This is a genomic window from Pseudomonadota bacterium (assembly GCA_039714795.1).
Classification (GTDB): Bacteria; Pseudomonadota; Alphaproteobacteria; order JAGOMX01; family JAGOMX01; genus JBDLIP01.
Genome location: JBDLIP010000001.1, coordinates 1 through 47,328, shown reverse-complemented (window position 1 = coordinate 47,328; position 47,328 = coordinate 1). Strand labels below are relative to the sequence as shown.

Below are 47,328 nucleotides of genomic sequence, written 5' to 3'. Positions count from 1 at the left end.
GTCAGGAACTTCATCAAACCCATCATTAGTACCTTTCAGCTTAATATGGAAGTCCACATCCTGCATCTTGGCAGCATCTTCAGGTTTCTCTGGATAATGATCCGCTGGTCGATCGGAAATTGTTAATTTCTTCCAAATCCCTTCAAAGTCATGTGGACCCAATGGATCTGCTAGATCTCCTTTAATTTCCCACGTATAAGTTCCATCTTGATTGATGATGACAGTTAAAGCTCCACTGTCGGTTGTCATCGTAAAGTTACCGTAATCATCTGGAAGTTGACCATCGGCTTTAATAATGTAGACCATGTCTCCGTCATCAGGATCCTCAATCCCTTCTAGTATATTGCCGACGCCCCACTGGTCTTGAGTGCCCTGTCCTTGCTGCTCTGGCGTGTTCATGATATCTGTCAAATGAATCTCTACATTGGGTACTAGGTCAAATTGATCATTCGCCCCATGAATTGTAATCATCAGTCCCTTATCTGTACCAGAGGCAACCTCTGTCATACCATCAGATGCAGACCATTCAAAATTGACCATTACTTCAGCACCCGCAGGCAGGTGATTCGCAGCAGCTTCATCCAGATCATATTCATAGTAACCACTGAAATCTTCAGGATCCATGGGCATATCAATAGACATCGTCTTGACCGTAAGCGTGCCTAGTCCTTCAGAGTCCATAACAACAATATAGCCATTGGCCATCATGTCTAGATCTCCGGCACCGCCATCCATCACGCCGGAAACGCTCACAATGAACAGATTTTCTATTGCAGTATCTGGATCAGATGAATTTTCCAAAAGATTGCCATCAATAATGGGCGCATAATCACCCATGCCACTGCCTTCCATCGGCTCGGTAACCCACTTTACATCTGGTTTTTCAAGCTCAGGTGGTCTGTTTATCTCAAGAATTTTCTTAGAATCTTCTCTGCCTTCAGGGTCATCTATTGCACCAACTGAATTCACTCTAAATCCGAATTCAACGTTGCTAAAACTCGAAAGGTGCAGATCGTCATCTGCCATTACGGTAAACCAAACCTCTTGAACATCATCTTTGGCAATACCTTGGGTTCCAATAGCCACTCCAAAATCAAACGGGTCATTAGGAGATTCAGCATCCCCCATAAAATCACCATGTATGTTAGCACCATCTTCACCTTGACCAACAGAAAGTACGTTTTCCTCATCTGACACAAAAGAGGGATCATCTGTTATCAATGTGTTGCCATCTTCATCGACGTTTTTTGCTCCATTTGCTTGGGGGGGTAAGCCTTTTGCTACAAAACTACCTGAGACCACCTTAAGTCCATCTGGAAAAGTACTTGTCTCGCCATCATCTGCACCAGGAAAATCCAAAAAGACTCCGCGCAGATCTCCAGTCTGACCATCTGGAAAATCTATACTAAAATGGAACGTAACTGTTCCATCACCATTATCTTTTGCTACAATATTGACATTACAGTCATCACCGTGCGCAACAAATTGTGAAGTAGGCATATTGCCTTCGGCTACACCATGGTACGGGGACCAATTGGGTTCTGGATCGTCACCAGATCCGCCATCTGAACCTCCGCCATCATCTCCTGGCTTACCGCCACCGACTTTTTTGCTCGATTGCAGTAAAAGCTCCTCACTACTTGTATCAGTGCTCGTTGTCTCACTCCCGCTGTCAACAGTTGTTCCTTCCATATCAGTAAGTTCTGTATCACCTGTGATTTTCTTAGCCATGACTATCTCCTTTTATTAATCAAACAATAGTTAAACAAATAAGTAGTAAATACTACTATAACTAATATTAATTAAATCATTTAACAGTTAATTGTTTGTTAATTTGAGTAAAAATAAAATATTGATATTTCTTTTTGATTAAATATAATTGTCACGATGGACAAATTGCGATTCAGGATGACGGCCCGTGGAGGATAAGCAAATTCTTCCCTTATCCAAAACTCAGGTTAAGTTAGTGTCATTGGGGGGATAAACCAAATGGTTACGCCGCCTTTAGCACAGGTCTTTCACTTTGCAAATCCTTTTCAGCCACCACGGTAATTACACCATCCGACCAAACATTTACCGCTGTTTCTACCATATCCAAAAAAGCATATAGCGGTAAAATAAGTCCCATAATATTTAAAGGAACATCCAAGGCTGTGAGAAAAGCCGTTGCCAGAAAATAGCATCCCATGGGAACGCCTGCGTTGCCAATGGCAGCAAGAGTGGCTAAGAAAATCCAGGCCAGAAGTTCTGTGGCCGAAAATGTCATGCCATTGCTGGTGGCGACGAACAAAACCGTGATTAAAATAAATGCAGCGCAGGCATTCATGTTACAGGTCACACAAAGAGGCAAGCTAAAGTTTGACACGCGTTTTGAAACCCCTAAATTTTGTTGAGCGCAACGCAGTGTGGTCGGCAATGCGGCATTGGATGATTTCGAGAAAAAGGCCAGAGTCAGTGCCGGCATATAGCCTTTCATAACCCTTAGCGGCGAATACCCTTTGAGTTTCAACAGGAGCGGCAATACAATGGCTGCTTGAATCAAGTTCGCACTTAAAATCGTGATAAAATATGCCCCTAGAGCACCAAGTTCGAATCCCTCAACTTGATCTTTGACAAAGAGGGCAACAAAGGCAAATACTGCCAGTGGGATAAATTTGAGAATGTATTCTGTCATTTTGATGACAACATCGAACAAGCTGGAGAAAAGATTTTTAAGAAATATTCTCTGCTCGCCTTCGAGCGCCAAAGTGGCAAACCCCGTCAAAAAAGCAATCAGCATAATCGCAATGACGTTATTTTTGAGAAAGGCTTCTACAAAATTAGAGGGAAACAAACCCATTAAAAAACTTTGGTAGCTTGCTTGGGCAGGAATTGCCACACTCTCAGGCACATTTCCTACTCCTACGGGCAAAACGGGATGAATAAGTAAAAATAGTAGCAAACCAATAGCTGCTGCTATCAGTGTGGTGACAACAGTGTAGCTCATCACACGCGTTCCTAAAGTACGCACTTCCCTAAACCCTGAAATTCCACTCAAGGTCGAGCAGATGGAGAGAAAAATAAGCGGTGTACTCACCAGTTTTAAAAAATTGATGTATATGGTCGAAATATTTTCACAAACCGCATGGGTTGCCTCACCTCCCATTAGACCAGCAGCAATACCCATCCCAAGGGCTACAAAAATCAAAAAATGCGTCGAAGTTAAAAAATTCTTTGAAAGAGTCAATGTTCGATCCTGATTTATTTAAAAATACCCCTGTACGAGATTCTACTTATCAAATATAGTCACTCATAACATAAATGGCCAACTATTTGATCGTTTCTGCCGGATAAACTCCCCACAAATATTTAGGCTCTATCCACCCATCGATAGAATCCACCTGGACTCTGCACCACCCTTGTCGGCACTTGAGAATCTTGGTAATCACTCCAGGCTCGAGTTTTGCTACAGCAAAGGATTCCAATGCAGGTTTTCGATAAACGGTTTGCTCTCCATCAAGAACCACTGCTGTTCTAAGGCCGGATAAGAGACCTTGATGAATCCAGCCCATAACTTCTCCCTCTGGATCTTTGACTTTGCGCCATGTATCAAACTCAGCGATGATTTCAAGTGGTAAGTGTCGGCGCACTAAAACCCATTGTATGGGATACTGCCTTCCAGGTCCGACCCGGACATTTGCTTGATTCGCGCGCAGGGAGACAAAACGTGGCAGAGGCAACTTTGCTGATACAGGTGGTGCCAACATGCACGCTACTGCTACCATAAAACCAGCTACGGTGGTGGCAGGGATTTTGTTTTCAAAGTATTGCCCTTTCTGTACTTTGCTTTGGATTCGTTGCCTTTGTCGTTTCGTTAGCTCAAGGGCAAGTAAGGCAAATGCTGAAAGAACGATCAACCCTAGAGCAGGGGCCAATTTTGTCTCCCAGATTTCAACCATATAGGCAGCGATCATTGGGGTTGTGCCACCAAAGACCGCTTGACCTAGAGTGACACTAAAGGCAAGGGCTGAATACCGGCAATTGACAGGGAATAATCTTGATATATGAATGAAGGCACAACTCGTCGCCATACCTCCTGTGAGCACAAGAGGTATGATAAATAAAAACGCGTGAAAAAGTGTCGATTTTTCCATACTGATGCTATAAAAGGCTGGAAATGCCACAATCATAGCAAGGCTCAGGGCCAAAGTAATTTGTCTGTGAAAACCGATTTTATCAGACAGTTTTCCGAATAAAATCATTGCCAAACCATCGATAGCCATTGCAATAGCGTTTAAGGTCATACTTTCAGAATGGGTATATCCTAGATCCTTAAATATCTGGTTGCCAAAGATTGTGGCAAGGTAGATGGGAACAAGGGTAAAACCACTCAAAAGGATAGCACATACAAGGGAAAGTTTGTATTGATCTATAAGAGTGCGCCATGGAGAAGGGAGTGTGTTGGAAGTTTGTTGCTGATGTTTATTGAATGCTTTTGTTTCTTGAAAGTGTTTTGTGGCAAAAACAAAGGATAGGCTTGCAAGGCCTCCCAGGATAAAAGGTAATCTCCAGATTCCCGTAGGCAGGATATCTAAAGCTGCGATTGCTCCGATGAGGGCAGCAAAAACAGCGCCAAAGACTCCTGCTGCAACCAAAAGGCCGGCTCTTGCTCCCATGTTTATTTTATTTTCACTTTCTGCGATTAAAAGGGTGATGCCGGCAAACTCCCCTCCATTAAAAAATCCTTGTAATGTTCTGCAAACAATCAATATGCAGGGAGCTAGGATGCCAATCCCATGATAATCAGGGATAAGCCCAATCAAAATGGTTGGAATTCCAATCAAGGTCATGCTGTAGATAAGAGGAAGTCTTCGACCATATTTATCTCCCAGCATTCCAAACAGGATCGCTCCAATTGGGCGAGCAAAAAAGCCAGCTGCAAAGGCGCCAAAAGAGGCGATCTGTACATTTGTAGAGAAAAAAACTGGAGCTAGCATAACAGCAAAAAAGCCATAAAGTACATTGTTGAAACATTCAAGAAAATGTGCAACATAGATGAAATAATTTAAATTCTTACGCAGCATTTGTCATTAATTTATTTTCATGTATGACTACTTTTATTTTATTCATGTAATTCTTAAAAAACTTGTTGAAGATATCCATGTTTCTCCTTTTTGCTTCACTTGCATTACGTCTCATGCAAAAATATGTGTCAACTCGCGGACCTTCGATCTGCGGCAAAACTCGTTGCAACTTTGACTTATAAAATGTGTTTGATTCAATGGGGGCTGAGCATATTCCTATCCCTTCTTGCGCTGCTAAAAAAATCGATTTAGTAGAATTTACTGTAAGAGTTGGGGTTAACTTGGGAAGTCCGTATTTATTACCTTTCAGATGCCAGTTTACTTCATCAAAATAACTGAATTTATGCTCTCCGTAACCTATAATGCTATGGCGTATAAGATCTTCGGGTGTTTCTGGTGTGCCGGCTTTGTTCAAGTATTTTTTACTAGCAAATAGGGCATGATGGTAAGAGATAAACCACTTTTTATCGAATTTCTCTAGATCTCCTACAGGTCTAAGTAGAATATCAACAATTTTTGCCGTTTCTTTATTAAATTCATTGTTGGCGATGATATGTACTTTCAGTCTGGGGTGTTGGGCGTGAAATGCCTTGATACTTGGCATCAGCCAGCTGGCACAAACTGCCTCTGTCGTCGAGATAAAAACCTCACCGAGACCAATTGTTTGCTCTGGTCCTTTAATAGTGTGCACTCCCTCATCCAGCACACGGCATATCTTTTTTGCGTATGGAATGAAATCCCACCCATCGTCAGTTAACGTGGTATTTTGTTTTTTCCTGTTAACCAGAGTCAGTCCTGTGTCACGTTCAATTTCATCAATATGGGCCCACATACTTGAGCGTGGGATTCCAAGTATCTTGTATATGCTGAAATCACCGTTGTTCTCTCCAAGAGCGATGATTGTTTTTAGGGATCTAATACGCATAAAACCTCCTCTTACGTTAGCTTATTATTCAGCCTGCAACCGAGCATACTGATTTCACGAGAGTATATCTAGCGTATTTCGATATCATTTGTCACCAAATGATTAGAAAATTTTTAGATTAATTTATGTAAATAGGTAAGAAAGCCACAGGTTTGGGCATATACCGAAGTGAAATCAAAACCTCTGTCTCCTGATACGCTCGAAGTGCTCATTTACCCAAGTAAACTGCAAGCTGGCAGCTATCATTAAACTAGAGGTTTTGATTTCACGAGAGTATATTTGTCTCACTCAATGCTCAATGGGTTAAGAAAACATAAAGGGCTCCCTGACCGCCGTGCTTGAGGTGTGCAACAGAATATGACCGCACACGATCTCGGTTTATTCCGGATTCAAGCCAATGGGGGACGATGGTGCGTAGTACCCCTCGCTCTTCCCACCAGGATCGATCTTCAGGATCAACAGCACCCTTGCCAGTAACGATCAAAACGCAACGCTTGCGTGTGTAATGGGCAGTTTGTAAAAACGAGTTGATGCTTTGATGCGCTTGCTCTTGAGTCAATCCGTGTAAATCAAGAGTCGCTTCGACGCGAACTTCGCCCTTTTTCGGGCGGCGGCACTTTTGCAGCTGAAAAGCTGGAAGCTTTGATGGTTTGGTCGGTTGCGACTTTTGAGTTTTGATAGTCACGGTGGTGTATGCCCTAGGTATTGGTGCAACCCCTTTTACAAAGCGCTGCCATAGGTCCAAATCAGTTTCAGAAGGGGAGGGGTGTTTGTTATTTTTCACGGGGCAACACCACATCATAGCTTCCGATTGATTGCATCTGCCCGGCTATTTTGCCAGCAGCAGCTCCTTTCCCCCAATAAACATCACCTCGGACTGGGCCCTTGATTGCACTTCCTTTATCTTGGGCAAGCATGAGTTTTTGCCATCTCTGTTTCCTATGGTGAGGATTTTCGATATCAACCCACAACAGCGTTCCAAAGGGAATAAATGCAGGGTCAATAGCTAAGCTTCTTTCAGGGATTAATTGCATGCCAGAGGCTCCAATCTGATATCCTTCCTCAATCTCACGAAAAAAGATATATGACTGGTTGTGCCAGAGAATTTCATTGATCTGGTCAGGATGCTCTGCAAACCATTGGTAAATACTTTGCATAGTTACCGCCCCTTTGGGTATCTTACCTTGCTGAATGAGCACTTGGCCAATTGCCGTGTAGGGGAAGCCATTGGCAGCGTCGTAAGTGAGGACCATGGTTTTTCCATCTGCAAACTGAATGCGACCTGATCCTTGTACGCTCATGAAAAAGGCGTCAATGGGATTTTGCAACCAAGCAATTTCAAGACCTTGGCCGACAAGTGCGCCCAAGTCAATCTCTTTGCGAGTAAAATAGGGTTGTAAATCGCCCCCGATTTGTCTACCTGCAATTCGGGTTCCAGTAAACTCATCGCGAAAGATCCCAAGGTCCTCAATCAAAATCAGATTTTTTGGTCTACGATATATAGGAACAGAAAAAACGTCAGTTTGATGATAGGAAGCCTGGAACTCAGGTTCAAAGTAGCCGGTAAAGAGCCCTGGTGTGGGGTAATCCAAATTGATGCGATGGGGCTGAAAGTATGTTTCTAGATATGTGCGTATGGCATGAGTATCATTTGCATTGATGGTATTGGGATTCTCAATGGCATGATTTGACCATTGCATCGATTCAACGATACCAGGCCAAATATCCAGTAAAGGGTCCTGCTGCCAGCCAGTTAGGTCCTGCCATTCAATTGGTTGTAAATTGAGATTTTGCGCTGGAGCATTACGTGACATCTACCAGCCGCCAGTTTAGGTTTTTTGAGGACATGGTCCGGGAAAAAGTCCAGCATTCCTCGATAATTTCGATTTGGTCAGGGTCTCCTTCGACGAGGCGGTTTTTAACGTCTCGAGTTTCTAAAACTTGTTCTGCTTTAAACTCAACCGTAATTTTTGCTGTTTTGCCACTGAGGTGGATATCTCTGATATATGCAGAAAGGATGCGTAGCAATTCGTTCTTGCTAATCCATTGGCGTGAATGACGTGTGGCCAGCATGTCTTGGTAGACTTGTTGCATTTTTGGACTGCACAACGACTTTATGGTCTTTTGATCAGCGTCACGAAGAGCTGCAAAAAGCGATTCATATGCGATGTACGCCCCTTGCAAGAAGCTCTGCTCGCTAAACTGGGAATCGGCTTGCTGGAGTTTTCTAAGGTTGTCTGTGTATGTTTGTGTATTTCTATCAACTTGCTTTCGTGCAGTAGGAATATCCTGCATCATTTTATTCTGGGCGCGGTCAGCATTATCCTTTGCCAATGGTTTGTCAGTGGGGTGATTGTATTTTCCCAGTATACTGAAAAGCCTAAAGATTAAAAAACCAGCCAGTGCTGCCAGTAGTATCAGATCGAAATGTGTGTTCATGTGTTATAACTTTATTTATTTGCTCAACGAAAAAGTAAGGTTCTTCTCTTACTATTTAAGCACATCACGGGAAGAGTGCAACTATAAAGAGATATAGCCAACGCGCGGCATATCGTGTACCATTCCACCATGGTAGGATGATAACCATAATTTGAGGAGAGAAACAATGGCTAAGAAGACAACACCTAAGAACACCACATCTAAAAAAAATACTAAAACAACAACAAAGGCACAGGCAGACCAAACTGCAGGACAAATTCCTGTTTTGCCTGTAGCTGTTAATGCTCAGTTCATCAAGGATCTTTCTTTTGAAACTTCTGGACCTTTGCAGTCCATGGGTAAAGAAAGGACTGCGCCTTCGATTAATCTAAACATTGAAGTGAGTGCAAACAAATTGCAAGAGACTCAGTATGAAGTGTCCTTGCACATTATCGCCAATGCCAGTAAGTCAGAAACAGAAACAGAGAAGGTTTTTGTTATGGATCTAACTTATTCTGGTGTTTTCACATTGACAGGTATCGAAGATCAGAACATCCCACCAATTCTACTGATCGAATGCCCACGTTTGCTGTTCCCATTTGCACGCAATATTGTTGCTGATGTGACCCGCGATGGTGGTTTTCCGCCTCTTGCCCTGTCCCCAGTTGATTTTGCTGCGATTTATCGCCAACAAGTTCAGCAAATGCAGCAACAGGCGGCCCAAGGCTAATTTAATAGGGCTATACTGAAGTGAAATCAAAACCTCTTTCCTGATACGCTCGAAGTGCTCATTTACCCAAGTAAACTGCAAGCTGGCAGCTATCATTAAACTAGAGGTCTTCATTTCTCGCGGGGCTAATTAGTAAACTTGTTCCAAATTGGATTTTTTAATCCGCTTAAGAGCTGGCGATGCTTCGTCAGCTCTTCTTGCTTTGGTCGAAAGTTCCTAGAGGCTCTTAACGTCCGATTTTGCGGTGTTGGGGCTTGTTGCGCTGTGCTTTGGTTTGCTGCTGCGCCGAAGTCCATACTGGTCTGACGTCCTCCAGTAAGCTCAATGTAAACTTTGGCGAGGAGTTCAGCATCGATTAATGCTCCGTGTTTTTGTCTGCCCGTATTATCTACCTTAAAACGCTTACACAAGGCATCAAGGCTTGCAGGAGATCCCGGAAATTTCTTACGTGCCATTTTTAGAGTACAAATTGTCCGGTTAGCGGGAATCGTTGGGTGTCCCAATATTTGTAGTTCGTGATTAATAAATTTCATATCAAAAGGAACATTATGGATCACCAATGGTGTATCTTGAACGAAGCTCAAAAAATCACTGACGATATCCTCAAATGGCGGATGTTTCTCTAGAAAGTCTATCGAAAGTCCGTGGACATCATAAGCGCCTTGTGGCATGTCGCGTTTGGGATTGATGTACACATGAAAGGTTTTGCCAGTGGGAATACGATTGATTGTTTCCAAGCAACCGATCTCAACAATACGATGTCCGTCTTTGGGGCTAAGACCTGTTGTTTCTGTGTCCAGAACGACTTGTCGTGACATTGTTAGATTCCTTTCATGATTTTTTCAAGCTGCTCGAGCGTGTTAGATTTTGGGCCCGTTGTGTTTATCACATAGTCAGCAAGAGAAACTTTCTTTTCACTTGACCATTGCAAGGACAAGATTGCATCGATTTCAGAATGTGTCAAGTTTGGGCGCTTGTACAAGCGTTGTTGTTGAGCCTTTGCAGAGCAAGTGACAACTATGACATAGTCACAAAGCCTTTGGTAGCCTTTCTCATAGAGGAGGGGAATCTCCAGGACCACCAACGGTATTTGTCGTTCTCGATGTTTTGCCAGGAACTCCTGTTGCGAGGTTTTAACTTTAGGGTGTAAAATCCCTTCAAGAATTTTCATTTTTTTAAGGTCACCGAGTGCAATTTTTCGCAAGGCCTTTCTATTCACCTGTTGGCTTTCTATAGCTTCGGGAAAGTACTTTTCAAGTTGTTGGATAGTTGCTGCATCGGATTCGAGTAATTGGTGGACAGTCGCATCGGCGTCATGCACAGGAATACCTTTGTCCTTTAGCATTGTGGCAACAGCCGACTTGCCTGTGCCAATGGATCCGGTGAGTCCTATAACCTGCATGGTGTTCTATACTCTCGTGAAATCAAAACCTCTAGTTTGATGATAGCGAGAAACATGCAGTTTACAAGTGTCAATGAGCACTTCGAGCTATCAGAAAACCAACAATTCAGCTTTAGCATAGAGAGAAAAACTGTAAATTTACCTTCCCTTTACCACATCCATGCTGTAATGGAGGACACAATCAAAAGGCCTAAATTCATGAAACTTTCCAATCGAAATCAGAGAGATTATTTCCTAGTCGGGATGTTTTTGTTGGCACTTTCAAGCCTTTATATCATACCAGTTTTGAGTTCAAACTTGGTTCAACCGAATAAGATGGCTGTTGTCTTAGATATCAAAGGACCCATTGGTCCAGCCACCAGCGATTATATTCATCGTGGATTTGAAAAGGCACGCCTTGACCGTGCCGCCATGATTATCCTTAAGGTAGACACACCTGGGGGATTGGATGCCTCGATGCGATCTATTATTAAAGATATCTTAGATTCACCTATTCCTGTGGCATCTTATGTCTCACCATCTGGAGCCCGAGCAGCTAGTGCAGGCACCTATATTTTATATGCATCTCATATTGCTGCTATGGCGCCGGCAACGACTTTAGGTGCTGCAACGCCTGTTCAGATTGGAGGTGGAGGTCCTTTGCCCACCCCAAAGGAAGGCGGGGATGAAAAGCTCAAATCCCCAAAGCCAACCATGGCGGACAAAGCTGTCAGTGATGCTGTCGCCTTTATGGAAGGTTTAGCCGAACTGCATGGGCGCAACAAAAAATGGGCAAAGAAAGCAGTATTGGAGGCCGCCAGTTTACCGGCCAATCAAGCCCTTAAGGAAAATGTGATTGATTTCATCGCCAAGGACCTCTCTGAAGTCCTGAAAAAATCTCATGGGCGCCGGGTAAAAGTACTGGATCAATATCGCAAAATTGACTCAAAAGACCTCAGTCTTAAGCCAATTGAGCCAGACTGGCGCACACAATTATTGGCAGTCATTACCAATCCCTATGTGGCTTATATCCTGCTGCTGATTGGGTTTTATGGTTTGATCTTTGAATTTACGCATCCCGGAACTGTGGTGCCTGGGGTAGTGGGAGCCATTTGCCTCCTGCTAGCTCTTTTTGCATTTCACGTGTTGCCAGTCAATTATGCAGGTTTGGGTCTAATCATTTTAGGCATAGCCTTTATGGTGGCTGAGGCCTTTATTCCTTCATTTGGGATTTTAGGTATTGGAGGACTGATCGCCTTCATTGTGGGTGCTATTATGTTGTTGGATACAGATATTCCTGGTTTTGGTGTGTCCTGGCAAGTGATTGCAGCCCTTGGGGGCACGACGGGACTTATCTTTATTTCTGTGCTAACCTTAGTGGTACGATCACAAAAACGTCCTATTGTAAGCGGTATGCGCCGCATGATTGGCAGTGTTGGAAATGTGATCGAATGGAAGGGAACCGTAGGGCGCATCCACGTGATGGGAGAGCGTTGGGCGGCCGAGTCTGATCAAACGCTTGCGGCAGATATCAAACAAGTGCAGGTGGTTTCGATCAAAGGGCTTATACTCAAAGTTGAGCCTTTGAAGATAAAGATAAAGAAGGAGGAGAAAAAACAATGATTTTAGATATATATACCTACGCCGTCATAGCGTTTGTGATCTTGGGAATCTTGATTCATTCGGTCAATGTTCTGCGTGAGTATGAACGGGGCGTTATCTTTATGTTGGGTCGTTTTTGGAAAGTAAAAGGACCTGGACTGATCATCGTCATTCCGGTTTTGCAACAAATCGTTCGGGTTGATTTGCGCACTATGGTGCTAGATGTGCCTACCCAAGATGTGATTTCGCGCGATAACGTTTCGGTGAAAGTGAATGCAGTTGTTTATTACCGAGTGATGGATCCAGAAAAAGCTATCATTCAAGTTCAAGATTTCCAATATGCCACCAGTCAGCTTGCACAAACAACGCTGCGCTCTGTTTTAGGCCAGCATGAATTGGACGAAATGCTTGCAGAGCGCGATAAGCTTAACGATGACATTCAAAAGTTATTGGATGAACAAACCGATGCCTGGGGCATCAAGGTCTCGGTCGTTGAAATCAAGCATATCGATTTGGACGAAAGTATGATTCGCGCTATTGCCAAACAGGCTGAAGCCGAACGTGTCCGGCGTGCCAAAATCATTAACGCCCAGGGTGAGCTACAGGCGGCAGATCAATTGAAAGATGCTGCTAAGATTTTATCCACTGTTCCTCAGGCTATGCAATTGCGTTATCTCAGTGCCCTGCATGATATCGCTGGTGAAAAGAACTCAACCATTGTTTTCCCATTGCCCATTGAGTTGTTGAAGGGTTTTTTCTCTAGCCCAGATAAGGGAAAGTAGTGTGTGGTAACTACACGCCGTGGCTGTCATATACTGAAGCTGAATGAAACTGTTGGTTTTCTGACACACTCAAAATGCTCATTTACCCATGTAAACTGCGCGCTTTTTGTTATCATAAAACTCAACAGTTTCATTCAGCACGGGTATATATATGGCGGCCGTGGTAGGGGCAATCCTTTTTCACTTAAGTTTTGCTGCCGTTGACCTCAATTCCCTTTCTTCAGTTTTTTCCATAGTTCCATCTTGGCACGTTCAATCGACAAGTGTTCTTCCAAGGACAATCGCACATCTTCTTCTTGGTCTGCTTCCAAGTCATGCATTACTTCTTCAATATGTGCTTCGACTTCTTCCGGGTAGATGTCGGCTACATGGATACCCTCATCCGCCATCACCTGGCATCCCTTTTCGTTGATGTTAGCAAAGCCACCACCAATGAAAATCTTTTCTTCAATCGTATGCTCTTGATAAATATTGATAATTCCAGGGATTAGGGTTACAACCATTGGGGCATGGTTTGGAAGAATTCCCATCTCCCCTTTACTGGCTGGAATGGTCACCATAGAAACATCATCTGCGTACAGCATTTTTTCAGGAGAGACCAGTTGAAAGCGCAGCAAACTCATGGGATCTAAGCTGCCTGTTCTTTTGCGAGATCTTCAGCTCGCTTTTTGGCTTCTTCGAGTGTTCCCACCATGTAAAACGCCATTTCTGGCAGTTCATCTAGCTGTCCCTCTATAATGGCTTTAAAGCCAGCGATAGTATCGCGCAGTTCAACAAATACCCCAGGCTTTCCGGTAAAGACTTCTGCCACATGGAAAGGCTGTGATAAAAAGCGTTGAATCTTACGTGCACGAGCCACCGTCAGCTTATCCTCTTCGCTCAATTCATCAATTCCTAAAATTGCGATAATATCTTGCAGGGATTTATAGGTCTGTAAAACCCGCTGTACCTCACGAGCAACTTGATAGTGATCTGGGTCAACAATAGCTGGGTTTAAAATTCTTGAAGTTGAATCTAGTGGATCCACCGCCGGATAAATGCCTAATTCGGCAATCTGCCGGCTGAGTACTGTTGTGGCATCCAAGTGAGCAAACGAAGTTGCCGGGGCTGGATCTGTTAAATCATCAGCTGGGACGTAGATTGCCTGCACACTGGTAATAGATCCCTTGCTTGTGGTGGTGATCCGCTCTTGTAATGTTCCCATTTCGGTCGCTAGGGTTGGTTGATAACCAACAGCAGAAGGAATCCGGCCCAACAGGGCTGATACCTCCGATCCCGCTTGGGTAAACCGAAAGATATTATCGATAAACAACAATACGTCTTGGCCTTCTTGATCACGGAAATATTCTGCGGCAGTCAATCCCGTCAAGGCTACACGTGCACGCGCACCCGGAGGTTCATTCATCTGCCCGTATACTAAGGCTGCCTTTGATTCTTTGCCCTCAAGGTCAATGACACCTGATTCAATCATTTCCCGATATAGATCATTTCCTTCACGGGTTCTCTCTCCTACACCAGCAAACACAGAATACCCGCCGTGGGCTTTGGCAATATTGTTAATAAGCTCCATAATGATAACGGTTTTTCCGACACCAGCTCCTCCAAACAAGCCGATCTTTCCGCCCTTAGGGTAGGGAGCCAAAAGATCAACCACCTTAATCCCAGTCACCAAGATCTCTGTTTCTGTTGATTGATCGGTAAACGTAGGGGCCGATCGGTGAATCGGTGCTTTAGCTTTGGTTGTTATAGGACCCCGTTCATCTATTGATTCACCAATCACATTCATGATCCGACCCAGTGTCTCTGGGCCAACAGGAACCTGAATAGGGCTGCCTGTGTCCACCACTTCTTGGCCTCGGACCATTCCGTCAGTGGAGTCCATGGCAATGGCTCGCACTTCATTCTCGCCTAAGTGCTTTGCAACTTCAAGTACCAGTGTTTTGCCATTTAATTCTGTATGCAATGCATTCAAAATCAAGGGTAATTTTTTGGGAAACGCCACATCGACCACAGCACCGATGACTTGTGAAATTGTACCTATATTAGAACCTGCCATTCGTTTTCCTCTTCGTTACAGGGCTTCAGCCCCTGAAATAATTTCAATCAATTCTCGTGTCACCACTGCTTGGCGCGTACGGTTGTAGGTTAAATTCAATCCCTTAATCATATCTTGCGCATTGCGGGTTGCTGAGTCCATCGCCGCCATCCGTGCGCCATGTTCACTAGCCGCATTTTCAAGCAACGCTTGGAAAATCTGTACTGCAAAATTCTTCGGAAGTAAATCAGTCAACACTTGTTTTTCTGAAGGCTCATACTCATAAAGCGAGGCCAGAGCTAATATGTCCTCTTCTTCTTGCTCCTCAATAGGTTCTAAACTGGTAATGGGTGAATAGGGAATCAAACGGTGTGAAGTAATTTCTTGTGAAATAGCAGAAACGAAACGATTATAGAAAATTGTGCACACGTCAAATCCGCCGTGCTCAAAGCGCTCCAACAATGATTTTGCTACTCGCTTGGCGTGAATGAAAGAGGGCTTGTCAACGTTGGCAAAGCTTTGGAAAATCTGTTGGCCAAAGCCAGCGCTTTTCAATAAATCTCGTCCCTTGCGGCCAATGCAAACGATCTCAAAAAAAGCATTTTCTAGTTCTAATATTCGTAAATATTCAGCGCACCGCCGAGCGATATTGGCATTAAAACTGCCACACAAACCACGATCAGCAGTCACAAGTACCACAATATGCCGGTGCTCTTTGCCCGTTCCCACCAAAAGTTTGGGAGACTCTTCAAAGGTTCGCCCCTTTTCAACCAACTGGCCCAACATCTGGCCCATGAGGATCGAATAAGGCCTTGAGGCATGAACCTGTGCTTGAGATTTTCGCAACTTGGCAGCGGCAATCATCTTCATCGCCGCCGTAATTTTCTGGGTCGACTGCACGCTATTGCGCCGGTTACGAATTTCTTTCAAGCTAGACATAAGGCTAAAGGGCTCCTAATCTCATATGTTTAGGCATACAGACTAACAAACCGCTCTAACACCTGAGTCAGCTCCTTTTCAATTTCTGGAGTCAAATCTTTTTGTGTCCGGATACGAGTCAGCAAATCTGCATGGTCTCTTCGAACCGTTGCTAGCAGATCACTTTCAAACCGCCGAATATCAGTCAGATCAACTTTATCCAAATACCCTTTAACTCCTGCAAATATGCTGACGATCTGCTCTTCTGCTGGATAGGGAACGTATTGCGGTTGCTTCAGTAGTGTTGTTAGCCGCTCACCTCGTGCCAGCAATTGCTGGGTGGCCTTGTCCAGATCAGATGCAAACTGGGCAAATGCCGCCATCTCACGGTACTGCGCCAGCTCAAGTTTGATTGTCCCTGCAACCTTTTTCATAGCCTTTGATTGCGCAGCCGATCCCACACGACTCACTGACAGTCCCACAGAAATTGCAGGACGTATTCCCTTGTAGAACAAATCTGTTTCAAGAAAAATCTGTCCATCGGTAATGGAAATCACGTTGGTGGGAATATAGGCAGAGACATCTCCTGCTTGCGTTTCGATAATTGGCAGGGCAGTCAGTGATCCTCCTCCACTTTCCTTATTCAACTTGGATGCACGCTCAAGCAAACGTGAGTGCAAATAAAAAACATCACCCGGATACGCCTCACGACCGGGTGGGCGACGCAACAATAACGACATCTGCCGGTAGGCTGCTGCTTGCTTTGAAAGATCATCATAAATGATTAAAGCGTGCATGCCATTATCACGGAAATATTCACCCATGGTGCACCCTGTGTAGGGAGCTAAAAACTGCAACGGGGCTGGTTGAGCTGCCGTTGCTGAAACCACAATGGTGTAGTCCATGGCTCCGTGCTCTTCCAAGGTTTTGACAATTTGGGCAACGGTTGATTGTTTTTGGCCGATGGCAACGTAGACACAGTAAAGTTTTTCGCTTTCATCTTTGCCTTCATTAATTTTCTTTTGATTTAGAATTGCATCGATAGCAATAGCAGTCTTACCCGTTTGCCGGTCGCCAATAATCAATTCGCGCTGGCCGCGACCAACAGGCACTAACGCATCAATGGCTTTAATTCCAGTTTGCATTGGTTCACTGACTGATTCACGTGCAATGATACCAGGAGCCTTAAGTTCAACCCGAGACATGGCTTTGGTTTTAATCGGGCCTCGCTCATCAATAGGATTACCGAGTCCATCAACCACACGACCCAGTAACTCTTTACCAACGGGCACTTCAACAATGCGCTCTGTCCGTTTAACTAAGTCCCCTTCTTTGATGTTGCGATCTTCACCAAAGATCACGATACCAACATTGTCGACTTCAAGGTTAAGCGCCATACCCTTAGTGCCATCAGAAAATTCAACCATTTCGCCAGCTTGGACCTGGTTAAGACCATAAGCACGAGCGATTCCATCACCAACTTCCAAAACATGGCCAACCTCAGATAGCTTGGCCTTGGTGTCAAAATCGACAATGTGCTTTTTTAAAACTGAAGAAATTTCTGCTGCGCGCAGTTTCATTTATCTAACCTCTTGAAGTGAAAGTCTTAAGTTGTGTAATTGCGTTTTAAGGGAGGAGTCTGCTTCAAAACCACCCAGGCGTAAAACCATGCCCCCTAGAATTTCAGGATCAATTTCATTAATCACCGCCACCTGAAAACCAGTGCGAGCTTCCAGAACCTGCTTAAGTTTATTTTGCTGGTCTTGGTTCATCTCAACGGCGGTAATAGCTTGCGCGGTCATTTCCTTGCGCTGTAGCGCTAACAGTTGCGGATAACGGACAAAAACCCCTGCCAAATGCTCAAGGCGTCGCTTTTGCGCTAACAAGCCTAAAAATCCTTTTGTCACCTTGTGACAGGACAATTTATTGCAAAGCTCTGCTACAATTTTTTCCAAGGAATCAGTAGAAACCACTTTGGAATAGAGAAAATGCCGTAGGTCCGGAGAGCCCTCAATCAGCTCATGCAGGTGAATCAAATCCAGGTCGACCTCTTGTAGTGCATCTGCCTCCAGCGCTGTTTCAAACAGGGCTTTGGCGTATCGTCTAGCAATGGCAGTTTGTGCTCGCACGTGCGCGGGATCCGTCTATTGTGAATTTGCATAAATACTCCATAATTTATAGCACGGACGTGAGTTGTAGCGCAAGATCGCAGGAGCGATCAATTCCCCCAAAAACCACCCTTTAAATTATGCATACACCTTGCCCTGCATTGTAGATTGCATTGTGGTCTAAGCTGTGGAATAACTGAAGGAGAAGGTGATTGAATTTTTTTAAAGGGTTAAAGACATCATGGATCGACAAAAGGCATTAGACGCAGCGCTCAGCCAAATTGAAAAGGCTTTTGGTAAGGGTTCAATTATGAAGTTGGGCCAACAAGAAAACGTGGAGATAGAAACCATCCCTACAGGATCACTGGGTCTGGACATTGCCCTAGGTGTAGGAGGCGTTCCCAGAGGCCGTATTATTGAGGTCTATGGACCAGAAAGCTCAGGTAAAACCACCTTGGCACTGCATATTGTTGCCGAAGCCCAGAAGTTAGGTGGAGTGGCTGCCTTTGTTGATGCCGAACACGCTTTAGACTCTACCTACGCCACAAAGCTGGGTGTCAGCATTGATGATTTGCTTATTTCTCAGCCTGACACTGGAGAACAAGCACTTGAAATTACCGACACCCTTGTGCGTTCCGGCGGCGTTGATATCCTGGTGATCGACAGCGTTGCAGCCCTTGTCCCTAAAGCTGAAATTGAAGGTGAAATGGGTGATTCACACATGGGGCTTCAAGCTCGCTTGATGAGTCAAGCATTGCGTAAGCTTGCTGGATCTATCTCAAAAACCCAATGCACAGTGATTTTTATCAACCAAATTCGCCAGAAAATTGGTGTGATGTTTGGGAATCCTGAAACAACAACGGGCGGGAATGCACTCAAATTTTACTCATCGGTTCGCTTGGACATCCGGCGCATTGGAGCTATTAAAGATCGCGATGCAGTGACTGGCAACCAGACTCGAATTAAAGTCGTCAAAAACAAAGTTGCCCCTCCTTTCAAAGTGGTAGAATTTGATATCATGTACGGCAAAGGCATTTCAAAACTCGGTGAGTTGATTGATTTGGGTGTGGCCTGCGAAGCTGTCGAAAAATCAGGTTCATGGTACGCGTTCAACGGCCAACGCATCGGTCAGGGTAAGGAAAGTGTTCGCACATTTCTGGCAGAAAACCCTGAGATTGCCGCCACCATTGAAGAAACAATTCGGCAAAAATCAGGATTGGTTGAAAGTAAAAAACCAGCAAAAACAAAGAAGGAGGAACATCCTCCAGCTGAGGTGGCCTAAAGTGTAAGAGCTAAAGTATAAGAGCCAATGCAGACAACTTCCGATATCCGTTCCCTCTTTCTGGATTATTTTGCCCGCTACGATCACACGGTTGTGGCGTCGGCGCCTTTGGTGCCCTACCAGGATCCAACTCTGTTGTTTGTCAATGCTGGAATGGTGCCGTTTAAAAATGTCTTTACTGGCAAAGAGAAGCGGGAATATACCCGGGCTGCATCAAGTCAAAAATGTGTTCGTGCCGGTGGCAAACACAATGATTTAGAAAATGTTGGGCGTACAGCAAGACACCACACATTTTTTGAAATGCTGGGTAATTTTTCCTTTGGCGACTATTTCAAAGAGCAAGCTATCAAATTGGCTTGGGATCTGTTTGATAAGGAACTCGGAATTGCCAAAGATCGTTTGCTGGTATCAGTATACGCTGAAGATGAAGAAGCAGCCCGTTTTTGGAAAAAGATTGCCGGTTTTTCCGATGATCGCATCATCCGCATTGCCACCAGTGATAACTTTTGGTCGATGGGTGATACTGGCCCTTGTGGTCCTTGTACAGAAATTTTCTACGATCACGGCGAAGACATTCCCGGCGGTCCCCCCGGAAGTCCAGATGAAGACGGTGACCGTTTTGTTGAGATCTGGAACCTGGTTTTTATGCAATACGAACAGCTTGCTGGGGTGGATGATACTCCAGGAAGGCGTGTGAATTTGCCAAAGCCTTCAATTGATACTGGGATGAGCCTTGAGCGTCTAGCAACTGTCCTGCAAGGTGTGCATGACAACTACGACATAGATCTATTTCAGGCACTGATTCACGCCAGCGTCGAATGCAGTGGGCAAACTGCCAAGGGGCAACATGCTGTGTCGCATCGGGTTATTGCAGACCATTTACGTGCTGCAAGTTTCCTCATTGCTGACGGCGTTATGCCCTCGAATGAGGGACGAGGTTATGTGCTGCGCCGTATTATGCGTCGGGCCATGCGTCATGCCTATTTGTTAGGGACTAAGCAGCCTTTGATGTGGCAACTGGTTCCCGTGTTGATTAGCAAAATGGGAACGGCTTATCCAGGGCTAACTCGCGCTGAAGCCCTCATCAAAGAGCTATTACAACTTGAGGAGGAAAAATTCCGGCAAACCCTGGGGCGAGGCCTTAAGCTTTTGCAGGAAGCCACCGAAAAACTCTCGTCAGATGCCGAACTTCCCGGGTCAGTTGCTTTCAAATTATATGATACCTATGGTTTTCCGCTAGATTTGACTCAGGATGTTCTCAAAAATCAGGGACGCCAAGTTGACCTGGAAGGTTTTGACAAATCCATGACCCGTCAACGCGAAGAAGCTCGGGCTGCTTGGTCTGGTTCTGGTGCACAAGAACAAGAAAAAATTTGGTTTGACCTGCATGAGCGTTTAGGTTCGACAGAATTTCTTGGCTATGACTGTGTTTCAGCAGAGGGTAATGTGATTGCCCTCATCAAAGAAGGTGAGGAAGTTAAAAGCGCCCAGGTTGGAGATCGCCTAATACTGCTGGCCAATCAAACCCCTTTCTACGCCGAATCTGGCGGGCAGATGGGTGACACCGGGGTATTCGAAACCGAGCAAGGTGCTGTGGTTGAAATTGAAGATTGTGTGCAAAAATTTGGACGCCTGCACGCGCATATTGCCAAGGTCACCAACGGCAGTATCGCTATAGACGATGTCGTCACCATGCACGTTGACATCAACCGCAGAGATCGGCTGCGAGCCAATCACTCGGCCACGCACTTACTGCATGCAGCTTTAAGGAAACAACTCGGTGAACAGGTGATCCAAAAAGGATCGCTCGTGGCACCGGATCGCTTGCGCTTTGATTTTAGCTTCCAACGCCCGCTTACAACGGATGAAAAAAGAAGCATTGAAGATGAAGTCAACAAGCGAGTTCGAGATAATACAGGCGTGGACACACGTTTGATGTCGCCTGACCAAGCACAAGAAATGGGAGCCATGGCCCTGTTTGGTGAAAAGTATGACACCCAGGTTCGAGTGGTTTCCATGGGGCAAGACACAGGCGAGCAAACCTATTCAATGGAGCTGTGTGGCGGCACGCATGTGCGCCGTACCGGCGATATCGGCACATTCAAAATCATCAATGAAACCAGCATTGCGTCAGGAATCAGGCGCATTGAAGCTTTGACAGGCCAGGCAGCAATTGATTACATAAATGATCGCGAAGAATTGCTACAGCAAACAGCAGCTGAGCTCAAAGTGGCGCCGCGGCAATTACTGGAGCGAGTTGAGACTCTGATACAAGAGCGCAAAGCATTTGAGCAACAGATCAGAAGCCTCAAGCAAACTCTGGCAACTGGCGGCGATAGCAAATCGGATACAATACAAGACATTGATGGCGTCAAATTTTTGCATCGTCATGTTAAGGATATGGCCAGCAAAGACCTGCGCTCCAGTGTTGACCAAATCAAGAAAGATTTAGGTTCTGGTATTGTGATGATCACAACCGAAAATGATGGAAAAGTAGGAATTGTTGCAGGTGTCACATCAGACCTTGTGGATCGCTTTGATGCTGTGGTTTTGGTGCGAATAGCTTCTAAAGTGCTGGGCGGTAAAGGTGGTGGCGGACGCGCTGACTTTGCCCAGGCCGGTGGCATGGATGCCAGTAAGATTGAAGCGGCTGTTGCGGCAGTGATTGCAGCTTTGCGCAAATAAGCCTGGGACAATTGTTTAAGTGCAAAAAAATAATTGGATCCTGTCCCAGATCAAGTCCGGGATGGCGATCCGTAGGTAGCCCATTTTCACTGAGCAACTTTGACAAATAGGGGGTTGCTTTTGCCACCCAACCGGAGTAGCATCAAAAATGAGCGCGGCAACCGAGTGAGAACAACACTCACGTTACCGCTAACCGCAATGTGATCATAGGAGATCGACACCGTGGCTGACGCTACTCTATCTCATCCCTACCCCCGGCACCACCATTTTATGCAGATCCCCTTTGTTTTGGGGCCCTGTAGATCAACAGCCTACTTTGTGTTGGTCATTGGTGGGTCGGCGAGATGGAGAATTGTGTCAGAAAAAAGACACCTGTTCTTTTTGCAGTGGTGGGTTGTCGCGCGTTTATGCCTTGGCAAGAATGCTCTGAGGTATTTCATAAACTCAAGCGACGTAAAACAAAAAGGAATTTCCCATGCAAACAAACTCAATCAACCGAGTAACCCTTCTTGGCTATATTGATGCTGCACCCTATACTTTGGGGGATAAAACCACCCACGCTCAAACCATTCTCAGTGTGATCACCCGGGATTTTGGTGAAGAGCCCACCGGGTTTACCTACATCAGATGCCGGCGGCACACGGTTACAGTTACCGACTTTATGGCCAGAGAGTATATTGACTTGCACCTCAAAAAAAGGGATGGGGTTTTTATCGAAGGTCAGCTGGAGTACGTTCGTTATGGATCCTGTCACCAATGCCCTCATAGCAAGTGCCCTCACACCATCAGTGCCGAAATTGTCATCACTCCTTTTTATGGTAACATCCGGCGGTTAGATGAAGCTCCAGTTCCAAAATTGGAACAGGGATTTGTTAAAGATGGCACCGCCTTCAACATCAACCACAGCAATACTCACTATAACTAAGTAATGTGAGCGAAACAACTTCCAATTTTATGCGTGGTTCAAAAATATACGTTTTTGTTACCAAACGATTTTGAATTTTACAAGTAAAACTCAAAAATCATTTGGACAAAAACCGCGGTCCTGATGATACCGCTAGTTGGTTGTTGTAAAAATTTGCGGTGAACCCAACACTTATGTTAAAAGGAAATGTGCTGTTGATACGTACCAATGACAGATGAAAATCTCTAGCTTAATGATATTCTGCAAGCGTAGAGTTTGCACTGGTAAGTAGGCACTTTGAGCTTTGAGCGTAACAGAAAATAGGGAGTTCATTTTTCTTTAAGTATAGATTCTGATCTTAAAGTAAATCAATGCCTATCAATGCAAAGATGAAGATGAAAATTATGTTAAATAGAAAAGATAGAGTTTTTGAAGATTTATATTCCAAACATTTAAATGTAATACAGGGAATAGAATTTACCCGACGGCAAATCGACGTTATGGCCTGTATCGTAAGCGGGTGGGATGTAAAATCTGTGGCTGCACGACTTGCAATTGCGCCAAGTACGGTGGAAACGCATATTAATACGGTCGGGCAAAAAATAGGATCAAGTGGCCGTCATAGTATCCGCAAATTTATCGAACGATCTGGAAAAGATGATCTGCTCAGGCAGCATTATAAGCAGTTGACTGTGCAAGTAAATTTCGAAAAAGAACTGAAGGAAATCGCTCGTCTGACGAACGAAAAAAAACTTGCCTGTCACATTCATTACGATTCTACAAAGGTGAAATCTAGTTCAGAGAACATAAAACGTTTGAAAAGGCATCTTGAGCTGTCGGGAATCCAGCTGATAGAAATCTCACCAAGCACCTTCCCAGATTTTTATGTTGTCATCATTGGTGCTGATACGTCAGAACTTAGCAATCCAGAACATCAAAAGGAGGGAATGCAAACAATTTTTCTCTCGCTTGATCCAGTAACCTCTTTCAAAGACGTGCAAAAATCTGACTCGTGCTTAGGGTGCTTTGCCCTGGGAGATTTTGATAACTACTACCTGTTTGTCTTGAATCTTTTAGCTACGCTATTGCCAAAAGCAAAAATCAGTGAATCTTTTGATGAATTTAAAACACAAAACATAGCTAAAATGCCGGAGCCAGATACGCCAAGACAAGCAGCAAGGCTAGAACTAAACAGAGATTTTTATTTAAAATTCATTGCGACTAGTGTAACTTTTTTTGGAGTAATCTGTGTAGTACTCTTAACTTTAAATATAAAATATTGGGATACAGACAAGCAAAACAATAGCTCTTCTGTACATGCAACATTACCATCATCGCCAGCACCTTCTGCAAAAGAGCAGGGTGCTTCAATGCTCAAGTGGAACCTCCCTTTGCTGCCAGACCCTTATATTAAGCGAACCGAACTGCTGGATTCTATATGGAGTCAATTTGAGGACAAAGATCAAGCAAAACAATCAACAAAGATCATAGGGGTGGTTGGATTGGGAGGCATCGGTAAGACTTTTTTAGCGATGTATGCCATTCACTATCCTAGGCAATCCTATAAATTTAGAGCATGGCTTAATGCAGAAAATGAATCGTCATTAAAGGTGGATTATTTTGAGATAGGGAACAAACTGAAGCTGTTTTCCGATAATATGTCTGATGCGCAAAAAATTAGGGAAGTAAAAACTTGGATTGAAAATAAGGGGAGCACCCTACTAGTCTATGATAATGCACCAAATATGGTTATGCTATACGACTACCTACCCAATAATGCTCACATCATCGTAACCTCAAGCAACCATAAGCTAAAAAATGCAGTTGAGGTTGACGTGATGACAAAAAAGGAATCTTTTGCCTTGCTCGAAGCGCAACTTCCTTCTAACTTTCAGAAAGGACCGCTCTATAAACAAAGAGCTGCCAAACTATTAAACGAGTTGCATTATACCCCTTTAGCTATATCTCAAGCCGCAGGTTATATCACAGAAAACGCCATTTCAATTTCGAACTATCTAAAATTGTATGAAACTGAAAGAGAACATCTGTTATCCGATAGCAATACACCTTTGAATATTACACATGACCCGGTCTATGCGACATGGGAACTTAGTTTAAACTCTATTAAGAAAACAAAAGACGGTGAGAAGGCGCTTGATTTGCTGAATTTTATCTCTTTTTGTCAGCCAGCAAGCATTCCCAAATCGCTTTTGGTGCGGTACTTATCTGAAGGCAATAATAATAAATCAGAATGCGAATTGAATAGGTTGCTCGGTATTTTGCGGCAATACTCTTTGATAAAAATCTCAGGTGACGATATCTCGGTTCACCGCTTGGTCTCTAGCTGGCTCAGGAATAAATTAGATCAGGAACAAAGACTGACCTATTTGAAAGGGATGAAAGTTGTTATTGATGAAATATATCCCGGAAGGACAAAGAATACGGATCTTTCTAACAAAGAACGTCATTTAATAGATCAAACAATCCCTCGGTTGGAAGAGTTTCTAAAAGAGGTCAGCTCCTTTACCTCGGATGAAACTCAGGTTTCTATCTACACTCTTACCTATCGTGTTTTAAATGAGCCCCATAAAGCAGAACATATCTTAGAAGAAGCCTTGAAGATTAATGAATCTCTGTATGGTGAAAATCATCCAACCAACTTGCATATTTTAACTTTATTGGGTTCCGTTTATCACCATTTGGGCAAAAGCTTTAAAAAGCGAGACGCTTTTAAAAAAATTGCCGCAATTAGTGAAAAAACCTATGGGAAAGAGCACCCTAAAACAGCACTCGCACTTTTCCGGTATGGTACAGCACACATGTTGTTAGGGGAGTTTCGTACGGTCAAAAACGTGCTTGCCCAAACACTAGTGCTCTACCAGAAACATTATGGTAACAATCATGCCGAAACGGCTCAGGTGTTATATATGCTAGGGTGGATTAATTATGTGTTGGGTCTAAGGATAGAGGGAAAGACGATACTGGATGATGCTCTTTACATAAACTCTCAAAGTCCCACATCAATTTCTAGTCTAGCGTACAATCAGATCCTGTTGGGATTTGTTTATTATGATTTAGGTCATTTACAAAAAAGCGAAACATATTTTCGAAATGCCCTAAAAATACGCAGAAAATTGCATGGAGACAGTCACATTTGGACCGCGCTTTCAATGGTAAATCTAGCCCTGGCTTGTGCTGCAACACACAAGACTTCTGAAAGCAAACAGCTTTTGGCTGAAGCGTTCAAATTTGTTGAAAAGGATGATAATACAACCAATGCATGGATTTCCATTCTAATTGCGCGTATGGGAATTGTTCATTGCATTTTAGGAGATTATTTGCAAAGTAAAAAACTGCTCATAAAATCTATTGAAAAGCTTAACGAGAAATATGGAGAAGGTCATCTCTTAGCGGCCATAGTTTCTGCAAACTTAGGAAATGTCTACCGTTTGCTTGGAGATGTCCAGAATGCCAGAAAACTTTTGCAGCAATCACTTAAAACAATCCGCCATTCTTATGGCAAAAATCATCCCACCACTGCCATGGCCATGGCCAATCTGGCACTAACCCTAGAAAACACGGAAAAAAAAGAATTATTGAAAAAATCCTTGAGAGTTTTCAAGGATTTTTACCTCCCCCAGCATATAAATATTGAGAAGATCGCATCAGCACTTGAAAACGAAGATACATCTACTGCTAATGTCAGTGAGTTAGAAAACTCTCTTAGTTTTGGTTATCATATTTTCTTGCCTTTCTAACTGTCAGAGATTAGGATGCCCGGGAGTGGTGTTTGAGGCCCAATTATGGAGGAAGTGGAAAATGAAAAGATTTTATCTGCTATCAGCAATTTTAGTAGCGCAGGTGTTTTGTTTTGTGGCGGAAAATTGTCGCGCAAATGCAGAGAACCTTTCTGAGCGGATGGAACTTGGGAGAGATATTTTGCAGCTTGTTGATAATACTAACTAACATTAGCTAATTATTGTTTTGTATGGCCGATTATTTTGGTTGGGGGGTTGGTTTTTTTTTGAGAAAGATCGTATCAGAACTTGAAAAAGAAGATACATCTCCCGCCAATGTCAGTGAGTTAGAAAAATCTCTCAAACTTGGTTATCATATTTTCTTGCCTTTCTAGCTGGCAAATATTAGGATGCTCGCAAGTGAGGGGTGTGTACCCCCAATTTGTGGAGAAGATAGAAAATGAAAAGATTTTGCCTATTATTATCGGCGATTTTGGTGGCGCAGGTGTTTTGTTTTGTGGCGGAAAATTATCGCGCGAATGCAGAAAACCTTTCTGAACAGACGGAACTTGGGAGAGATATTTTGTAGCTTGTTGATAATTCTTTCTAGGGTTATTAGCTCATTCTAGTTTCGGATGGCCAGTCATTGTGGCTAGGAGTCGAGTTTTTTGACGTCAGAAACATCATGTCAAAGATTGAAAAAGAATATATATAATTAATGTTAGTGAGTTAAAAAAAGTATCAATTGAGATGGAGATTTGGTACAGTGGCTGGGTATTTTGTTTGATTGTAAAGACTAGCGGAGGTTAATAATGCTGGAAAAAGTTCGTTTTAATTACCTTTCTAAATTTCTTCCGACTTTCTCGCTGCAAAAGCTGAAAGTGGGGGAGGCGTACATTTGTAGCCTTAATGATCAATCGGGAAGAGCTGGCAATATTTTTACTCGTATTGCGTGTGGTGCTGATTTTTCTTGGTATAAGGCGGTTATGAAAGCCCAGTCAGAATACGTTGAACGGAAAGCATATCAATCCTCAACGGCTAATTCTTCGACTGGTTTTGCAGCTTATCCTTTTATTTTTCAGAAAGCAAAAGCCCAACGCAAAGCAAAAAGCATTGCCTACAGGGAAATGTTGGAGAGGTATGCATGGCCCGAATGGTTTGAAAATAAAGACATCGCCTACAAAGTCAGAGAGGCGGTTAATGAAGAAAACAAAAGCTTTTTTCAAGGAATTGACAAGGAATTTTGTTTTTCCAGTTTTTATGCGATTTGGCCTAAGTTAGCGGATAAGAATGTAAAGCTTGTTATCTTTTATGCGCAAATCGAAGAAGGTCTTGTCTGTGCAGCGGCTGCAAACGAGCACGAGGTTCAAGCTGAACAGGGCGCCCTTAAAGAGCTCTATATGCACGCCATTGGACTTTATCGTATGCGGAGCCACAAAATACACCCCAGTACACCTTATGAGAAAAGGGTTGATTGGATTGGCGGCCAGCGAGAGGCTCTCGAAAAACGCCTTGCTTTTTCTGGTGATCAGCCGATATCAGTTCCGTTTCCTGTCGTGTTTCAGAGTATTAAAACGGAATTTTCCCAAGCCTACGTGGTTGAGCGCTGTATGTTTGAAGGTTACGACAAAAAGTTTATCTCTGAAGATAACGAGATGTATATCTAGCAAGGCAAGGCCTCAGACCACCCGCTTTCCGGTATAATAATCTGGTGATTTTTGCTGAACAATCATGAACAGGGTTCCTTGAGACTATGAGCTTTGCAATCAATTTGTTAGAATGGTAGCCATGATGAACAACCAACTGTCTTTTATTTTATGCATGATCCTCTGCACCAATTCGTAATTCAGCCTATCGTTGCGCTTTCGCTTGCTGGTATTGACATATCGTTTACCAACTCAGCGTTGTTTATGGTCTTAGGTACGGCACTTGTAATTGGCATGCTGCATTTTGGTTTAGCTAAAAAAACCTTAGTTCCGTCGCGCCGGCAATCCTTGGTTGAGGTGAGCTATGAGTTCATAGCCCAGATGGTCCAGGAAAATGCTGGGCGAGAAGGGCTGGTGTATTTTCCCTTTGTTTTCTCCCTCTTCATGTTTGTGCTGATGGGCAATCTGCTTGGTATGGTGCCCTATAGTTTTACTTTCACCAGTCACATAATTGTGACCTTTGCTTTGGCCTTAATGGTCTTTATTTTGGTGACCATCATTGGGTTTGTCAAACATGGCTGGCGTTTTTTGCGACTGTTTTGTCCTGAAGGGATTCCCTTGGCTGTAACGCCTATTTTGGTTCCCATTGAAATATTGGCTTATTTCACGCGGCCTGTTACATTAGCAGTTCGCCTTTTTGCAAATATGCTTGCTGGCCACGTAATCTTAAAAATTTTTGGCGGATTTACTTTTGCATTGGGTTTGTGGGGGATTGGCCCGTTGGCGCTGAATGTTGTGTTTACAGGCTTTGAGTTTTTTGTTGCCGGTATCCAAGCATTTATTTTTACGGTGCTGACCTGTTTGTATTTGCATGATGCCTTGCATTTGCATTGAAACCAGGCCACAATCTCACTATGAAATTTTTATCGAGTAAGGACAAACTAAGGAGAAGATAAGATGGAAGTTGGTGCAGCGAAAATGATTGGTGCGGGTCTTGCTATGTTAGGACTCATTGGAGCAGGACTTGGTGTGGGACATATTTTTGCCACATTTGTCAGCTCTATTGCCCGCAATCCATCAGCAAGGCCAGAGATGTTCCTCATGAGCTTGATTGGTGTCGCCTTTACCGAAGCCATCGCGTTGTTTGCGTTCGTGATTGGTGTACTGATCCTTTATGGGTGATAAATGCCCCAACTTGATGTCAGTACTTATAGCTCTCAACTGTTTTGGCTCTTTGTGTGCTTTTCGATTCTGTATCTATATGTCTCGATGGTTACAGTGCCGCGAATTGAGGTACTGCTAGAGCTTCGCTGGCAAAATGTTGAAGGCAACCAATTGCGAGCTGATGAGTTCAAAAAGGATGTTGAAAACTTGCGCCAGGAGTATGAAGAAACCCTGCAAGGTGCACGTCAGCATGCCAGTTATTCTACATTAAATTCATTGCAAGAAATGAGTCTCGATACAGCCCACCGCAAAAAAGACATTGCTGATGAGGTGTTATCTCGCATTAAAACAGCAGAAGCAAGCATTGATGAGAAAAAACGTGCAGCAGATCAGGAACTCAGCCAAGCGGCTCAAGAAATGACTCACACAATCATTGAGCGTTTGTTGCATGAAAAAAGTTCTGATCTGGTTGTGAGTAAAGCGGTGGGCGTGACTTTGCAAGAAAGGGGCCTTTAAGCACAATGTTTCACGATCCTACGTTTTGGTTTCTTGTGGCCTTTTTGATCTTCATTTTCGGTGTTGGGAAAAAGTTTTGGAAATTTATTTCAGGTTACCTCGACCAGCACGGATTGAAGATTGAAGAGAAAATCAAGGACGCGATTCGCATGCGCGAGGAAGCACAAGCTTTGTTGGGAGAAGTGCGTAAAAAGCATATGGATGCGCAAAAGCAAGCTGACGAAATCATCGAGCACGCCCGCTTGCAGGTAGAAAATTTTCGTAAAGAATCACAACAAGAACTCGAGCATTTTCTCAAAAGTCGTGAGCGCCTAGCACATGACCGTATACAGCATGCAGAAACTCAGGCCCTACAGGATATAAGGCGTCAGGCAATTTTTGTGTCCACACAAGCCTGTCAGGATATTTTGAAAGATGGGGTTGGAGACCAGCAGCACACAGAATTGATAGATCAAGCGATCGCAGATTTAAAGCCAGGAGGCTCCCAGAAGGATTTGCTTGTGACTTAGGATTTAGAATGGGCAAATATAGCCCAACCACCTGCCAATAATGGGAAATGGTCAACAAAAATGATGGCAGGTATCGGATTTCCTCCCTGGAACAAATAGTGACACAAAGGAGAAATCGTCACAACGGTGCTAACCGTTAGCATCGCAAGCAATAGCAATGAAGTGTACTTGACCATACAATTGGTGAAAAAAGAGAGTGCAATAAGCAACTGTGCAATTCCTAGCGATATGACAAAGACATGCATTAATCCCAGATTCCCATAAAAATGACCCATCAAGGACTCACTTGCCCACATGTCTACCCTGATAATCCGGTCAGTACCCCATACGCCCAGAAAAATTCCAAAGCCTATTCTAAGCCACAAAGCATGATTGAGTTCTCTCAAGTTTCTTACTTCCCTTGTTTGATCTTATAGTTTATTTTACAGTTAATTATGCAATGTTGTGATTTTACATTCAAGCACTTTCCTTCGCTTAAGAATAAGAAAATAGCTAAGTTAATCTGAGTTTTGGATAAGAAGCACTTTGATTCTTCCAGGCCATCATACCGGATGTCGATTTTGTCCAACGTTTCCTATTGTTTTTTTACCTTAAGCCAGGTCCGGCTTAGATAATCTTCACCATAGTAATCCAGATATTCATGGTAGCTGCCCTTGAAATCCTTGTAGCCAGATTCTGTAAGAGACACGATCCTATTGGGGATTTTTGTTACAAAATGTCTGTCATGGCTGACCAGTAGCAGTGTTCCCGCAAATTTTTTTAGAGCGCGGCTCAAAGATTCAATGGCTTCAAGGTCAAGATGGTTTGTTGGTTCATCCAAGATCAGCACGTTGCTTTTCTCCAGCATGACTTTGGCAAGCACTAAGCGAGAGGCTTCCCCGCCACTAAGGGTTTGGATGTTCTTGTGCACATCATCTTGAGTGAACAGAACCATTCCAAGTGTGCCGCGAATTTCACTATCGGTTGCCTTGGGGTTTTGTGCGCTTAGCCAAGACAAAATACTATGATCATCTTGCAGTAGTTCGTCTGGATTTTGTGAAAAGTAAGAACAGTACGCTTCGTGGCCCCAGATAAATGTGCCCGAATCTAAGGAAACGAGATTGAGTAGGGATTTGAGTAAGGTCGATTTACCAATTCCATTGTGGCCGATGAAGGCAACTTTTTCTCCACGGTTGATTTCAAAACTGACATTTTTGAGGACATCTTTGTCGCTGTAGCGCTTGCAGATTTTCTCTACTTTCAGCACGGTTTTTCCAGATGGGCGCTTGATATTAAATTGAAGATTCGGATGTATGCGAGACGATTTTTTGATGTCTGGCAGCTCCATGCGCTCAATCATACGTTGTTTTGATAATGCTTGTTTCGATCGGCTGGCGCTGGCGCGAAATCGGTCAACAAAGCGTTGCATATGTGCGATCTTCTTTTCCATACTTTGCTTTATGTGCAGTTTTTGCTCCACAACCGCGTGCTTCTCTTTTTGAAAATAGTCGTAGTTACCGGTATAGGCACGAATTTCGCCATAATCAATATCCAGGATTTGGGTTGCCAGATTATTGAGGAAGTCCTGGTCGTGGGAGATAAAAATAAGCAACCCTTGAAAATCTCTTTTCAAGTATGACTCCAGCCATGCAATGGTCATGATATCCAAGTGGTTGGTGGGCTCATCCAGAATAAGAATATCCGGGTCATTAAACAAAGCTTGTGCAAGCAAGACACGCAGTTTGTAGCCGCCTGACAATTCTGACATAGGCCGGAAATGTTTGCTTTGGGCCAGGCCAAGACCAGTTAGGAGCGTTTGGGCAAATGATTCTGCGCTGTATCCATCCTGTTGGGCCACCACTTCTTCTAGTTCGGCAACGCGGTACCCCATGGCATCAGTCCAGTTTTCTTGGGCAAACAGATGCTCTTTTTCCTGTAGTGCACTCCAAAGAACAGGGCGACCCTGTAGCACGGTTTCAATAACAGTATTTTTTTCGTATTGAAAGTGATCTTGGTGCAGCCACCCAAGACTTGCTGATTTGGCAATGGTAATATCACCAAGGCTAGCGTCTTCTTGACCTGCCAGCAGCCTTAAGAAAGTTGATTTTCCTGTACCGTTGGCACCTACAACACCATAACGCTCACCAGAGTTGAGGTTTAGATTAACGCCGTCAAACAAGAGTTTGGCGCCATAATGCATAGACAAATCATTAATACTGATCATAATTTTACCATATTTCAGGGAACTGCTTAGATTTCCAGTGTATTGTTATGCAACAATTTGTCAATTCATAAAAACCAAAGAGCCACCGGTAGGAAAGGAGTTTTCCTTTTTGGTGGCTCTTGGTATATACTCTCGTGAAATCAAAACCTCTAGTTTAATGATAGCGAGAAGCGCGCAGTTTACAATTGTAAATGAGCACTTCGAGCTTATCAGAAAACAGAGGTTTTGGTTTCACTTCAGTATATTGCAAACCGAATCAATAATTATTGTGGTAGGACGCGGTTTAACATTTCATCTACGACTCGATCTTGAGCTCTTTGCATCAGGCCTCTACCGGTCTCTTCAATGATTCCCTCAGGCTCAACACTTGCCTCATCACTGACCTCATCGCCTTCAAATATCTCAGTTTCCTCAAACTCAGAAGGATCTCCCTCATACTCACGGCTACCTTTGCCCTTCCGGTAGTAGCCATTTTTATGATTGCGGTAGTAGCCATTCTTCCAGTTCTCGTGCTTTTCTTTATTGCCCTTTTCCCAGCGTGCATGACGACGTTCACCATGATATCCTCTTCGAGCGTAATGACGCTCACCACGATGCCGTTTATGGGCGTAATGCCTGTCTCCACGATGTCTTTTATGGGAGTAATGCCTGTCTCCACGATGTCTTTTATGGGCGTAATGCCTGTCTCCACGATGTCTTTTATGGGAGTAATGTCGGTCTCCACGGTGCCTTTTGTGGGCATAATTCTGTTTTCCGCCTCTTCTGTGACTAAAATGTTTTTTGCCCCCTTGTCTTTTATGGTGCCTGTAGGCTTTATGGTCACCTCTGCTTCTGTGTTTCCTGAATGTTTTGTGATCTCCTCTACCTTTTCTATGTTGGCGAAAGGATTTTCCTCCCTCACCACCGTTTTTGCCTCCTTTAATTAAGATAAGCCCATTCACATTGTCTGCATTGTTTAATTCAGAACTTTGCTGAATAGGATTTTCTAGGATTGTAGCTTTTGCTGGGTTGTATCCTATAAGCAAAACTCCGGCTAGTATAAATGTCCAAGTAAGTTTTTTCATGCCAATCTCCTGTGTATTTAAATAAATTTACAATTATATAATGGCACGATAAAGTAATTAAACAGTAAATATATTTTATGAGTATGATTTACGCGTGACCTGCATCACCTGAAAGCATCCCGGGGTCGATGCCTAGGCTAGCAATGGCTTTTTTCCAGCAGGTGCTGACTTCTTCACAAAAGACTAAATTACTTTGTGGGTCAAGTTCTAGCCAGCTGTTGGCTTGGATCTCTTCTTCCAATTGACCAGGGCTCCAGCTGGTGTAACCAAGGGCCATAACACATTGTTTGGGACCCTTGTTGATGGCAATATCCCTTAAAATCTCAACTGTGGCGGTTAAGGCATAGTCTTCGTTGATCCGAATCGTTGAGTCTTGCAAGTACTCCGTGCTATGCAGGACAAATCCGCGTCCCATCTCCACAGGCCCTCCAAGGTGTACTTCAACGTTCCGCTTGAAAGAGGGAATATGTACCGCAAGCTGATGCAAAATGTCCTTTAATGTAAGAGTATCAGCTAGCTTATTCACGACCAATCCCATGGCGCCATTGGCGTCATGCCCGCAAATAAAAATAACTGCGTGCTCAAACCGAGGATCCTGCATTTGCGGCATAGCAACAATCAATCGTCCAGTTAGATAATTAGGCAATTTGTCTTCAATGGCCATCTGTCTGTCTCAATTTTTCTCGTACCCCCTGATTCTATCAGTATCCTTGAGTAGGGTACAGAAGAATGAGGCATGCTTTGGTATTTAAAGCACCTCTATGCCAACGGCAGTTCCTTCTCCGCCGCCGATGCACAAAGAGGCAATACCTTTTTTTAGGCTTCGTTGTTTGAGAGCATGGATCAATGTGACAACAAGACGGGCTCCTGTGGCGCCAATGGGATGGCCTAAAGCACATGCGCCTCCATTTACATTGACTTTCTCTTGTGGTAGGCCCAAATCTTTCATAGCGGCCATGGTGACCACGGCAAAGGCTTCATTGATTTCAAACAGATCAACCTCTTCGAGTGGCCAGTTAAGGCTTTGACTGAGCTTTTTGATTGCTCCGATTGGAGCCGTGGTAAACCACTCTGGCTCTTGTGAGTGACTGGCGTGACCGTGGAAAATGGCAAGCGGTGTAACACCTTGTTTTTCAGCATCACTTTGTCGCATAAGAATTAAAGCTGCAGCGCCATCAGTTAATGAGCTGGATGTTGCTGCTGTCAGCGTTCCATCTTTACGAAAAGCGGGGCGCAGGGTTGGAATTTTTTCAAAGTTTACTTTGGTGGGGGGTTCGTCCTGGTTAATGACAACCTCTTTACCTCGTGCCTTGAAGGTGACTGGGACGATTTCATCTTGAAAGTAGCCTTTTTCCACAGCATTAAGAGCTCTTTTTCCAGTCTCAATGGCGTAGGCGTCTTGTGCTTTGCGCGAGAAACCATATTTTTGGGCTGTGTCTTCACCAAACATTCCCATAGAACGTCCGCCACCGTCGTAGGCATCTTCTAAACCATCCAGCATCATGTGGTCAAAAATTTGATCGTTGCCGAAGCGATAACCACCACGACCCTTTAGCAACAAGTAAGGAGCATTGGTCATACTTTCCATACCACCAGCAACCACAACATCGCTTTGATTGAGAAGGAGTTGGTTAAAGCCACACATCAGGGCTTTCATGCCTGAGCCACAGACCTTATTAATTGTGACACAGCGGGTAGAGTTAGGAAGGCCAGCGTTGATGCAGGCTTGACGCGCAGGGGCTTGTCCAAGTCCTGCAGGCAATACGCAGCCCATGATGACATCATCGATTGTTTCAGGAGAAAGTGAAATGCTGTCCAACGCTCCTTTAATTGCAGTACTTCCTAAAGTTGTGGCTTTCACATTTTTAAGAGCACTTTGAAAGGCTCCAACGGGGGTTCTCTTAGCAGCGACGATAACAATGGGGTCTTGGGACATAGGTTAAGCTCTCCTGTGATTTATTTGTTATTTGAAATTTCTCTATATACTCTCGTAAAATCAAAACCTCTAGTTTAATGATAGCGAGAAGCGCGCAGTTTACAATTGTAAATGAGCACTTCGAGCGTATCAGGATACAGAGGGTTTTGATTTCACTTCAGTATATTCTAACCAATTCAGTGCATTGTCACAAGGTTGACAGGACTCCTTTTATAGTTGTAGACTGCCTGCTTCTCGCTATCATTAAACTCAACATTTCGATTCAGCACAGTTATAATACTCTAAAGCCATAGTTGAGGCAAATTTGATGCAACAAAAGAATTATCTTGGAATCAATCCAGCAGGCTTTCACAGGCTTGCATATGTTGAATGGGGCGAGCAGCATTTTGACAAAACGATAGTGTGTGTGCACGGCCTTACCCGCAACTCCAGGGACTTTGATTATCTGGCCAAGGTCCTCTCCCAGGATTACCGTTTAGTGTGCCCGGATATTGTTGGGCGCGGCAAAAGTGATTGGCTGCCGCATGGACAGGGGTATGGGTTCCCGCAATATCTCTCTGATATGACAGCATTAATTGCTCGAGTTGATGTGTCGCAGGTTGACTGGATTGGGACTTCGATGGGAGGGCTCATAGGAATGGTTATGGCAGCGCAACAGAATTCACCGATTCGAAGGTTAGTCATTAATGACGTGGGGCCGATGATTCCCTTAGCTGGGACAAGGCGGATTATGAGCTATGTTCAGCAACGGGCCACTTTTTCAAATCTTCAAGAAGCTGAAAACTATTTCCGTAAGATTTTTGCGCCTTTTGGCAAGTTGACTGATACTCAGTGGCAGCATGTAACGCGTCATAGTACCTTTAAGGGTAAGGATGGTCGTTATGAATTGGCGTATGACCAAAATGTTCTTGCCGGGTTAACAGACGGTGCTTCTGCCTGGCATGCAATGACAAAAATGGCAAAAACCGTGTGGCAAAGTTTGGCGCACATGCATACTCAAGCAGTTCCCTTAAGCGAAATGTGGCATTACTGGGATCAGGTGCGTTGTCCAGTCTTGCTATTGCGGGGAGAAACCTCAGATATCTTATTGCCTGAGACGGTTGAACGCATGCTAGCAATGCACTCATCTTCGTTAGAAGTTGTGGAAATTAAAGGCGTTGGGCACGCGCCTGCCTTAATGGCTCGTAATCAGATTGCCATCATTCATGATTGGCTAAGGAGCACTTAATCCCCTGCGTAGGTGACGGTGCCGATCAACGCATAAGATAAGGCCAAACCCTGTCAGTAGCGTCAGCATTGATGTCCCGCCGTAAGAGATCAGAGGAAGTGGCATGCCCACAATAGGCAAAAGTCCCATGACCATGGCCATGTTGATAAACATATAAAGAAACAAAATAGTCGTCAGACCAAAGGCCAGTAGTTTGCCAAAAATATTGCGGCAATGCAGGCTGACCATATAGCCATAGAAAATAAGGAGGCTGTAGAAGCCAATCAGGATGATACCGCCGACCATTCCTAGTTCTTCCGATAACATGGCAAAGATAAAATCGGTGTGTTTTTCTGGTAGAAATTTCAGTTGACTTTGGCTGCCTTGCAATAAACCTTTGCCCCAAACACCGCCAGATCCAAAAGCAATCTTTGATTGCAAGATGTGGTAGCCAGAGCCCAGCGGATCACGCTCAGGATTTAAGAAAGTAAGCACGCGATTTTTTTGATAATCGCGCAAAAACATCCAGGCCAATGGCATGCAGGCAATTGCTGAGGTTAAGATGAGCCCTACCTTCCATAGACGAATACCAGAGACAAAAATCATAACCCCTGTGATCATGAATAACAGTAAAGCTGTTCCCAAATCTGGTTGTTTCAATACGAGGACAGCGGGAATAATTGTGATCAACAGAGGCGGCAGATGAAAGATAAATTTGCGTGCGCTTTCAAGACTGGCGTAGTGGTAATACCGGGCTAAAGAAAGCACAAGGGTTAACTTAACCAATTCAGAAGGTTGCAAACGAAAGACATAAAGATCAATCCATCTTTGTGCTCCCATACCAATGGTGCCAGCAATTTCGACTATCACTAACAATACCACACTGACGCCATAGAGTACGTAGGCTTGTCGCAGCCAAAAATGAAGCGGGGTCAGGGCTACAAGCAACATAATAGTGACTCCCATGGCAAAACGCAGCAGTTGCTTTTGAGCCCAGGGGGACACATCTCCCCCAGCAGCGGAGTAGAGCATGATGGCGCTTATCGCACCCATTATTCCAATGAGAATAAGCACAAACACATTTATCTGGCGTAATTTTTGCAGCCAATCAAAGTTGTTAGGGTTCAAAGCCATAAGCGTTCAGTCCTTATTACAAAATTGTTGGGTTGTCAGTAAGATATCCCTTGCGATGGGAGCAGCCGTTTTGCTGCCCCAGCCACCGTGTTCAACGACAACCGCAGCGACGTACTTTGGTTTGTGTACTGGGGCATAGCCAACAAAAATAGAGTGATCCCGTTGTTTCCACGATTTTTCGTTTCGATACTGACCGCTTTTACGATCAGCAATGGAAATGCGTCGAACTTGAGATGTGGATGTCTTACCGCCCATGCGCATATCTGGTTGCAGAATGCGTGACCGATATCCTGTGCCAATTTTACTGTTGATGGCCATATGGGTTCCTTCAAGAATAGGAGCAAATATCTTGGGTGAAAAGATTTTTTGTGGTGATGCAGGTCCAGGTCCAGGTCCAGGTCCAGGTCCAGCGATGAGGCTTGGCGTAATAGTGTGTCCGCCATTGGATATTTGCGCCATCATCACGGCCATTTGTAGAGGGGTTGCCAAGACATACCCTTGGCCAATTGAAGCAATAATGGTTTCGCCAACGAACCAAGGTTTGCCAAATCGTTTGCGTTTCCAGCTTTTTGTGGGGATAAGTCCGGCTCTTTCATCACTGAGTTCAATCCCGGTTTGAGTGCCCAACCCCAGCAAACGTGCAGTGTGTGCGATGCGTTCAATTCCCAATTGCAAGGCAAGCTTGTAGAAATAGACGTCACAGGATTGTGCAATTGCCGTTGTAAGATTAAGACGGCCGTGTCCACTTGAGCGCACACAATGAAACCGGTGATTGCTCACTTCAAGGAAGCCTGGACAATGGTGCGTGTGTTCGGGTGAGATGAGGCCGCGATCAAGTGCAGCAATGGCAACCACGAGCTTGAAAAGTGATCCTGGCGGGTATTCTCCAGAGATTGCTTTATTGATGAGAGGCTTGTAGGGGTTGTGCAACAGCGATTGCCAATCTTGTTGTGAGATGCCTTGGGAAAAAAGGTTAGGATCAAAACTAGGATGAGAGTTTAGGGCAAGGATGTCACCTTGGTGGATATCCATGACAACAACGCTGGCACTGAGCTCTTTGCCTAGGCGTTCGTGGACAAAGCCTTGCAGTTTACTGTTGAGTGTGAGGCCCAGGTTACCTCCAGCTTTGCTGGGGGTTGTTTGTAAAGTGCGCAGAATTTGCCGGCGAGCATTGACCTCGTGCTCATGGTATCCGGGTACTCCTTGCAGGATCGGATTTTGGGTTTTCTCCAATCCAGATTTTCCGATTGTCATGCCGGCAATTTTTATAATTTTGTTGCTCGATTGCAGATCTTTGGCAGAAGGTGATTGTACATATCCAATCACATGCGCTATGTACAAGGCATGCGGATAAAAACGCACAGAGCCTTCAGTGACTTGGATGCCGGGCAAATCTATGGCATGAGCTTCGAGTCGTGCAACCTCTTTCCAGGAAAGTTTTTCTTTGATGATGATGAAATGAGGATGTGAATTTTGGGTCTGATTTTGAATATCGAGAAGAAAATTTTCAGGAAGCTCGATAAGGTGGGAAAGTGTGTCCAGGGTTGCTTCAAGGTCGCTTGTGGAATCAAGATCCAAAATTGCCCGAAAGTGCTTTGTATTTTGCGCGAGAATAACTCCATTACAGTCGGTAATAATTCCGCGGTCAGGCAGAATGGGAGTCACTTTGATGCTGTTACCTTGGGCCAGGTTCTTATAATGTTCTGATTGCCAAATTTGCAAATAAGCCATGCGTCCAATGAGGGCAGATCCGAGCAATATTTGTCCAGCACCCACCATTAAAGTGCGCCGGGTGATCGTTTGCTGAAGAGATATCTTCTTGGACATATACTAACTGCTTATACTAACTGCTTATGTGCAGTTTTGAGTGAATTTTCAAGATCATCCACCCAATCAATGGGTAACAAGCAACAGTAATCAATGTTTGCTGAACAAACATAATTTCTCCAGAAGAATCTGGAAATTTGATGAATGCAAGCAACCACGCAAGCAATTGAACAGAAATCTCTATTCCTGCAAAACCCAGCCATAAAATCCAAAAGGAGTGTTGGTTAAAGTGGTGTCGATTATAGATCGTGAGGCTGTAAAAGCCCATAAGCAGGATTACAGATGCGCCTAGGGTAAGTCCTGCGGTACAATCTTGTAAAAGGCCCACAGCAACAAGCACAGATAGGGGAACAAGAGAGGGATAAAAAATAAGCCAGGTGTACAACACCATATGCTCACTATGCAAACCAATGCCTACAAGTGGCGGAGAAAATGCTATATCAAAGATAGTAGCAAATGTGAGAGTCAGGCTGGGAATGCAATTTTTCAATATGGAAGTTTGCGGTATCCCAAAAACTTCAATCATGGGTGATTTCCAAAGGAAAAGCGCTAATCACTTGCACGTAATCAAGATCCTGCCATTTCACAACTGGTTGGATGACCGGGGATGTGTCATCTGGTACATAAGCAACTATTAAACCTTCGGGAAATACCTTACCTTTGCTGGAGGTTACTAAACGCTGAGGATACGGGGCTTTTTCACCGGTGCGATGGTGCAAAATTTTCAAGGCATTCGTTTGGTTACCAATTAAGATCGCCTGAAAATCTGAGGACTCTCCTTTAACAGGAATACGTGATCTGGGATCTGTAATCAATAATACCTGAGCACTATTGTGGCCTACTTCAATAATACGACCGACTACGCCTTGGGGTACGATTACGGGCTGATTTTTTCTGATTCCTTGATTGTTTCCTGCATTAATCATTAGGGTTTGAATGGAAGGAGTGTAGGGAGTTGTAATCACCCGTGCAGTCACCATGGTAGAAGCTGAGGATGTGGGAACATTTAAGAAATGCTTCAGGTGTTCGTTTTCAGTCGCCAATTGGTTGGCAATATTTTTCCAGTGCGACAGTTGTTCTAACTGCTCTCTTAAGCGCTGGTTTTCTTGCATTACTGAAAAATAATGTTGTATGTGTTGGCTTTTTTCGTGCAGCCAGTGGGTTGCGTTGTGTGTCACACTCCAAACAGGAACTGTATTGTCCATTATTTTCAGGCGAAAATGCTTGGTAAATGCCCAGCCCTGCATGTCCCCATAGACTAAGATCCCTGCAACCCCCACCACAAAGAGAAGTTTTAAAGCTGTACTCACTTGCAAAAGCGAGGCAAGAATTTTGTGCAGTCGCATGCTTGGCGTTGCAACAGATGTTCGGGGTGAATACATGTTTTCCGCCTTGCCCTCTTAAAGCGTTTGAGTTAAACCTTAATCAGAATTTCCTGTAACGAGCGCATTTCTTCAAGCGTCTTACCTGTTCCCAAAGCAACGCATGACAGTGGATCCTGTGCCATGGAAACCGGAAGTCCAGTTGCCTCACGGATAAGGCGATCAAGGTTTTTCAACATTGCTCCTCCTCCGGTTAAAACAATTCCTTTGTCGACAATGTCAGCTGAAAGTTCAGGTGGTGTATTTTCAAGTGTAAGTTTCACAGCCTCTACAATGCCTGACACTGGTTCGGAAAGGCTTTCTGCGACTTGCTTTCCCGACATGTCTATTTCTTTAGGAATGCCCTGGATCATGTCACGGCCCTTGATCTTCATTTTCTTACCTGCACTTTGTTCAGGTGGCATTGCTGATCCGATTTCTTTTTTGATCCGCTCGGCGGTGCTTTCGCCCACTAACAGATTATGGTGGCGGCGTATATACTGGATGATTGCATCATCCAGGCTATCGCCTCCAATACGCACGGAACGCGCGTGTACAATTCCCCCAAGCGACAAAACAGCAACTTCTGTCGTGCCTCCACCTATATCTACAACCATCGATCCTGTGGGTTCTGTAACAGGTAGACCAGCTCCGATTGCTGCTGCCATTGGCTCTTCAATTAGGAAGACCCGCCTAGCGCCAGCACTTTCCGCAGATTCATGAATTGCACGGCGTTCAACCGCAGTGGAGCCTGAGGGAACACAAATGACGACTTGAGGGCTGACAAAACTGCGGCGGTTATGTACTTTGTGGATAAAATACTTGATCATTTCTTCAGCAATATCAAAGTCAGCGATGACACCTTCACGCAACGGTCGAATCGCTTGGATATTGCCAGGAGTACGCCCGACCATAAGTTTTGCTTCTTCTCCGACAGCTAGAACGTGAGAGCGCCCTTTAGATTGCGACATAGCTACAACAGAGGGTTCATTCAGGACAATTTCACCGCCTTTAACACACACAAGTGTATTGGCAGTTCCCAAATCAATGCCCATATCCGCAGAAAACATACCGAGAAGTTTTGTAAACATTTTAATCAATCCACTTTAAGCAAATCATTATTTAGACTCAGTACATGTGTACGATATTCTGCACCCTTAGGTCCAGCAAGAAATGCTAAAAATTATGTCTTTTTAGCTTTGAAGCTATTCTTGCTTGTACACAACGTATGTGTTGGCTATATAATCGTGCAAGCCACGCTTTCTAGGAGTGAAAGCAACCATGAGATAACCAAACCCTAGAGTAATCATTGAAATGTATTGACAGAAATATCTTAAAGTTGCATTAGCCCAGGTTAATCTTTGATAGTCACCATTGACAACAATTAAGCTAAATATCTGTTTGCCAAGTGTTGCTTGATATCGTGAAGATTCTAAAAGAGAAACGTAGAGCCATTCAATGACTATTAACAATGTCATGCCACCAAATATACCTTGTGAAAAAATGTCACAAAATGCCGAAGGAATCAACAAAATTAGTCCATCAATTAAAGCAGCGACAACCCTTTTCCAAAAGCCACCATAGGCATAGGTTGTTTTTATATAAAAAGCACTATTCATATGGTGCATAGCAACATATTAAAGATTGCATATACCCGGGCTGAATCAAACATAAGTGTTATCCATTGTGACGGATTATGTGGGGTGCCAACAGATGCGACAGAACCAAGTTAATCTCCAGTAAACAAAGAAATTTTGGTAAAAATACTTGCCTTAGATAAACTCGGACACTTGCCCTCTTGTTCTACAGCCAATAACGAGTTATGAATGAGTTGTCGCGTAAGGAGGTAAATGAGCACTTTGATTCAGCTTCACTGCCGCTTTACAGTTGGAAAAATTAGGAGAAAAGACAATGCCCGAGAAAACTCAAATCCCCTCAGATATTTCTGCCAAAAACACCAAAAATCAGATTTTGGAAGCCTATGAGCAGGTCGTTAAACAATTACAAAATCAATCTGAAAAGAATCCTCAGCAACAGCAGAAATCAGTGGAACAGCGGGATACTTTGTCCAGAGCTACCAAAAATTCAGAGCACGCAATTATTTCTAATCTGGCGGAGCTTAAAATTAATCTAACCAAGCAACTTGACCATTTAAGTGAACAACTGGTTGGTGAGTTCAGCCGGTTGAGTGATTTGCAAAAATCTATATCGGTCGAGCAAGAGCATTTGCAAAATCTTTACGGCATTAAAGATACTGCCCACACATTGTCTGCCCTCATCATTACTCAAGAAGAAGAAAGCAAAAAACATCAACTGAAAATACAAGAGTCCCAAGCAGCTTTTGAAAACGATATGGCTGAAAAGCGACAACACTGGCACAAAGAACGGCAAACTTTGGAGCAAGAGTATAAGGAATTTAAATCCGAACTTGATAGAAAGCGTAGCCGTGATGAGGAGGAGTATTCGTATAGCCTTAAGATGTCTAGGCGCAAAGACGAAGATGAATATAAGGCCAAACAGAATGCTCTCGAGAAAGAAATGACCGAAAAGAAAAGGGTGCTTGGGCAGCGAGAAGCTGACTTGAAACAAAGCGAGAGCGAATTGGCTCAGTTTAAGAAAACCGTTGATGCTATTCCGGCTGAAATTGCTAAAGCTGTAGAGGAGACAGAAAAACGGGTTACTTCAGAGCTTCAAACCCGATTTAAGTTTGACACTGAACTAAGGGCTAAGGAAATAGAAGGGGAGCGTAAGCTGATGCAGCAAAAAACCGTTTCGCTTGAAGCTAAAATTAAGGAACAACAGGCTCTTATCAACACATTGTTGGTCAAGACGGATGAAGCAACAGACCAGATTAAGGCCATTGCATGCCAGGCCCTAGATGTTTCTGGCGATCGATTCAATCGACCTGCTTATGGTAAAAGCACGGAAGGTAAACCGGAGGATCATAGGATCGCAGCGTAGGTGTAAGTAGTTGCTCGGTCATGAGTATTTTTAGTATATACTGAAGTGAAATCAAAACCTATGTTTCCAGATACGCTCGAAGTGCTCATTTACAGTTGTAAACTGCAAGCTGGCAGCTATCATTAAACTAGAGGTTTTGGTTTTACGAGAGTATGTATAATAAGCCTTTTGCACGCATTATGTGAATATGGAAAACACCATGGAGAAAACTCAGACTAAAAAGCCAGTTGCTAACGTTGTTTGTATTAAGTGGGGTCAGGTGTATACGGCTCATGACGTCAACTGTTTGTACGCTATGGTCAAACGCAACATGAAGAAACACGAACTTCGTTTTTTCTGTTTTACCGACGATGCAACAGGACTGACCCCAGAGATTTTGTCTCAACCATTGCCTGTGATGAAATGCAATCCAGAGGATGTGAAGTATGCTTACCAAAAAGAAGCTGGCCTTTGTGATGATGAGTTGGGTGGGTTGAACGGACAGCGTGTTTTGTTTTTTGATCTTGATGTGGTGATTACCGGTGAGCTGGATTGCTTCGTTTCTTATCCGTTGGGCGATGATTTTGTTATTATCAATGACTGGAGTGTCAAAAGTGAGCGTGTGGGGCAAGCAACATGCTATTCGTGGCGGGTAGGCACCCTTGGATTCATAAAAGAATACTTTGAAGCACACCCGAAAGAAGTCGTTAAGCAGTTTTACACTGCTAGCCAAGAGTATCTCTCAGCGAAGGTGATTGAAAAGTGGGGACGCTTGAAATTTTGGCCTGAAGAGTGGTGCCGCAGCTTTAAGTTTCATGCATTGCCAGTGTGGTATTTACGTTTCTTTGTTGAGCCAAAATTGCCGGAAGGTACAAAAGTTTTAGCGTTTCATGGGCATCCCAAGATTGCTGATGCCATTTGTGGAGTTTGGTCGCCCGAGGGGTTACCGTTTTTCAAGTGCGTCTACAAAACGATTCGTCCATCTCCATGGATTAGCCAATACTGGAATATGCAAAAATGAACTTTTGTATAACTCCCTACAAGTGGATGTGAGACCGCTGAACAATGTAATTTATGGAAGCTATACTGAAGCTGAATCAAACTGTTGATTTTCTGGTGCACTCAAAGTGCTCATTTACCAATGTAAACTGTAAACTGTAAACTGGCAGCCTATCATTAAACTCAACATTTTGAATCAGCATGGGTTGTATGTACTCAAAAATGAACCTTTATTTGATCTGCATTTGCCATGGTGGTGTGTGGTTCGCTTTCAAATTGAATCTTTTCGCCAGCGAGTAAACGCTTTTGTGATAAGCTGTGTCTCCAGTGTGCAAGTGTACATGTCTGTTTATGGTTGCCAACAGTACTGTCATGTAGATAGCCCCAAGCTTTTTGCCACCAAGGAGCTTGTTTGCACGAGCCAATCAATTGAAAATGCAAGGGAGGCAGAGGGATTACATCATCAGTTTTGTTGGTGATTTCACCTCTAACAACAATATAAGAAGAGTCATTTTCTAGGACGTGCATTGGGGTTCCCCCTTCCAAAATAAGCCCCTGACCTGGAAGAGGTAGGCTTATACCAAGAGCTTGGTATAGGGGGCGCGTAGCAGGCCAACTGCTAACAATCGTTTGGCGTGCCCCCCAAAGAGACCCAACCGTAATCAACAAGCAAACAACAAGACTCGCCCAGCCAAAAGAGAATGAATTAGGGCGTTTTTCTGGAAAGATCTTGGGGTTGCTTCCCGCAAGGTGCCGAATCTCAGTGCGCTTGGTGACGGGTTGATCTGGGATTTGCGTCCACACATGTTTGCAGGAGTCACATCGGACTTTTCGGCCCTTTTCACCAATATCTTTATCGTCAACTTGGTAGCGTTTTTGGCAGTTTTGGCAGGTAATGATCATAATTTTCACACATAATTAATGTCTTGATAAACTTCTTGTAGTTATAAGAATTTTTGCTGCTTTTGGCAAGGAATACGAAATATTTTAGGATACAGATTTCGTTGTCCGTTATGCTAAAATAACTCCAGAATCACTCAAGAATAACAAAACAATGAAAGCCTGTCTGCTTAAAGCTGCCGCCCCTATAACAACCCATCCTTTAGTCTATACCGATGTAGAACAACCCACATGTCTTCCAGATCAGGTTCTTATCAAAGTGAACGTGTGCGGAATTTGTCGTACGGATTTGCATGTCGTGGAAGGAGATTTGCCTTTGCCAAAGTTGCCAATCATTCCAGGGCACCAAATTGTAGGCACAGTTGCTGAGTGTGGGCGTGAAACTCACGCATTCAAAAAAGGGCAACGGGTAGGAGTGGCTTGGTTGCAAAGCACTTGTGGAACGTGTGTCTATTGCCGTAAATCTCAAGAAAATCTGTGTGAAAGGGCAAAGTTTACAGGCTGGACAGCCCAAGGGGGTTATGCTGAATATGCTGTAGCACCTGAAAATTATATTTACCCATTGCCGGATGCATTTTCTGACGCTCAAGCAGCACCGCTATTGTGTGCCGGAATCATAGGATATCGTTCAATTCGGTTGACTGGCATTCAGTATTGGCCCGGCGCTCGGGTGGGAATTTATGGGTTTGGCGCAGCGGGGCACGTGGCAATTCAACTAATGCAGGCTTGGGGAGCAGATGTCTACGTGGCCACTCGCGATAAAAAACATCAGGAGTTGGCGGAATCTTTAGGAGCTGTTTGGACTGGTGGTACATTGGCTAAGCCTCCAGTACCCCTTGATGCAGCCATTGTTTTTGCGCCTGTAGGAGAGATCGTACCGGTTGCACTTAAAGCGCTTGATAAAGCGGGTGTGTTGGTGCTTGCTGGTATTCACATGAGCCCCATTCCCTCTTTTGATTATAAGATCCTTTATGGCGAAAGGGTTATTCGCAGTGTGACTAATAACACCCGCCAAGATGGGGAGGAGTTTTTGCAAGAAGCGACAAGGCTGGGAATTAAAACCCATGTGGTAGGCTTTCCCTTGAGCCTAGCAAATGAAGCGCTTGAAGCCTTAAAGCATGATGGTTTTCAAGGGGCTGGATTGTTATACTGAAGCTGAATCAAACTGTTGGTTTTAATGTTGGCAGTAAATTTTGCATTATCTAAATCTATCCCTCTACACAAGGACAGATTACTCAAAATCTATCCCTCTGTAAGGAAGGCTGGAGAAATAAAGTTGACAATTTAATTAAAATCTTATATATAATCCGGGATGACCAGTGCCAAAGAGCAACAAGAAATTATTATCCGCC

General features: G+C 44.0%; 44 protein-coding genes. 18 read left to right on the top strand and 26 right to left on the bottom strand.

Annotated elements, in window-relative coordinates:
- The 7 genes from ABFQ95_00220 to ABFQ95_00190 all read right to left on the bottom strand — a co-directional run.
- On the bottom strand, positions 1-1,731 hold a 1,731-nt coding region (locus tag ABFQ95_00220; GenBank protein ID MEN8235966.1), incomplete at its 3' end, for a VCBS domain-containing protein.
- 262 nt (positions 1,732-1,993) lie between these two features.
- Positions 1,994-3,226 carry a dicarboxylate/amino acid:cation symporter gene (locus tag ABFQ95_00215; GenBank protein MEN8235965.1) on the bottom strand — a complete coding sequence of 411 codons (1,233 nt, stop codon included), beginning with the start codon at positions 3,224-3,226 and terminating at the stop codon, positions 1,994-1,996.
- An 82-nt stretch (positions 3,227-3,308) separates the two neighbouring features.
- On the bottom strand, positions 3,309-5,063 hold the full coding sequence (locus tag ABFQ95_00210) for an MFS transporter (GenBank protein MEN8235964.1): 1,755 nt from the start codon (positions 5,061-5,063) through the stop codon (positions 3,309-3,311).
- Positions 5,053-5,988, bottom strand: coding sequence for a LysR family transcriptional regulator (locus ABFQ95_00205; GenBank protein MEN8235963.1), 936 nt, complete (start codon positions 5,986-5,988; stop codon positions 5,053-5,055). Before ABFQ95_00205 ends, ABFQ95_00210 begins: the two co-directional genes overlap by 11 nt.
- A 295-nt stretch (positions 5,989-6,283) precedes the next feature.
- A complete protein-coding gene (locus ABFQ95_00200) occupies positions 6,284-6,772 on the bottom strand; it encodes a Smr/MutS family protein (GenBank protein ID MEN8235962.1) in 489 nt (162 codons plus the stop codon).
- On the bottom strand, positions 6,762-7,802 hold the full coding sequence (locus tag ABFQ95_00195) for an MltA domain-containing protein (protein MEN8235961.1): 1,041 nt from the start codon (positions 7,800-7,802) through the stop codon (positions 6,762-6,764). The genes ABFQ95_00200 and ABFQ95_00195 overlap by 11 nt, the downstream gene beginning before the upstream one ends.
- Complete coding sequence (locus ABFQ95_00190) at positions 7,792-8,427, bottom strand: Tim44/TimA family putative adaptor protein (protein MEN8235960.1); 636 nt, start codon at positions 8,425-8,427, stop codon at positions 7,792-7,794. The genes ABFQ95_00195 and ABFQ95_00190 overlap by 11 nt, the downstream gene beginning before the upstream one ends.
- 166 nt (positions 8,428-8,593) lie before the next feature.
- Between ABFQ95_00190 and secB the strand changes: the two genes are divergently transcribed.
- Positions 8,594-9,136, top strand: coding sequence for a protein-export chaperone SecB (gene secB / locus ABFQ95_00185; GenBank protein ID MEN8235959.1), 543 nt, complete (start codon positions 8,594-8,596; stop codon positions 9,134-9,136).
- 125 nt (positions 9,137-9,261) lie between these two features.
- Here the strand turns inward: secB and dnaQ are convergent, their stop codons facing one another.
- The gene (dnaQ, locus tag ABFQ95_00180; GenBank protein MEN8235958.1) at positions 9,262-9,954 is read right to left on the bottom strand and encodes a DNA polymerase III subunit epsilon; all 693 of its coding nucleotides are present in this window, start codon (positions 9,952-9,954) and stop codon (positions 9,262-9,264) included.
- A 2-nt stretch (positions 9,955-9,956) separates the two neighbouring features.
- On the bottom strand, positions 9,957-10,538 hold the full coding sequence (gene coaE, locus ABFQ95_00175) for a dephospho-CoA kinase (GenBank protein MEN8235957.1): 582 nt from the start codon (positions 10,536-10,538) through the stop codon (positions 9,957-9,959).
- Positions 10,539-10,592: 54 nt separating this feature from the next.
- Here coaE and ABFQ95_00170 point away from each other — a divergent pair, with 54 nt between their 5' ends.
- Complete coding sequence (locus ABFQ95_00170; GenBank protein MEN8235956.1) at positions 10,593-12,140, top strand: nodulation protein NfeD; 1,548 nt, start codon at positions 10,593-10,595, stop codon at positions 12,138-12,140.
- On the top strand, positions 12,137-12,901 hold the full coding sequence (locus ABFQ95_00165; GenBank protein MEN8235955.1) for a slipin family protein: 765 nt from the start codon (positions 12,137-12,139) through the stop codon (positions 12,899-12,901). Before ABFQ95_00170 ends, ABFQ95_00165 begins: the two co-directional genes overlap by 4 nt.
- A gap of 206 nt (positions 12,902-13,107) precedes the next feature.
- Here the strand turns inward: ABFQ95_00165 and atpC are convergent, their stop codons facing one another.
- The 5 genes from atpC to atpH are packed head-to-tail and all read right to left on the bottom strand — an operon-like array spanning position 13,108 to position 17,983.
- Positions 13,108-13,524, bottom strand: coding sequence for an ATP synthase F1 subunit epsilon (atpC, locus tag ABFQ95_00160; protein MEN8235954.1), 417 nt, complete (start codon positions 13,522-13,524; stop codon positions 13,108-13,110).
- A gap of 5 nt (positions 13,525-13,529) precedes the next feature.
- Positions 13,530-14,957 carry a F0F1 ATP synthase subunit beta gene (gene atpD / locus ABFQ95_00155; protein MEN8235953.1) on the bottom strand — a complete coding sequence of 476 codons (1,428 nt, stop codon included), beginning with the start codon at positions 14,955-14,957 and terminating at the stop codon, positions 13,530-13,532.
- Between the two features lie 15 nt (positions 14,958-14,972).
- The gene (locus ABFQ95_00150) at positions 14,973-15,875 is read right to left on the bottom strand and encodes a F0F1 ATP synthase subunit gamma (GenBank protein MEN8235952.1); all 903 of its coding nucleotides are present in this window, start codon (positions 15,873-15,875) and stop codon (positions 14,973-14,975) included.
- A gap of 29 nt (positions 15,876-15,904) precedes the next feature.
- Positions 15,905-17,434, bottom strand: coding sequence for a F0F1 ATP synthase subunit alpha (gene atpA / locus ABFQ95_00145; GenBank protein ID MEN8235951.1), 1,530 nt, complete (start codon positions 17,432-17,434; stop codon positions 15,905-15,907).
- A complete protein-coding gene (gene atpH, locus ABFQ95_00140; GenBank protein MEN8235950.1) occupies positions 17,435-17,983 on the bottom strand; it encodes an ATP synthase F1 subunit delta in 549 nt (182 codons plus the stop codon).
- Between the two features lie 220 nt (positions 17,984-18,203).
- On the opposite strand from atpH, the gene recA reads away from it, so the two are divergent.
- The 11 genes from recA (at position 18,204) to ABFQ95_00085 (ending at position 30,405) form a co-directional block, all read left to right on the top strand.
- Positions 18,204-19,244: a recombinase RecA gene (recA, locus tag ABFQ95_00135; protein MEN8235949.1), complete on the top strand. Its 1,041-nt coding sequence runs from the start codon at positions 18,204-18,206 to the stop codon at positions 19,242-19,244.
- 27 nt (positions 19,245-19,271) lie between these two features.
- Complete coding sequence (alaS, locus tag ABFQ95_00130) at positions 19,272-21,929, top strand: alanine--tRNA ligase (GenBank protein ID MEN8235948.1); 2,658 nt, start codon at positions 19,272-19,274, stop codon at positions 21,927-21,929.
- 475 nt (positions 21,930-22,404) lie between these two features.
- Positions 22,405-22,854: a hypothetical protein gene (locus tag ABFQ95_00125; GenBank protein ID MEN8235947.1), complete on the top strand. Its 450-nt coding sequence runs from the start codon at positions 22,405-22,407 to the stop codon at positions 22,852-22,854.
- Positions 22,855-23,228: 374 nt separating this feature from the next.
- Positions 23,229-26,591, top strand: coding sequence for a tetratricopeptide repeat protein (locus tag ABFQ95_00120; protein MEN8235946.1), 3,363 nt, complete (start codon positions 23,229-23,231; stop codon positions 26,589-26,591).
- Between the two features lie 61 nt (positions 26,592-26,652).
- A complete protein-coding gene (locus ABFQ95_00115; protein MEN8235945.1) occupies positions 26,653-26,799 on the top strand; it encodes a hypothetical protein in 147 nt (48 codons plus the stop codon).
- 231 nt (positions 26,800-27,030) lie between these two features.
- Entirely contained in the window at positions 27,031-27,159 is a 129-nt protein-coding gene (locus ABFQ95_00110; GenBank protein MEN8235944.1) for a hypothetical protein, read from the top strand.
- A gap of 223 nt (positions 27,160-27,382) precedes the next feature.
- The gene (locus ABFQ95_00105; protein MEN8235943.1) at positions 27,383-28,237 is read left to right on the top strand and encodes a hypothetical protein; all 855 of its coding nucleotides are present in this window, start codon (positions 27,383-27,385) and stop codon (positions 28,235-28,237) included.
- Between the two features lie 150 nt (positions 28,238-28,387).
- The gene (locus ABFQ95_00100; protein ID MEN8235942.1) at positions 28,388-29,110 is read left to right on the top strand and encodes a F0F1 ATP synthase subunit A; all 723 of its coding nucleotides are present in this window, start codon (positions 28,388-28,390) and stop codon (positions 29,108-29,110) included.
- 63 nt (positions 29,111-29,173) lie between these two features.
- A complete protein-coding gene (locus tag ABFQ95_00095) occupies positions 29,174-29,398 on the top strand; it encodes a F0F1 ATP synthase subunit C (GenBank protein ID MEN8235941.1) in 225 nt (74 codons plus the stop codon).
- A 3-nt stretch (positions 29,399-29,401) separates the two neighbouring features.
- The gene (locus ABFQ95_00090) at positions 29,402-29,896 is read left to right on the top strand and encodes a hypothetical protein (GenBank protein MEN8235940.1); all 495 of its coding nucleotides are present in this window, start codon (positions 29,402-29,404) and stop codon (positions 29,894-29,896) included.
- Between the two features lie 5 nt (positions 29,897-29,901).
- Positions 29,902-30,405 (top strand): F0F1 ATP synthase subunit B, encoded by a 504-nt coding sequence (locus ABFQ95_00085; GenBank protein MEN8235939.1) that lies wholly within the window; start codon positions 29,902-29,904, stop codon positions 30,403-30,405.
- On the opposite strand, the gene ABFQ95_00080 is transcribed toward ABFQ95_00085, so the two are convergent.
- The 5 genes from ABFQ95_00080 to ABFQ95_00060 form a co-directional block, all read right to left on the bottom strand.
- A complete protein-coding gene (locus ABFQ95_00080; GenBank protein MEN8235938.1) occupies positions 30,402-30,791 on the bottom strand; it encodes a hypothetical protein in 390 nt (129 codons plus the stop codon). The genes ABFQ95_00085 and ABFQ95_00080 overlap by 4 nt on opposite strands.
- A 188-nt stretch (positions 30,792-30,979) precedes the next feature.
- The gene (locus ABFQ95_00075) at positions 30,980-32,608 is read right to left on the bottom strand and encodes an ABC-F family ATP-binding cassette domain-containing protein (GenBank protein ID MEN8235937.1); all 1,629 of its coding nucleotides are present in this window, start codon (positions 32,606-32,608) and stop codon (positions 30,980-30,982) included.
- A 322-nt stretch (positions 32,609-32,930) separates the two neighbouring features.
- Positions 32,931-33,509, bottom strand: coding sequence for a hypothetical protein (locus tag ABFQ95_00070; protein ID MEN8235936.1), 579 nt, complete (start codon positions 33,507-33,509; stop codon positions 32,931-32,933).
- A gap of 251 nt (positions 33,510-33,760) precedes the next feature.
- The gene (locus ABFQ95_00065; protein ID MEN8235935.1) at positions 33,761-34,336 is read right to left on the bottom strand and encodes a YqgE/AlgH family protein; all 576 of its coding nucleotides are present in this window, start codon (positions 34,334-34,336) and stop codon (positions 33,761-33,763) included.
- An 84-nt stretch (positions 34,337-34,420) separates the two neighbouring features.
- A complete protein-coding gene (locus tag ABFQ95_00060) occupies positions 34,421-35,608 on the bottom strand; it encodes an acetyl-CoA C-acyltransferase (protein MEN8235934.1) in 1,188 nt (395 codons plus the stop codon).
- A 307-nt stretch (positions 35,609-35,915) separates the two neighbouring features.
- Here ABFQ95_00060 and ABFQ95_00055 point away from each other — a divergent pair, with 307 nt between their 5' ends.
- Complete coding sequence (locus tag ABFQ95_00055) at positions 35,916-36,836, top strand: alpha/beta hydrolase (GenBank protein MEN8235933.1); 921 nt, start codon at positions 35,916-35,918, stop codon at positions 36,834-36,836.
- Here ABFQ95_00055 and rodA read toward each other — a convergent pair.
- The 6 genes from rodA to ABFQ95_00025 form a co-directional block, all read right to left on the bottom strand.
- Positions 36,822-37,949, bottom strand: coding sequence for a rod shape-determining protein RodA (rodA, locus tag ABFQ95_00050; protein ID MEN8235932.1), 1,128 nt, complete (start codon positions 37,947-37,949; stop codon positions 36,822-36,824). The two genes, ABFQ95_00055 and rodA, sit on opposite strands and share 15 nt — an antisense overlap.
- A 6-nt stretch (positions 37,950-37,955) precedes the next feature.
- On the bottom strand, positions 37,956-39,776 hold the full coding sequence (mrdA, locus tag ABFQ95_00045) for a penicillin-binding protein 2 (GenBank protein ID MEN8235931.1): 1,821 nt from the start codon (positions 39,774-39,776) through the stop codon (positions 37,956-37,958).
- 16 nt (positions 39,777-39,792) lie between these two features.
- Positions 39,793-40,302 (bottom strand): hypothetical protein, encoded by a 510-nt coding sequence (locus ABFQ95_00040; GenBank protein ID MEN8235930.1) that lies wholly within the window; start codon positions 40,300-40,302, stop codon positions 39,793-39,795.
- Positions 40,295-41,158 carry a rod shape-determining protein MreC gene (gene mreC / locus ABFQ95_00035; protein MEN8235929.1) on the bottom strand — a complete coding sequence of 288 codons (864 nt, stop codon included), beginning with the start codon at positions 41,156-41,158 and terminating at the stop codon, positions 40,295-40,297. The genes ABFQ95_00040 and mreC overlap by 8 nt, the downstream gene beginning before the upstream one ends.
- A gap of 32 nt (positions 41,159-41,190) precedes the next feature.
- Positions 41,191-42,228, bottom strand: a complete 1,038-nt coding sequence (locus tag ABFQ95_00030; protein ID MEN8235928.1) for a rod shape-determining protein — start codon at positions 42,226-42,228, stop codon at positions 41,191-41,193.
- 114 nt (positions 42,229-42,342) lie between these two features.
- Positions 42,343-42,765 carry an RDD family protein gene (locus ABFQ95_00025; protein MEN8235927.1) on the bottom strand — a complete coding sequence of 141 codons (423 nt, stop codon included), beginning with the start codon at positions 42,763-42,765 and terminating at the stop codon, positions 42,343-42,345.
- A 283-nt stretch (positions 42,766-43,048) separates the two neighbouring features.
- On the opposite strand from ABFQ95_00025, the gene ABFQ95_00020 reads away from it, so the two are divergent.
- Both ABFQ95_00020 and ABFQ95_00015 read left to right on the top strand, forming a co-directional pair.
- Positions 43,049-44,098, top strand: a complete 1,050-nt coding sequence (locus ABFQ95_00020) for a hypothetical protein (GenBank protein ID MEN8235926.1) — start codon at positions 43,049-43,051, stop codon at positions 44,096-44,098.
- Between the two features lie 199 nt (positions 44,099-44,297).
- Positions 44,298-45,098 carry a hypothetical protein gene (locus ABFQ95_00015; GenBank protein MEN8235925.1) on the top strand — a complete coding sequence of 267 codons (801 nt, stop codon included), beginning with the start codon at positions 44,298-44,300 and terminating at the stop codon, positions 45,096-45,098.
- A gap of 194 nt (positions 45,099-45,292) precedes the next feature.
- On the opposite strand, the gene ABFQ95_00010 is transcribed toward ABFQ95_00015, so the two are convergent.
- Entirely contained in the window at positions 45,293-45,979 is a 687-nt protein-coding gene (locus tag ABFQ95_00010) for a zinc-ribbon domain-containing protein (protein MEN8235924.1), read from the bottom strand.
- A 151-nt stretch (positions 45,980-46,130) separates the two neighbouring features.
- Between ABFQ95_00010 and ABFQ95_00005 the strand changes: the two genes are divergently transcribed.
- Entirely contained in the window at positions 46,131-47,129 is a 999-nt protein-coding gene (locus ABFQ95_00005; GenBank protein MEN8235923.1) for a zinc-dependent alcohol dehydrogenase family protein, read from the top strand.
- The last annotated feature ends 199 nt before the right edge of the window (positions 47,130-47,328 follow it).

Excerpts from the sequence above, each read along its gene's own strand:
- ABFQ95_00125 (MEN8235947.1), top strand. The coding sequence starts at position 22,405 with ATGCAAACAAACTCAATCAACCGAGTAACCCTTCTTGGCTATATTGAT.
- ABFQ95_00120 (MEN8235946.1), top strand. The coding sequence starts at position 23,229 with ATGAAAATTATGTTAAATAGAAAAGATAGAGTTTTTGAAGATTTATAT.
- ABFQ95_00095 (MEN8235941.1), top strand. The coding sequence starts at position 29,174 with ATGGAAGTTGGTGCAGCGAAAATGATTGGTGCGGGTCTTGCTATGTTA.
- ABFQ95_00060 (MEN8235934.1), bottom strand. The coding sequence starts at position 35,608 with ATGTCCCAAGACCCCATTGTTATCGTCGCTGCTAAGAGAACCCCCGTT.
- ABFQ95_00090 (MEN8235940.1), top strand. The coding sequence starts at position 29,402 with ATGCCCCAACTTGATGTCAGTACTTATAGCTCTCAACTGTTTTGGCTC.
- ABFQ95_00110 (MEN8235944.1), top strand. The coding sequence starts at position 27,031 with ATGAAAAGATTTTGCCTATTATTATCGGCGATTTTGGTGGCGCAGGTG.
- dnaQ (MEN8235958.1), bottom strand. The coding sequence starts at position 9,954 with ATGTCACGACAAGTCGTTCTGGACACAGAAACAACAGGTCTTAGCCCC.
- ABFQ95_00100 (MEN8235942.1), top strand. The coding sequence starts at position 28,388 with ATGCATGATCCTCTGCACCAATTCGTAATTCAGCCTATCGTTGCGCTT.
- ABFQ95_00040 (MEN8235930.1), bottom strand. The coding sequence starts at position 40,302 with ATGATTGAAGTTTTTGGGATACCGCAAACTTCCATATTGAAAAATTGC.
- atpA (MEN8235951.1), bottom strand. The coding sequence starts at position 17,434 with ATGAAACTGCGCGCAGCAGAAATTTCTTCAGTTTTAAAAAAGCACATT.
- ABFQ95_00005 (MEN8235923.1), top strand. The coding sequence starts at position 46,131 with ATGAAAGCCTGTCTGCTTAAAGCTGCCGCCCCTATAACAACCCATCCT.
- ABFQ95_00105 (MEN8235943.1), top strand. The coding sequence starts at position 27,383 with ATGCTGGAAAAAGTTCGTTTTAATTACCTTTCTAAATTTCTTCCGACT.
- ABFQ95_00195 (MEN8235961.1), bottom strand. The coding sequence starts at position 7,802 with ATGTCACGTAATGCTCCAGCGCAAAATCTCAATTTACAACCAATTGAA.
- ABFQ95_00075 (MEN8235937.1), bottom strand. The coding sequence starts at position 32,608 with ATGATCAGTATTAATGATTTGTCTATGCATTATGGCGCCAAACTCTTG.
- rodA (MEN8235932.1), bottom strand. The coding sequence starts at position 37,949 with ATGGCTTTGAACCCTAACAACTTTGATTGGCTGCAAAAATTACGCCAG.
- ABFQ95_00170 (MEN8235956.1), top strand. The coding sequence starts at position 10,593 with ATGCAGTTTACAAGTGTCAATGAGCACTTCGAGCTATCAGAAAACCAA.
- ABFQ95_00085 (MEN8235939.1), top strand. The coding sequence starts at position 29,902 with ATGTTTCACGATCCTACGTTTTGGTTTCTTGTGGCCTTTTTGATCTTC.
- ABFQ95_00150 (MEN8235952.1), bottom strand. The coding sequence starts at position 15,875 with ATGTCTAGCTTGAAAGAAATTCGTAACCGGCGCAATAGCGTGCAGTCG.
- ABFQ95_00210 (MEN8235964.1), bottom strand. The coding sequence starts at position 5,063 with ATGCTGCGTAAGAATTTAAATTATTTCATCTATGTTGCACATTTTCTT.
- ABFQ95_00205 (MEN8235963.1), bottom strand. The coding sequence starts at position 5,988 with ATGCGTATTAGATCCCTAAAAACAATCATCGCTCTTGGAGAGAACAAC.
- mreC (MEN8235929.1), bottom strand. The coding sequence starts at position 41,158 with ATGTATTCACCCCGAACATCTGTTGCAACGCCAAGCATGCGACTGCAC.
- ABFQ95_00030 (MEN8235928.1), bottom strand. The coding sequence starts at position 42,228 with ATGTTTACAAAACTTCTCGGTATGTTTTCTGCGGATATGGGCATTGAT.
- coaE (MEN8235957.1), bottom strand. The coding sequence starts at position 10,538 with ATGCAGGTTATAGGACTCACCGGATCCATTGGCACAGGCAAGTCGGCT.
- alaS (MEN8235948.1), top strand. The coding sequence starts at position 19,272 with ATGCAGACAACTTCCGATATCCGTTCCCTCTTTCTGGATTATTTTGCC.
- ABFQ95_00190 (MEN8235960.1), bottom strand. The coding sequence starts at position 8,427 with ATGAACACACATTTCGATCTGATACTACTGGCAGCACTGGCTGGTTTT.
- ABFQ95_00025 (MEN8235927.1), bottom strand. The coding sequence starts at position 42,765 with ATGCACCATATGAATAGTGCTTTTTATATAAAAACAACCTATGCCTAT.
- ABFQ95_00115 (MEN8235945.1), top strand. The coding sequence starts at position 26,653 with ATGAAAAGATTTTATCTGCTATCAGCAATTTTAGTAGCGCAGGTGTTT.
- ABFQ95_00015 (MEN8235925.1), top strand. The coding sequence starts at position 44,298 with ATGGAGAAAACTCAGACTAAAAAGCCAGTTGCTAACGTTGTTTGTATT.
- ABFQ95_00020 (MEN8235926.1), top strand. The coding sequence starts at position 43,049 with ATGCCCGAGAAAACTCAAATCCCCTCAGATATTTCTGCCAAAAACACC.
- ABFQ95_00010 (MEN8235924.1), bottom strand. The coding sequence starts at position 45,979 with ATGATCATTACCTGCCAAAACTGCCAAAAACGCTACCAAGTTGACGAT.
- atpD (MEN8235953.1), bottom strand. The coding sequence starts at position 14,957 with ATGGCAGGTTCTAATATAGGTACAATTTCACAAGTCATCGGTGCTGTG.
- ABFQ95_00065 (MEN8235935.1), bottom strand. The coding sequence starts at position 34,336 with ATGGCCATTGAAGACAAATTGCCTAATTATCTAACTGGACGATTGATT.
- mrdA (MEN8235931.1), bottom strand. The coding sequence starts at position 39,776 with ATGTCCAAGAAGATATCTCTTCAGCAAACGATCACCCGGCGCACTTTA.
- recA (MEN8235949.1), top strand. The coding sequence starts at position 18,204 with ATGGATCGACAAAAGGCATTAGACGCAGCGCTCAGCCAAATTGAAAAG.
- secB (MEN8235959.1), top strand. The coding sequence starts at position 8,594 with ATGGCTAAGAAGACAACACCTAAGAACACCACATCTAAAAAAAATACT.
- atpC (MEN8235954.1), bottom strand. The coding sequence starts at position 13,524 with ATGAGTTTGCTGCGCTTTCAACTGGTCTCTCCTGAAAAAATGCTGTAC.
- ABFQ95_00165 (MEN8235955.1), top strand. The coding sequence starts at position 12,137 with ATGATTTTAGATATATATACCTACGCCGTCATAGCGTTTGTGATCTTG.
- ABFQ95_00055 (MEN8235933.1), top strand. The coding sequence starts at position 35,916 with ATGCAACAAAAGAATTATCTTGGAATCAATCCAGCAGGCTTTCACAGG.